Source organism: Tannerella sp. (genome assembly GCF_052170195.1).
Taxonomy (GTDB): domain Bacteria; phylum Bacteroidota; class Bacteroidia; order Bacteroidales; family Tannerellaceae; genus Tannerella.
On record NZ_JBQNAZ010000028.1, the window covers coordinates 1 to 41,370 of the forward strand.

Annotated in this window: 28 protein-coding genes; 16 read left to right on the forward strand and 12 right to left on the reverse strand. The window is 46.6% G+C overall.

The genetic code is table 11. The features are described 5' to 3' along the window. The first annotated feature begins 220 nt into the window (after positions 1–220). Positions 221–1,177 (forward strand): FAD:protein FMN transferase, encoded by a 957-nt coding sequence (locus tag ACTTKA_RS08400; RefSeq protein WP_442724706.1) that lies wholly within the window; start codon positions 221–223, stop codon positions 1,175–1,177. Between the two features lie 338 nt (positions 1,178–1,515). Here the strand turns inward: ACTTKA_RS08400 and ACTTKA_RS08405 are convergent, their stop codons facing one another. Next, a complete protein-coding gene (locus ACTTKA_RS08405; RefSeq protein ID WP_442714207.1) occupies positions 1,516–2,523 on the reverse strand; it encodes a metallophosphoesterase family protein in 1,008 nt (335 codons plus the stop codon). Positions 2,524–2,730: 207 nt separating this feature from the next. Here ACTTKA_RS08405 and ACTTKA_RS08410 point away from each other — a divergent pair, with 207 nt between their 5' ends. Then, the gene (locus ACTTKA_RS08410; protein ID WP_442724684.1) at positions 2,731–4,755 is read left to right on the forward strand and encodes an HD family phosphohydrolase; all 2,025 of its coding nucleotides are present in this window, start codon (positions 2,731–2,733) and stop codon (positions 4,753–4,755) included. Between the two features lie 48 nt (positions 4,756–4,803). Here the strand turns inward: ACTTKA_RS08410 and ACTTKA_RS08415 are convergent, their stop codons facing one another. Continuing rightward, positions 4,804–5,577 (reverse strand): Cof-type HAD-IIB family hydrolase, encoded by a 774-nt coding sequence (locus ACTTKA_RS08415; RefSeq protein WP_442724685.1) that lies wholly within the window; start codon positions 5,575–5,577, stop codon positions 4,804–4,806. 52 nt (positions 5,578–5,629) lie between these two features. Here ACTTKA_RS08415 and ACTTKA_RS08420 point away from each other — a divergent pair, with 52 nt between their 5' ends. The 4 genes from ACTTKA_RS08420 to ACTTKA_RS08435 all read left to right on the forward strand — a co-directional run bounded on the left by ACTTKA_RS08420 (position 5,630) and on the right by ACTTKA_RS08435 (position 12,332). Continuing rightward, entirely contained in the window at positions 5,630–6,220 is a 591-nt protein-coding gene (locus tag ACTTKA_RS08420) for an RNA polymerase sigma-70 factor (protein WP_442724686.1), read from the forward strand. Between the two features lie 54 nt (positions 6,221–6,274). Further along, complete coding sequence (locus ACTTKA_RS08425) at positions 6,275–7,267, forward strand: FecR family protein (RefSeq protein WP_442724687.1); 993 nt, start codon at positions 6,275–6,277, stop codon at positions 7,265–7,267. A 216-nt stretch (positions 7,268–7,483) separates the two neighbouring features. Next, a complete protein-coding gene (locus ACTTKA_RS08430; protein WP_442724688.1) occupies positions 7,484–10,702 on the forward strand; it encodes a SusC/RagA family TonB-linked outer membrane protein in 3,219 nt (1,072 codons plus the stop codon). Between the two features lie 19 nt (positions 10,703–10,721). Beyond that, entirely contained in the window at positions 10,722–12,332 is a 1,611-nt protein-coding gene (locus ACTTKA_RS08435; RefSeq protein ID WP_442714213.1) for a RagB/SusD family nutrient uptake outer membrane protein, read from the forward strand. A gap of 73 nt (positions 12,333–12,405) precedes the next feature. Here the strand turns inward: ACTTKA_RS08435 and ACTTKA_RS08440 are convergent, their stop codons facing one another. Beyond that, positions 12,406–12,657 carry a GlsB/YeaQ/YmgE family stress response membrane protein gene (locus tag ACTTKA_RS08440; RefSeq protein WP_442724689.1) on the reverse strand — a complete coding sequence of 84 codons (252 nt, stop codon included), beginning with the start codon at positions 12,655–12,657 and terminating at the stop codon, positions 12,406–12,408. Between the two features lie 271 nt (positions 12,658–12,928). Between ACTTKA_RS08440 and ACTTKA_RS08445 the strand changes: the two genes are divergently transcribed. Together ACTTKA_RS08445 and ACTTKA_RS08450 are read left to right on the forward strand one after the other, a co-directional pair. Next, entirely contained in the window at positions 12,929–13,360 is a 432-nt protein-coding gene (locus ACTTKA_RS08445; protein WP_442724690.1) for an META domain-containing protein, read from the forward strand. A gap of 276 nt (positions 13,361–13,636) precedes the next feature. After that, on the forward strand, positions 13,637–15,193 hold the full coding sequence (locus ACTTKA_RS08450) for an Omp28-related outer membrane protein (protein WP_442724691.1): 1,557 nt from the start codon (positions 13,637–13,639) through the stop codon (positions 15,191–15,193). Positions 15,194–15,339: 146 nt separating this feature from the next. Here the strand turns inward: ACTTKA_RS08450 and ACTTKA_RS08455 are convergent, their stop codons facing one another. The 9 genes from ACTTKA_RS08455 to aspS all read right to left on the reverse strand — a co-directional run bounded on the left by ACTTKA_RS08455 (position 15,340) and on the right by aspS (position 27,162). Further along, complete coding sequence (locus ACTTKA_RS08455; protein WP_442724692.1) at positions 15,340–17,016, reverse strand: putative transporter; 1,677 nt, start codon at positions 17,014–17,016, stop codon at positions 15,340–15,342. Between the two features lie 307 nt (positions 17,017–17,323). Next, entirely contained in the window at positions 17,324–17,926 is a 603-nt protein-coding gene (locus ACTTKA_RS08460) for a response regulator transcription factor (protein ID WP_442724693.1), read from the reverse strand. Further along, complete coding sequence (locus ACTTKA_RS08465) at positions 17,923–18,615, reverse strand: hemerythrin domain-containing protein (RefSeq protein ID WP_442724694.1); 693 nt, start codon at positions 18,613–18,615, stop codon at positions 17,923–17,925. Before ACTTKA_RS08465 ends, ACTTKA_RS08460 begins: the two co-directional genes overlap by 4 nt. A 223-nt stretch (positions 18,616–18,838) precedes the next feature. Then, positions 18,839–19,405 carry an alkyl hydroperoxide reductase subunit C gene (gene ahpC / locus ACTTKA_RS08470; RefSeq protein WP_442724695.1) on the reverse strand — a complete coding sequence of 189 codons (567 nt, stop codon included), beginning with the start codon at positions 19,403–19,405 and terminating at the stop codon, positions 18,839–18,841. Between the two features lie 269 nt (positions 19,406–19,674). Beyond that, positions 19,675–21,666 carry a transcription termination factor Rho gene (gene rho, locus ACTTKA_RS08475; protein ID WP_442724696.1) on the reverse strand — a complete coding sequence of 664 codons (1,992 nt, stop codon included), beginning with the start codon at positions 21,664–21,666 and terminating at the stop codon, positions 19,675–19,677. A 230-nt stretch (positions 21,667–21,896) separates the two neighbouring features. Next, positions 21,897–23,213 (reverse strand): tRNA lysidine(34) synthetase TilS, encoded by a 1,317-nt coding sequence (gene tilS, locus ACTTKA_RS08480; protein WP_442724697.1) that lies wholly within the window; start codon positions 23,211–23,213, stop codon positions 21,897–21,899. 77 nt (positions 23,214–23,290) lie between these two features. After that, entirely contained in the window at positions 23,291–24,085 is a 795-nt protein-coding gene (locus ACTTKA_RS08485; RefSeq protein ID WP_442724707.1) for a zinc ribbon domain-containing protein, read from the reverse strand. Positions 24,086–24,279: 194 nt separating this feature from the next. After that, positions 24,280–25,377 (reverse strand): Nif3-like dinuclear metal center hexameric protein, encoded by a 1,098-nt coding sequence (locus tag ACTTKA_RS08490; RefSeq protein WP_442714223.1) that lies wholly within the window; start codon positions 25,375–25,377, stop codon positions 24,280–24,282. Positions 25,378–25,392: 15 nt separating this feature from the next. Continuing rightward, entirely contained in the window at positions 25,393–27,162 is a 1,770-nt protein-coding gene (aspS, locus tag ACTTKA_RS08495; RefSeq protein ID WP_442724698.1) for an aspartate--tRNA ligase, read from the reverse strand. A 486-nt stretch (positions 27,163–27,648) separates the two neighbouring features. On the opposite strand from aspS, the gene ACTTKA_RS08500 reads away from it, so the two are divergent. The 8 genes from ACTTKA_RS08500 to ACTTKA_RS08535 all read left to right on the forward strand — a co-directional run bounded on the left by ACTTKA_RS08500 (position 27,649) and on the right by ACTTKA_RS08535 (position 40,968). After that, the gene (locus ACTTKA_RS08500) at positions 27,649–30,096 is read left to right on the forward strand and encodes a DNA translocase FtsK 4TM domain-containing protein (protein ID WP_442724699.1); all 2,448 of its coding nucleotides are present in this window, start codon (positions 27,649–27,651) and stop codon (positions 30,094–30,096) included. Then, entirely contained in the window at positions 30,093–30,734 is a 642-nt protein-coding gene (locus ACTTKA_RS08505) for a LolA family protein (RefSeq protein ID WP_442714226.1), read from the forward strand. Before ACTTKA_RS08500 ends, ACTTKA_RS08505 begins: the two co-directional genes overlap by 4 nt. Positions 30,735–30,770: 36 nt before the next feature. Then, positions 30,771–31,709: a thioredoxin-disulfide reductase gene (gene trxB / locus ACTTKA_RS08510; protein WP_442724700.1), complete on the forward strand. Its 939-nt coding sequence runs from the start codon at positions 30,771–30,773 to the stop codon at positions 31,707–31,709. Between the two features lie 13 nt (positions 31,710–31,722). Next, complete coding sequence (locus tag ACTTKA_RS08515) at positions 31,723–32,505, forward strand: glycerophosphodiester phosphodiesterase (protein ID WP_442724701.1); 783 nt, start codon at positions 31,723–31,725, stop codon at positions 32,503–32,505. A gap of 7 nt (positions 32,506–32,512) precedes the next feature. Next, complete coding sequence (locus ACTTKA_RS08520; protein WP_442724702.1) at positions 32,513–33,994, forward strand: glycoside hydrolase family 10 protein; 1,482 nt, start codon at positions 32,513–32,515, stop codon at positions 33,992–33,994. Next, positions 33,991–34,494: a UpxY family transcription antiterminator gene (locus ACTTKA_RS08525; RefSeq protein WP_442724703.1), complete on the forward strand. Its 504-nt coding sequence runs from the start codon at positions 33,991–33,993 to the stop codon at positions 34,492–34,494. The genes ACTTKA_RS08520 and ACTTKA_RS08525 overlap by 4 nt, the downstream gene beginning before the upstream one ends. Before the next feature lie 143 nt (positions 34,495–34,637). After that, the gene (locus ACTTKA_RS08530; RefSeq protein ID WP_442724704.1) at positions 34,638–38,267 is read left to right on the forward strand and encodes a glycosyl hydrolase 2 galactose-binding domain-containing protein; all 3,630 of its coding nucleotides are present in this window, start codon (positions 34,638–34,640) and stop codon (positions 38,265–38,267) included. Between the two features lie 976 nt (positions 38,268–39,243). Next, positions 39,244–40,968, forward strand: coding sequence for a hypothetical protein (locus tag ACTTKA_RS08535; RefSeq protein ID WP_442724705.1), 1,725 nt, complete (start codon positions 39,244–39,246; stop codon positions 40,966–40,968). Positions 40,969–41,370 lie beyond the last annotated feature (402 nt).

Consider the following 41,370-nt stretch of genomic DNA (forward strand, 5'->3'; position numbering starts at 1 on the left):
CTCTGAATATGGACTACCTCAAAAAGCTACTAAAGATTTGATGCGGTTGCCCTGTGAATCCCCTCTGTTCACGTTGGAAATGAAAATTGTGACGTATCTTTGCGCGAAAATTAACACAGAAAATACAATGAACCCGATGATGAAATTTTCTTTAGAGAAAACAAGCAAACGATGCGCTTTTCTCCGCTTCACTTTCTTTTTTTTGACAATCCTGTCGGTTATGTCATGCCGCTCTTCTCAACCTCAATATTACGAAGAGAGCGGAACTGTTTTTCACACGCTCTACCAGATTAAATACGAGTCATCTGTGTTGCTAACGGAAAAAATCGACGCGGAGTTTCAGGCTTTTAATCTTTCTTTGAATCCCTTTAATCCCAACTCAATACTGGCCAAAGTAAACCGAAACGAAGCGGTGGAGGTCGACGACTGGTTTGTGACCGTTTTTAACAAGGCGATGGAAGTGTCTGCCCGTTCCGACGGAGCTTTCGATGTAACGGCTGCTCCGTTGATCAACCTGTGGGGGTTTGGCTTTGAGCGAAAAGACAGCGTATCGCAACCCGTTATCGATAGTCTGTTAACGTTTGTCGGATATCGAAAAATACGTCTCGAAGGCCGGCGTGTGGTCAAAGAAGACCCGCGCATCCAGCTTAATTTCTCTGCTCTTGCCAAAGGATATGCCTGCGATGTGATCGCTGACCTCCTCGAACGTGAGGGAGTAGAAAATTATATGATCGATATCGGTGGCGAAGTTGCTTCGAAAGGTTTAAATCCCAAAGGAGACTGCTGGCGCATCGGAATTAATAAGCCCGAAGACGATACGACAGGTATTAAAAACGACATCGGCCAGGTAGTGGCTCTTTGCGGGAAGAAAGGAATGGCGACGTCGGGCAATTACCGTAATTTCTATATCAAAGAAGGCAAGAAATACGCCCATACGATCGATCCTCGAACCGGCTATCCTTCGGAGCAAACAATCCTGAGTACATCGATCATCGCGCCTGACTGTATGACGGCAGATGCATATGCCACGGCATTTATGGCGATGGGGGTAGAAGCAGCCTGCCGCATGGCCGAAACATTTCAGGATATCGAATATTATGTAATTTATTCGGATGAGACGGGGCAAAACCGAATCAAATATTCCAAAGGTATGGATGCGGCTATGGTAAAGCCCTAAAAAGAAAAAATCCCAGACTCACGTCTCGGATTCCTCGCATAAACCATTCATATACCACTAAAAAGACTTTATTATGAAATATTATGTCTGTGGATGCAAAGATAGACACGAGGCAGGTGGTTCTGCAAGTTTTCAGCCCCCTATTGGACAAAGAAGCCGCCTTTCTTATCAAACGAACGGGTTTCAGGGTATAAAACGCGAGGAATTGGACTGAGTTGGAAAAAATGCAAAAAGAATGCTAAAAACAACCGCCGGGCTGTTTCTCTTCAGAAATAAAAGAATGAGGCCCGGCGGTTTATAGTCGATCACCCCGACAGGTGACGTATTAAATCGTTGCTCTAATTCTTCTGATCCGTAAAGTATTCAGGATATTTGAAGTCGTTGATGATAGCTCCACCACGCAAACGGATATACGTGCGGAAGCCTTTGACACCCTCCGTCAGTTCAACAATGCGGGCACCATTCGGTTTGAGGTTATTGTAGACCGTATTTCCACCGCTGTAGCGTCCGAAAGCCAGCAATATGCCATGCCACTGAACGGAGTAATCGTTATCATGATCATGACCGACAAATACCCCTTCGATATCTTTCATTTCTTTCATCGCCACGAACATGCCCGAATTGAGCTTCGGTGACGAGGCAGCTTCCATACGTGTTCCGCAGAAGTGTGCGTGCTCGTCCGAAGAGGCTTGATTGAATTCGGGAAACGGGATATGGAAAAAAGCCAGCGAAGGGATGGGAATACCTCCGTTAGCACGTGTAAAAAATTCGCTTTGTGTGCGATACCAAGCAATTTGATCCGTTCTGATATAGTCGTATCCTTTCACGTCTTCGAGCTTCGAATAAGCATTAGAATCGAAGCAATACAACAGTTCAGCCGTTTTTTCGCTCGTAGCCGAGAGAATCGGCAAGATAAAATTAGTCACGCCATGGATGCCTTCAGTCGTAGCTGTCAAGTTGTAGGGTACGCTTTGAATCACGGTGAACAGTTCTTCACGGGTCATATCAAACTCGTCATCATGATTGCCATACGTTACGGCAAAAGGAATTTTTCGTTCCGAAATAGGCCTCAACACAGCACGCATACTGGCTTCGGCCGGCTTGCCGTATATCACGTCGCCGGTGATGATGACCAAATCCGGCTTTTCGGCATCGAGGGTCTCGGCGATGTTTTCCAATGAGCCGGCCGAGCGCGGATCACCATCGATGTAATGTACATCCGTGAATTGAACAATTTTAAATTTCTTGTCTGCATTGAACTTTAAGATTGGTTGCTGCGCGGAAAGAAATATTCCTCCTACCATATACAACAGACTTGCCAAAAGTGCTTTTTTCCAGTTTTTCATATGTTATGTCATTATTAAGATGAATAAATAAGCTATTTGTTGATGTCGATAAGAAAGATCGGCGCACAAAGGTATGAAAAAATCGCAAAGAAAGACTATTGGCAGACTCCGCTTACACCGCCACCTTTTACGATTTTTTTGCAGATATTGATTTTTTGCGTACATTTCGCCCTGAAAACTCATAAATCGTTTAAGCAGAAGATACGTATGAAGTCAAGGAAAACAACAATACAATCATTTCTCTTTTTTACCGTTACGGCTGCGATTATCGCTTATTTTTTCCCTCGTGAAGGAAAATTTCCTTATCAGTTCCACGAAGGTAAACCGTGGCGGTACGACCTGCTTACAGCACCGGGCGACTTCCCGATTTACAAGAGTGATCAGGAAATAAAGGCAGAAAAAGACAGCATCAGGACACGTTTCGAACCGTATTTCCGGCTGAAAGAAGATGTGTCGAAAACAGTACTGGAAAATCTGAAAAACGATTACCTCTCACAACATACGATGAGCACTCCGTTGTGGCAATACCTCAACCGTCAGATACAACATCTTTATAACCAAGGCATCGTGGCAGCTCCGGAGTTAGAGAAGATGATTTCGGAAAATCGTGCGCGAGTGAATGTACTGAAGAAGAACGTGGCTGTCGGCAGAAATGTCAGCGACTTATATTCACCTAAAACAGCTTACGAAAACATCATTCAAAACGCTCCCAAACCGATGGATAAAGACGAATTGTGGTCGAGCAATTTCGAACAATATCTGGAGCCGAACCTCACATACGATGCGGAAACATCAGACAAAGTACTAAACAAAAGGCTGCACGACGTCTCCCTCTCCATTGGAATGGTGCAGGCCGGCGAACGGATCGTCGACCGGGGTGAGGTGGTAGATGCCGAAACGTACAATATCCTCCGCTCCCTGAAAATCATTCACGAAACCAAATCGGGAGGCAGTCACCGATACGGAACGATCTGGGCAGGCCAGCTCGTACTCATCTTCGGTATCTTGCTTTGCTGTGCATTATATTTTATCTCGTTCCGTCCTGAGATTTTCTTTCGACGCAACAATAACATCTTCATCCAGCTCTGCATACTGGTACCCTGTCTGTTGAGCGAGACATGCCTCAAATACGACCTGTTCAATATCTATATCCTGCCGTTTGCCATCGTTCCGATCGTGGTTCGTACATTCTTCGACTCGCATACAGCGCTCTTTACTCATCTGATCACGGTGCTGCTTTGCTCGCTCATCGCCCCATTCCCGCACGAGTTTCTGATGTTGCAAACGATTGCAGGTATCGTATTCATAGTCAGCCTGAAAGAATTAACGCAACGTTCGCAACTGATCCGGTGTGCTTTTTTCATCTCGCTCGCTTATGTGTTGTGCTACTTAGGACTTACACTCTATCAGGAAGGCGATCTGAACAAAATCAATTGGCAGATGATGCTTTTCTTCGGCATCAGCTTTATCCTGCTGATGTTCTCGTACGTATTGATTTACATGCTCGAAAAACTATTCGGCTTCGTCTCGCCCATCACACTGGTCGAACTGTCAAACATCAACACACCGCTGCTGAAGAAACTTTCGGAAACGTGTCCCGGCACATTTCAGCACTCGCTACAAGTGTCTATTCTTGCCTCGGCGGCAGGTGCGAAGATCGGTGCAGATACCCAACTGATACGTACCGGCGCATTGTATCATGACATCGGGAAGATGACGAACCCCGCATTTTTCACCGAAAACCAGCACAAGCAGGCTGATCCGCACCTCAAACTGTCGTACGAAGAAAGTGCACAGATCATCATTAGTCATGTGACAGAAGGCATTAAAATGGCTGAAAAAGCAATGCTCCCGCGTGCCATCATCCATTTCATACAGACGCATCATGGGCGAGGCAAAACGAAATATTTCTATAATTCATACAGAAACGCTTATCCCGACCAGCCGATCGATGAAGCAAAATTCACCTATCCCGGTCCCAATCCGTTTACGAAAGAAACTGCTATCCTGATGATGGCCGACTCGATCGAAGCGGCATCGCGCAGCCTCAACGAATATACGGACGAACATATCGAAACACTCGTTCATAAGATTATCGACAGTCAAATCAACGACGGCTTGCTGCGCAATGCACCTTTGACATTTAAGGACATCGACGTCGTCAAAGCGACATTCACCGAAAAGCTCAAAACAATGTATCACACCCGTATCAGCTATCCGGAATTGAAGTAACAGCTTACCGTAAGAGATAGAAAGTGCCTCTCTCCTACCCGCTTGTCGCTAAATGATTTCAAAGTGGTGTAACGCCTGCGCAACTCCCCCTTCATCGATTGAAGACGTCACATAATCGGCAGCCTGCTTGACTTCCTCATCCGAGTTGCCCATGGCTACTCCTATGCCGGCGTATCGGAGCATGGAAATATCATTGCCACCATCGCCGATAGCCATCATTTCTTCAGGACGAATACCGAAATACGCTCCCATCATTTCCAGACCAACACACTTCTCGACGCCTTTTGCCACAACATCGGCAAAGGTCGGATACCAGCGCGTAGCGGTGCAATGAGGCATCTGCCGCATCACCTCCGGCTCAGCTTCCTGCGAAAAGAAGGCTGTCAATTGATATATCTCGCGCTGCATTAGTTCATCCATGGAGACAACAGGGCGCGGGGGGAAACAGATCAGCTCACGCATACGCTCCATAATATCAGCTCGGGTATTAGCCGAAATAGCGTCGGTCTCGACAAAAAAGCAGGGAATGATCCCGTTTTCTTCCTGATAGCGGACAAAAGCCACAATATCTTCTTTCGGAATGCTTTTCCGGAAAATCACCTTATCACCGACCAAACAACAACTTCCGTTGAGAGTAATATATCCGTCGAATTCCATGTCACCAAGATTATTGATATCTCCGCGCTGGCGACCGGTAGCCACGAAAAGTTTCACGCCCCGGCTACGTGCTTCACACAAAGCCGATGCAGTATCTTCCGGCATCCGATGCGTATCGAAACTGACCATGGTTCCGTCGATGTCTAAAAAAATCGCTTTAATCATCCGTAAACAATATCGAATATGCAAACATACATAAAAAACATTTTTTTTCTGTATGTTTGCGGGAAAAAGAAGGAACGAGTTGGACAGGAATCATCAATTGATCATAAGTTTCAAAGCCATCTACGTATCGTATTACGCACGAATGAAACGCTTTGCCGAGGCATACATCATGTCGGAAGCCGATGCCGAGAACATTGTACAAGATGTATTCCTCGATTTATGGGAACGGCAGGACGTGCTTGAAGGGCGCATGAATAAAATGGGATGGCTGTTGACTTCTGTAAAAAACAGATGTGTGGATTTCCTCCGACACAAGATGGTCGAACAGCGCTCGGCCGAACAGTTGCAAGAGGAATACACGCGCACCCTGCAAATGAAGTTCGAGTCGTTGGAAGCTTTCGACGAAGAATATGTGGCAGAACATGACATCGAGTCTGTTGTATCAAAAGCCATTCAGACCTTACCGGAAAAATGTCGAATAATTTTTATTAAAAGTAAAATCGAGGGAAAAAAACAAAAAGACATTGCTGCAGAACTCGGCCTATCACTTAACACCATCGAAACCCAAATGGGTATTGCCTATAAAAAACTGAAGATCGCTCTCGAAAGACTACTTCCCATGCTGTTCTTTTTATTTACATGAAAAGGACTGCTTCTTAGCGGATTTTTCACTCTTATACGTTCTACTATCAAAAATATGGAAAAGATGGAAGAACAAGTACGGAGATATTTTCAAGGCATGCTTGATGACTCCGAACGATTAGAGTTATTGAGAAGGATGGATACCGATCCTCGGTTAAAATCCGAATTTATCGGGCAGCAAAATATCGAAGCTTTATCACTGCTTTGGAAACAGAAACAAGACGAACGGGAAGCAGGACAAAAATATTCTCAATTCATCCGAAGCATGAAAGAAGACCATCTCCGACCTCGGCGCTCTTTCGCTCTCTACACTCGTTATGCAGCAGCGGCAGTGCTGTTAATTGCATCTACGACGTTAATCACACACCATCTCTCAAAAGAGAGCCTACCGCATGAGAAAGCAATGAGTTCACTCTATGTACCTTCAAGGCAACGAGCCCAGTTGATACTACCCGACGGCACGCAGGTATGGCTCAATACACGGTCGACACTGACTTACCCGACATCATTCGGAAGTAAGGAGCGCCGTGTAAACCTCACAGGAGAGGCCTTTTTCGATGTGACCAAAGATGCGAAAAGACCTTTTATCGTTTCGGCAAAGGATGTAGAAATGAAGGTGCTCGGAACAAAGTTTAATGTTTATAATCAACCAGATACAGACTACATTCAGGCCAGTCTACTCGAAGGAAGCATTGAGGTTTCCGACGCCCGTATGCCAACCCGGCGGGTTACGCTGAAACCGAACGAAACTGTAACTGTCTGCGAAGGAAAGATGGAAGTTCAGCCTATCACATCTTCCGATCATTTTTTGTGGAAGGATGGGATTTATTGTTTTGAGAACGAATCGCTCAAGAATATTCTGATTCAACTCGAACGATATTATGATGTCAAAATCGAAGTAAAAGAGCCGGAGCTGTTTAATCTGACGTATAGCGGTAAATTCCGACAAAACGACGGGATTGACGAAATACTCCGGATTATTGGTAAAATACATCGCTTTAAGGTCATAAGAGATATGGAAAACAATACAATTACAGTGAGTAAATAACCGATTGTTACATTCGATAAAATAAAGACAACCATGAAAACATAAACCTATCCGAAGAAAAGAAAGGCGGCGCGATGCTGCAACATCAGCCGCCTTTTTAAAAAGTAAACACGTAACTTAATTTTAGTATTCACTTAACATTGCAAAGATATGAAAATAAAAGCTTTGTTCTTATTTTTGACTGTAAAAAATATACGTATTAAAAACTTTTTCAGAATGATGAGAATTTCGTTCCTTCTTTTATTCGTGTTCACTCTGCAACTGACAGCCATCGAGACCGAAGCCCAGCATGCCATGGTGACCATGAATTCGCATACTGTTTCGATAAAACAGTTAATTCATGAGATCGAACAACAAACAGATTATCTGGTCGTATACAGTAACCGCGAAATCGATACGCAACGTGAAGTGCGTTTTCGGAGTAAATCAGACAAAGTGTCGTCATACCTCGACGAGGCATTCGGGACAACCGATATCGGTTATGAGTTTGAAAACAACTACATTGTATTAGTGAGAAAAAAAATGCTGGGTAAGACTGCCTCTTCCGTTACACAACAGGACAGCCGGCGGATAACGGGGACGGTGGTTGATGCCGTGACGGGTGAGCCTGTCATCGGTGCGAACGTGGCCGTCAAAGGAACGACTATCGGAACGATCAGTGACTCTGACGGACGTTTTACTTTCGATGCACCGGCAAGTGCGACACTCATCGTGTCGTATATCGGCTACCTGACGATCGAAGTCGAGTCATCCTCTTCCCCCATGCAAATCCGTTTGCAGGAAGATACACGCTCGCTCGAAGAGGTTGTGGTCATCGGCTACGGCACTGTAAAGAAAGTCGATTTGGCAGGTTCTGTAGGCGTGATGGATCATAAGAGCTTCAGAGACCAGCACCTTTCCGATCTTTCGAACGGTTTACAGGGACGTGTTTCCGGCGTTTCCGTTCAGAAAAACGGTCAACCCGGCTCTTCTGCGAAAATCCGTATCCGAGGAGTCAACTCTGTTTATCGGAACAACGCCCCACTGTATGTTGTAGACGGACTGGTACGTGAAAACGGAGAAACGGGTATCGCACCCGAAGATATCGAATCCGTTCAAATCCTAAAAGATGCCTCATCCACTGCTATTTACGGATCTCGTGGAGCAAATGGCGTGATTCTGATCACGACCCGCAAAGGAAAAGCGAACCAGCAAAATATCAGCTTCGACGCCCGGATGGGTTTCTCAAACCTCGTCAAAAAATACGAGATGCTAACTCCTTACCAATCTGCGCTGGCTTACCGCGACATCAAAAACCCAAATGCCTTCACCGATGCCGAAATGGAAGGATATAAAAACGGCACCAAGGGAATCGATTGGCAAGATGTCTTTTTCGGAACCGGCATGACACAGGACTACAAAATAACCATATCAAAAGGCAGCCAGCATACGCAATATTATGTATCGGGTCGCTATAACTCGGAACAAGGTATCGTCGAGAATAATAAGTCGGATAAATATCAGTTCAAGTTCAACCTCACGTCGGAACTGACGCCGTGGCTACATATGACGGCCGACATCATGGCTGATCATTCCGACTTTACCGGCTCATGGTTCAGCACCGGCCCCAACCCTATGTTCAAAGCTCTGAACTACTCTCCCACCATGGAGATGCAAGACAAAAATGGTAAATACAACTGGGATCCTTATAACAACATCGAAGCCAACCCAATGGGAGAAATCAGACAAGCACCTTCCGACTCGAAAGCCAACCGGATGACCGGGCACGTCGATCTGAGATTCACGATACTGCCCGGACTAACGTTTACGACAACGAACGGGGTAGACTACTTCGACGGAAAAACCTATTCGTTCGGCCCCACCACCGTATATAGGCAAAGCTGGGCTAGCAATACAGATCATAGCCGTCTGATGCTACAGACAATCAATAATCTTACTTATACAGGAAAATGGGACAAGCATTCGCTGACGGCTTCGGCCATCTTCGAAGCCACCTCGTCGGAAACACGTATGATGAACATCTCGGGGAATAATCTGCCGGTTGAAAGTGTCGGATACTGGAATATCAACTTGGCCGGATCGAAGAGCCTTCGAAACGATTACAGCAAAAGAACATTGCTTTCTGGCATCGGACGGATCATCTATAATTACGCCGACCGCTACATCTTAACCGGAACATTCCGTGCCGATGGCTCTTCGGTGTTCACCAACAACAAATGGGGCTACTTCCCCTCCGTCGCTGCGGCTTGGAACATAGCCAACGAAGGGTTTATGAAAGATCAGTCGGTCTTCCGTCAGTTCAAACTCAGGAGCAGCTACGGAATTGTAGGAAGTCAGGCTCTGAATCCTTACGAAACCCTCGGGCTCTTGTGGGAAGCCAACACGGCCTTCGGAACGACGAGCCAACAGACAGGGTACTACGCCGGCATCTTCGCTACCCCCGACTTGACTTGGGAGAAAACACTTCAATGGGATTTAGGGGTCGATTTCTCCGTGCTCGACGATAGGCTGAGCTTTTCTCTCGATTATTATGACAAGCGTACAAAGGATGGTTTGCTCAGAAAGCATATACCCAGCTATAATGGTGGCGGAGATTATTGGGTGAACGACGGCGAAGTACATAACAAAGGCTTCGAAGCTTCCGTATCGGCACGACTGATCCAAAATTCCGACTGGAACTGGACAAGTACCCTCAACGGTACATGGCTGAAGAACGAAGTACTCTCGCTCGGTGGTGAGCGGTTCATCTTCGGAAACACCTTGTGGGGGGGCTTTGTCAATGAAGTTTCTCTGGTGAAAGTGGGAGAACCGCTCGGTCTTTTATATGGATATGTATGGGAAGGACTCGACGAGAACGGATGTAACAAATTCAAGGATGTGAACGGAAACAACAAACTCGATTCGGAAGACCGTCAGATCATCGGCAACTCACTCCCCGACTTTACGCTGGGCTGGAACAACCAAATAAACTGGAAAAACTGGGAGTTGAATTTGTTCTTCAACGGCCAATTCGGGATGGACAAGATCAATCTGACACGCTTTGCCATGTCGACGATGACAGGCCCAAGCCGTTTCATCACACTGAAAGAAGCGTATGAAAATAATTACGACAAAGTCGGGGCGGGAGCCGCTTATTCGTCGTTGAAGAATGCAAGCAACAGGAATTACGGCAACTCGTCGCAATGGGTCGAAGATGCAAGTTACCTGCGCTTGGAAAACATTACCCTTTCGTATAAGCTACCAAAACGCGTTGTCCGTTTTGCCGATCTGCGCTTCTCACTCAGTTGTCAGAATGCTTTTACCATTACTCGCTATTCCGGGATGGATCCCGCCAATGTATCGGCCGGACCCAATGCGGATGTGGATAACGGAATCGACATGGGAACATTCCCGTCTCCGCGTACTTTCTTAGTAGGTATTCATGCTAATTTCTAATGTTAAAACAGTTACCGATATGAAAAATAAAATCATCATAGCAGGACTCTTTGTCTTTTTGTTCGGCACCTCATCATGTAATGATTTTCTGAAAGAAGATCCGAAAGGTAAGCTGACACTTCGCAAGTTTACATCGCAGAAGGAGGTCGATCTGGCCGTCACAGCTTTATACAGCAAGGTGGCACAGATGCAGGCGAACACCAACCTGACCGCACCCAACTTTATGCAAGGTGACGATGCGACAACCAATCCGGGAAGTAATAAAATGTGGTATGCCGAAATCGACGGATTCCGTCCGACCGATGGAAACATTGCACTGGCACAAACATGGGCCGGCAATTACACGCTCATCAAAGCCGCCAATTATGTACTAGAAAATATCGACGAAACGCCCATTTCCGAAGAAGAGAAAAATATAGCCGTCGGTCAGGCGAAATTCTGGCGGGCCATAGCTTATTTTAACCTCGTGCGTATTTGGGGACCGCTGCCTCTGATTATTAAGAACGAAGTCGATCAGAAAATTCCACTCAGTTCGGAAAAGGATGTATATGAAAAAATAATCGTGCCCGACCTGCTTGATTGCCAGAAGTTATTGCCGACGAACTATACGACCGAACCCGGCAAGCTCTTCGGCGTAAATACCTTTGTCACTTATCAAGCGGCACGTGCCACCCTCTCGGCTGTCTATATGGCGATGGCAGGATGGCCGATCAATGAAACCGCATATTACGCAAAGGCGGCGACAGAGGCATTGGCCGTGATCGAAGGCGTAGAGAAAGGACAGTATGAATACATACTGGAACCGGAGTTCAAATTCGTCTACGACATTACACATAACTATACACAGGAAACAGTGCTGGGTGTCAATGCGAACGGATTGTTTGCCGATGGTGAAGGTACATCATTTTGCAATACTCAACTCTTCGAATCGCAAGGCGGATGGGGCGATTTTTGGGGAGAAATACGATTTTGGAAACGGATGCCCGAAGGTCCGCGCAAAGACGCCGTGTACTCGTCGAAAATTCTTTACCAGAATAAGCTAGGCAATCCTCTGATAAACTGGTGGGAAAAAGATGATAAAGGCAATTGGCTGGTACCCGAACTGCATCCGATGTTTTGTACCACGACCGTCTCCGGTTCCGGAATCAACGACGTACAAGACTACGACTATACGAAGGGGGTCAACATGTGCCAGTTTACGTCACAACGCCGCAAGATGATTCGTTATGCCGAGGTCTTGCTGTGGTATGCCGAGTCGCAGGCACGTTCGACCGGAACGCCCAGTGCAAAAGCCTATGAGTGTGTGAATCGGGTACGCAAGCGCGCCGGATTGCCAGCATTGGCTCCGGGACTGAGCGGACAAACCTTTGCCGATGCTGCCCTTGCCGAGCACGGCTGGGAAGTAGCCGGTTATCATCCGGCTCTGGTGACACGTCGTGCTGACCAGTTGCGTATGAACACCCTCAAAGAAACTTTTGCCGAGCGTGTGGCTAATACGCCGGTTGAAATCATTCCCGGAGTGGCAGTACAGGAAAAAATCCCCATCACTGACGCCACCTGGACTGATAACCGTAACTACATGCCCTATCCGGCATGGGACGCTTCCTTGAATCCCAACCTGAAACGATAAGCAAATAAACAACAACCCCTCGCCGGACGATTGCCGGCAAGGGGTTTGCTTATCATTTCAGGCTATCCGCCAACTATTTCTTTTTGAGAAGCGCAAAAATCCATAACACAATCACAGCCCCTCCCGTAGAAAGCAGAAGAGTCCTGATACTAAACTCATTCACAGTTCCCCAACCTAATGCCGAACCGATCCATCCACCTACAACCGATCCTAAAAGACCGATAATAATGGTTATAATCCAACCTCCCGGATCTTTTCCCGGACGAATGGCCTTAGCAATCAAGCCGGCCAATAAACCTAAAATAATCCATGATAAAATACCCATAGCTTCTTTTTGTTTTAGTACAAGTTAATATTAAAAATACATTCACATAAATAAAACAGATAGAATACACGATTTGTTCAATCATGAGCTTTTTTTTAGCCACCATTTTACACCCAATAAAAACATGATAAACAAGTAAATAAAAACAAAAAAATAGAAAGTTGTAAAAGCGCAAAATTATTAATCTTTGTTAAAAACCAAACTTCACAGAACATCTTACCCATTTTTCACGTCTTATGATCATATAATAAACAAAAACATAAGAATGATAATGAAAAAAATGAATGGAATGCTGGCGATGGCATGTATCGCTGCAATGACTGGCTGCAACAACGGGAAGCACGTAACAGCCGAAGAGCTGACAGGTCGATGGAATATTGTAGAAGTAAGCGGAGAGTCTGTAAAAGCAGATAAGGCTTTCTTTGAATTCGTGAAAGAAGATAACATGCTTCGTTTACATGGTAATGCAGGTTGCAACCTGATAAATACGGAAACAGAGCTTGATGTGAAGCAACCGGCTGCTCTATCGTTTTCCGCTCCACGTGTAACGATGATGGCTTGCCCCGATCTGGAAACGGAAAGCAAAATCCTGAATGCTTTTGAAAACGTAACGCAAGTAAAATCCGGCAAAACGGAAACACAACTGCATCTTGCCGATAAAAACGGAAAAAGCATGTTGACCCTCGAAAAGGCAGCCTTATAAGGTAGCCTTTTCTTTTTCAACAATATGAATGATCCATTTTTCGATAAAATACCTATTGATACACACTGCATCGAAATTTCGATGACTATTACCGATGACAGATAATTCGCTCTTAATTTTTTATTGTACACTTGATAAAATAAAAACACCCATCCAATTCCAATGTTAATAAGCAGTTTGTAAAGAAAAACCGTTCCGAAAACGAAACTTTTTTTACATTTTGTTCAAACAATAAATCCGTACTTTTGCGCCGTATTTTAAACATAAACATTAACAATGAAAAATTATAAATCATTTGGCCTTATATTAGGCACTCTGCTCTTTTTAAGCATCTTCGGATGTTCTGATAAAAAAAACATACCGGTATCGGTAACCTTATCGACCGACAAAACAACCATCAAAGCCAACGGCAAAGATTCTTTGACTTTCACGGTCAAAGTCGATGGTAAGGAAATGGCGACAGGAGTTACCATCGTACCTTCGTCATCAACCTCGACCGAAGGACTCAAGAAGTTCAACTTCGCCACATCGAAAGCCGGCTCTTATTCCTTCTACGCGATGTATGAAGGTCAAAAATCGAACGAGATCACCGTCGCAGCCACACAAGTCGTCATTAAACTGACAGCCGATAAAACAAGCCTCAAACCGAATGGCACAGACATGATTCGGTTCACCGTAAAAGCTGACGAAGAAGATGTGACCTCATCGGCAGTCATTACACTAAAGGGAGAGAACGAGACGAAACTCGAAAATCACAGCTTCTCGACCGAAAAATCAGGAACATACACCTTTTATGCAACATACGATGGCGAACAGTCGGAAAAAATAATGATCCAATCAGCAACCGAAGCGGTTATATTAACATTGAACAAAAACGAGATCAAGGCCAACGGATCGGAGGAGGCGGCTTTTACGGTTCTGGCAGACGGAAAAGACGTAACCGGGAAAGCAGTGATCATGCAAAAAGGATCGCCGGACACACCTTATGATGGAAGAACATTCAAAACAACCGAACCCGAAACGTATACCTTCTATGCCGTTTACGACAATATAAAATCGGATGAGGTTTCTCTTAAAGCAACCTATGTGCCACTGTCTTTCGTCAAACAGTTTTGTATCATGCAATTTGCATCGGCCGCCTGCAACACATGTCCCATCATGACGCAAGCTATCAACAATGTAAGGAAACAACGACCCAACCGAATCGTTCCCATTGTATTGCACGTACAGAACCGCTGTCTCAACTACGAAACACTCTATGGCGTACTCGGCAAAACAGCTGATATGCTTTGCCCCTCGTGGCCATCTTCACTGGTCGATCTCAACCAAAAAGTGAATATTTATCCGATAAGTACCCCCAAAAAATTGATCTCGGCAATCGATTACATGAATGCTTTCTGTCCTTCACAAACCGGTATTGCCATGGAGTCGAAAGTAACGGATGGAACGATTCAGTTCACAGCCAATATTCTGACGAACAAAACCGATCGTTATCGTTTCTATGCGTTCGTTGTCGAAGATGGGATCGTATATGGTCAAATGATTACCCGTGAGGAAGTAGACCTTAACTACGTACATAATCACGTGGCCACCTACAAACTCTCGGATGATGATCCAAAAACGGGTGTTGATTTAGGAGAAATTAAAATGGGTAGAAAAGCTTCCCGCACGTTTACGATCGATACGAACCCCATCAAACTGAAACGAACCGTCAACCTGAATAATTGTCGGATTGTAGCATATACCCTGAGAGCCATCAACGGAGTGTATTGCATCGACAATGTCACATCGTGTCCGGTAAACGGTTCAGTAGATTATAAATACAGCAAATAAATAATAGAAAAGCTGCCGATGAATGAAAAACAAGTCTAAAGATTCATAAGCATCGACGGCTTTTAAAAGAACAGTCAAAAACAAAACCGGCTACCTCGCGTCTTCTTTGCAGGGTAGCCGGTTTTTGGTATAATCAAACTGAATCGTCAGGCGAAGAATAGAATCATCAGTTGAGCCGTAAGCACACGCAGGAACATAGTCAGCGGATAAACAGTCGCATATCCTACCGCCGGAGCATCGTTACCGGCTGTTGCATTCGAATAGGCAAGTGCAGGAGGATCGGTAGTGCTTCCCGCAAGTAGTCCCATCAAAGTAAAATAATTCACTTTGTAGAAGTACCGCCCAATCGTGCCGATTATCATTAATGGCAAGACGGTAATGATGAAACCGTACCCAATCCACAAAAGTCCGCCTCCATTGATGATCGTATCCACAAAACCTTTTCCGGCACCGATACCGACACAAGCTAAAAATATGGTAATACCGATTTCACGCAGCATCAGGTTGGCGCTGGCAGTCGTGTAAGTTACCAGTTTATATTTATATCCGAAACGGCTCACCAGAATAGCGACAATCAGCGGGCCACCGGCCAGACCAAGTTTTACCGGCTGAGGGATGCCAGGGAAAGTGATCGGAATACTTCCCAAAAAGACTCCGATCGCGATACCCAGAAAAATCGAAATCAGATTCGGTTCATTCAGTCGCTTCATCGAGTTACCCAACACTTTTTCGACCGCAACAATGGAAGCCTCCGTCCCGACGACATTCACCCGGTCACCCACCTGCAACACCAGATGAGGCGTTGCCACCAGATCAACCCCGGCACGACTGATTCGCGTGATGTTGATACCATACGATTTACGCAGTTTCAATTCTCCGAGTTGCTTGCCGTTCACTTCCGATTTCGTGACCAGAATACGGCGGTTGACAAGCTGGCTCTCCAAACTTATCCATTCCTTACGATCCATCTGAATCTCTTCGCCGATGAACGTCTTGATCGTCTCGGCGTCATTCTCGGTAGTGATAGCAAGTACTTTGTCATTTTCATTCAATACCGTATCGGCCGATACGATCTCCATCTGTTTGCTGTTGTTGTACCAAATACGCGAAAGTACAAACTCCCGGTCTCCCACAAGCGCCGACAATTCGCCAACCGTTTTTCCGAACACTGCCGGATTCTTCACGAGCAGTGAAACAGGAGACGCCTCATTTTCATGCTTATTATCTTCAGCTTGTAAACGATCTGATTCTTTTCCCAAATCAATCCTGAAAAGAAAACGGATACACAAAATAGCAAGGATAATACCCACAACTCCTAACGGATAAGCTACCGCATAGCCGAGGGCAATCGTCGGTGCAGGTTCGCCATGTATATCGGAATAGGCTTGTTGTGCCGCACCCAGTCCGGGCGTATTCGTCACCGCACCGGAAAGAATTCCGACCATCGTCTCCATCGGAATACCCGTTATATAATGAATAATCAGTGTCGTCACCACTCCTAAGAATACCACGCCCGCTGCCAACATATTGAGCGTTATTCCTCCTTTTTTGAACGACGAGAAAAAACCGGGCCCTACCTGCATCCCCACCGAATAGACGAATAGAATCAACCCGAACTCTTTGAAGAAATGTAGAATCTCCGGATGAATCGAAAAGCCGAAATGCCCTAGAAAGATGCCGACAAACAACACGAACGTAATTCCCAACGAAATACCCCCAATTTTCACCTTTCCCAACAAAATTCCACCTACAATAACAATGGATAACAACATCACGGAATGGGCGATTCCCTCGCCCCATAACAATTCATTCAACCATTCCATAAACAATCTTATTTTAAAAAAAATTTTGACCACAAAAGTACACTTTTTTTTTCAGTTATGGACTCCCCTTTCCCACTCTTCTGCGTCGCAGGAAAGATAGCTCACGCAACACCCTATGAATAACGGATGAGCGACAAAAGTAACATGACAGCATCCGAGGTCAAAACGCAATATCAGTCCGCAAACCATTTATTATGTAAATAAATAACCAATACCATAACAGAAAGATACATTCCGCAACACAACAACAAATACAAGTGGGTTAATTCAAGTTGTTCGTTGCAGGCAAGAGTGCTTATAAATCAGATTATATAGAATCTTCTTCGACAAGGTTATTCATCAGTGCGTACATCGCAAGTCCGGCAACAGATTTGATATTTGTTTTACGAGTGATGTTTTTACGATGAGAAATAACCGTATGCACAGAGATATGAAGCCTATCCGCGATTTCTTTACTCATCAACCCCTTAGCAACCAGAACGAGGACATCTGTTTCACGCCTCGTAAGCTCGTAGTTCGTTGAATCCATAGGGAGTTTGTGCGTGGATGCTGAGGTTTGAGCTTCGGTAAGTATTTCGGAAATACGTTCACGTGCCTCCCTGATTTCGAGGATTCCGTGAAAAGACTGAAGAACTGCACTATCGATATATTGGTAGACGAGCGCAATGATCGTCATCTGAGGATAATCTTGTAAAAGACTGAAAACGACCGGCCTTTTGGAATAAGGAAGCATGGTAGGATTAATCAGGAGGATATCAGGTCGAGCCGCAGCCAGACGTTCTCTGAAATCGTCCATATCTTCGAGAGGAGGGAGTATTTCAAATTCCGTCAATTCTTTGAGTATCCGCGTAAGTCCTTCCGTTACGATGGCTGCGGGTTCGACAATCAGTATTTTTTCTTTGCGACTCATTTCTTTTTTCTTTCGAGCATTTCTACATAGGGTACGAGGATTTTATCCTCAATCAAAGTATGTTTATTGAGGTCGGTCGAAAGTTGAAAGATGTCAAAGACAAGTTCGATCGATTCTTTAGGTGAAGCGTTTGCAGGTAGATATTTGAAAATGATCTGGGTTAAATCATTTAATTTATCTTCTATGTTGCTGTGTACTTCAGCAAAATCACGAATATGGTAAGACTCATGAACTTCGCCGGACAAGAGAGCCTGAATATGCGGAAATACGATCTGCTCTTCGTATTTGAAATGCTCTTCAACTTCGCTTTTGTAGTCGTTAAAAAATCGTTTGAGCACATCTCCATATTTGGGACTTACTTTATTGATGACATTCAAAAGATGACGTTCAATATGGGGCAATTGTTCATACATGTAATGATGGTGCGAAGCCATAAGATAAGGTACGAGCAAGCGCATGTCGGTTGATTCGATCTTTTCCCTTTTAGGAAGATAAGAATCGAAAGCATAAACGTTGCACACAAGCAAAAAAAAGTCTGCCGGCACATTGTTCATGAGGCATATTTCCCTTACGCTTTTATCTCCGAATCCGAGAGGAATGCCAAAACGCGGCAACATAAGTATAAGGTTATGATTGACTGAAATGAGATCAGCCAATTTCATTTTTTCCGAAAAGAGCAATTTCTCCATAGAATGTCTTTTTTGTTGACAAAGGTAGTTATTTTTTGAGTAAATGCTCATTCTTTCTCCCTATTTGTAGTGATATGGCCTGAAAAAATCGCCATAAAAAGGGATATGACCGGTTGCAGGGATAAGCATAATTGCGTTTAACGGACTGCTGGAAAATAAAAAGAGGCTATCTCCGTGAACAACACAAAGACAGCCTCTTCCTAAAAGAAAACCCTGCGTATGCTTAAATCTTACCTACGAGATCAATGCTGGGTTTAAGTGTAGAAGCACCTTTTTTCCATTTTGCCGGACATACTTCCCCGTCGTTTTCAGCAACGAATTGAGCTGCTTCAACTTTACGAAGCAATTCTTCCGCATTACGTCCGATACCGTTATCGTGAATTTCAGCGACTTTCACTTTGCCTTCGGGGTTTACCACAAACGTTCCGCGATAAGCAACACCGGATTCTTCGATCATCACGCCGAAAGCGCGCGAAAGCAATCCCGTCGGGTCGGCAAGCATCGGATACTTGATTTGGCGAATGCTCTCGGAAGCGTCATGCCACGCTTTATGAACGAAATGGGTATCGGTGCTCACGGAATAAATCTCTACACCCATCGCCTTGAATTTATCATAATTCTCAGCCATATCGACTAGTTCTGTGGGACAAACGAACGTAAAATCAGCCGGATAGAAGAAGAAGATAGCCCACTTCCCTTCAATATCCTTGTTCGATACGGTTTTAAACTCTCCATTGTGGAATGCCTGAACTTTAAATTCAGGAATTTGCGAATTAATAATCGGTTCCATAATTTAATCTGTTTCTTTTATATAATACTAAATTGAAATCATTACAATTTCAAGGCAAAGGTAAGTGTTTTTCTTCTCCCGTGCAACTTTCCGTTCGTGAGTATTTTCGGTATCTCTGTCTTCACCCACTTAAAGAAGCTTTTTACCTCGTAAATTGATCATACTTCGTGAGATTGAGAGAACCGTATCCCAACCAAACAGGGCTATCCGCTTGGTCTTTGACCTTCGGATAGCCCCACTCTTATTTTTTAGTTTGATCGGATGATCGTTTATCCGTTCATCGAAGCCAAAAACTCCATATTATCGAGCGTATTTTCCATCTGTTTCTTCACAAACTCCATCGCCTCGATCGAGTTCATGTCCGACAAGTATTTACGTAATACCCACATTCGGTTGATGGTACTATCGTCTTGCAACAAGTCGTCGCGACGTGTGCTCGACGCAATGATATCGACAGCGGGATATACCCGTTTGTTCGAAAGTTTCCGGTCTAACTGCAATTCCATATTACCCGTACCTTTAAATTCTTCGAAAATCACATCGTCCATCTTCGAGCCCGTCTCGGTTAATGCCGTAGCCAGAATCGTAAGGCTTCCTCCGTTCTCGATGTTACGGGCTGCGCCGAAGAAACGTTTCGGTTTTTGCAGCGCATTGGCGTCTACTCCTCCCGAAAGCACTTTTCCGGAAGCGGGCTGAACCGTGTTGTACGCACGTGCCAAACGCGTGATAGAATCAAGAAGAATGACCACGTCATGTCCGCATTCAACCATTCGTTTAGCCTTGTTAAGCACGATGTCGGCAATTTTTACATGGCGCTCGGCCGGTTCATCGAATGTAGAAGCGATCACTTCGGCGTCGACACTGCGTGCCATATCGGTTACTTCTTCAGGACGTTCGTCGATCAGCAGAATAATCATATACACTTCGGGATGATTGGCTGCAATCGCATTCGCAATATCTTTCAGGAGCATCGTCTTACCCGTTTTCGGTTGGGCGACGATCAAACCACGCTGTCCTTTACCGATCGGAGAAAATAGATCGACCACACGCACGGCAATATGATCAAACACTTTCGGCGACCGACGGGCAGTCAGCATAAATTTCTCGTCCGGGAACAGAGGAGTCAGATGATCGAAAGGCACTCGGTCACGCACTTCTTCGGGTGAGCGTCCGTTGATTCTGTCAACTTTGACCAGCGGGAAATATTTTTCGCCTTCTCGTGGCGGGCGGATAGGTCCTTCGACAATATCTCCCGTTTTCAGTCCGAAAAGTTTGATTTGGGATTGCGACACATAAATATCGTCCGGCGAAGTCAGATAGTTATAGTCCGACGAGCGCAAAAATCCATATCCATCCTGAATGATTTCCAATACTCCTGTTCCTGTCAGGATTCCATCGAAATCGTACACCGGCACATTATTGGTTGGAGTATTCCGTTGGTTCGGATTGTTATTATTCGCCCGATTATTGTTTTGCGGCCTGTTCTTCGCCTCGTTCGGTTGCTTTTCGCGCTGCGGAGCAGGCGGCTGCATCGGTAACACCTGATCAAGGACCGAAGGTGTATCGTTCGCATGTTTAAAGATTAGCCTTTTGGGGCTTTCTTCCGGTTGCGATTCCGTCTTTTCTTTGTGAGCCGGATGGTCTGTTTTCGCAACCGTTTCGGTCCCTGCTTCAGTTTCGGCAGGAAGAACCGCAGGAGTTGTTGCCATCGGTTTCGTTACAGGTTGATTCACTGCTTCAGCAGTAGGAAGAGCAGCCGGAACAGGTTCTACAGTTGAGGACGTCTGTACGGTTTGTACCGTTTCATTCGAGGCCTGCAACTTTTCTTCTACCGGCTCCTGACTTGCTTTTTTAGGCGGACGTCCCGGCTTACGGGGCTTCTCGGCCGTGTTTTTTTCTTCATTTTCACGAACAGGTTCAGTTTCTACAATCGAATTTTTAGGCGGTCTTCCCCGTTTGCGAGCTTTCACTTCTTCGGTCGCTACAGTTTTTTGGGCAGTCGTTTTAGGAGCGTCTTTTTCGGCAGTCTGGCTTTTATGTGCTGCCACCCGCTTGGCTTTCTGCTCCGATTTACGAGCTTCTTTTTCCTTTTCTTTCTCCATTTGGATACCGGCTAATGAAACGGCCTGCTCGTCAAGAATCTTGTAGATCAAATCCTGTTTTTCAAGAGATTTCATCTTTTTAATTCCCAAATCGCTTGCGATCTGTTGCAATTCGGGTAATTCTTTTTCCGTGAGTTCAAGAATATTATATTTTTGCATATGATGTAAATAGAGCAAATGAGTATCGGCATTCCGGAAGGTTGATCATCCTGTAATGAACAGGAGCCCTCCATACCGTCTTTGCTTTTGTTAATAATCAGTCAAAATTTATGTAGTTCGGATTGTTTGTCTTTTTCCTGAGATGGAGATATTGTTGTATTGTTTTTACTCTATCTATAGATGAAGACGCTGCAAATGTAGCGTTTTTTTTATGAATGACAAATTTTCATTCAAAAAACAGTTGCAATCAGTACTTTTTTGGTAGTGGTTTCGACACGATAACGATGGTCTGTACGTTCGCCGACAATCCATACAATATCTTCTCCGGAGCAAAGTAACCACGTTTGTTCTTTCTGCAAGCGACTGAATTTATGATCGGAAAAGTAATCGCTCAGTTTTTGGCGTCCTTTCATCCCGAGAGGAATAAACCAGTCGCCCCTGCGCCATGTACGTAATGTTAACGGGAAAGTTAACTTATCGCGGTCAAAAGTAGCCACATGAGGGTGCTTATGGATAATAAACGAAGAATCGATGATGCGTTCTTCGGTTCGCAGGTTGATGGGGGTATGAAGTGTGCCACCGGGTTCGACCGGATATATCGTTTCATCTTGCAGCTGTTTTCTGTATACAATCAGGAGTTCTCTGTCTTTCAGAATCTTATAATCGGTCTCCGGGGCAGAAAACGTTTTACCCGATTCACGGTGAAGGCTGTTGAAGATAGCCGGAATCTGTTCACGTGTGAATCCGTAGGATTTAATCAATTCGTAAAGGACGGTTTGAGGAACTTCCGACTCCAACAGCCGGCTAATGGAGATGCGCTCCTGATCATCAAGCAGGCGAGCACGTTCTTTTTCGATGGTCGACCGATAAATGACTTCGATGTCGGACAGATGTTTGCTTGTTCTCAGAATCGCTTCCCGGACGGACGGATTGATTTTCTCCATCAGCGGAAGAAGCTGCCGACGAATAACATTACGGGTATATGCGTCGGAGAAATTCGTACTATCCTGCTGATAAGCAATCTTTTGCTCTGCCAGCCACACCTCGATTTCGGAGCGGTTGACGGCCATCAACGGCCGGACAACGTATTCGTTTTTCGGTCGGATGCCGTGCAGTCCGCCGATACCGGTTCCCCGGATTAGATTCATGAGTACGGTTTCGACACTGTCGTCCTGATGATGAGCAACCGCGATAGCCTGAGCATGGTAAGCCGTGCGGAGTGTTTCGAACCATTGGTAGCGTAGCTCGCGCGCGGCCATTTCGATAGAGATTCCGTGAGCATCAGCATATCCTACCGTGTCGAAATCCTTCTTTTCGAACGGGATTTGCAGTGATCCGGCAATTTGTCGCGCAAACGTTTCGTCACGATCGGCTTCCGCTCCGCGCAGATGAAAGTTACAATGAGCGGCGATACATCGGTAGTGCAATCGGTTCAATACATGAATCAGGGCGACGGAATCCGCTCCTCCGCTAAACCCCACGATGACGGGAGCATCGGGTTGAAGCAGACCATACTGCTCGATGTATTTCCGGATGGTTCGGAGCATTTCAGGAGAATAAAAAAAGCAGGGGATACGGATAAGATCCCGATCCCCCTGCCGAAAACGATTTCTAATTCTAATAATTAAAGTTTATTCTCTTCGGCCAATGCCGGATCGATCATGATGCGACCACAATATTCACAAACGATGATTTTTTTGCGCAGCTTAATATCCATTTGTTTCTGGGGCGGAATCTTATTGAAGCAACCTCCGCACGCATCACGCTCGATACCAACCACAGCCAGACCGTTTCGTGCTCCTTTGCGAATACGTCGAAAAGCGGTCAGCAGACGGGACTCGATCGTTTCTTCCAATTTTTTAGCTCTGTTGCGGAGCTTCTCTTCCTCCTGACGTGTCTCGGATATGATCTCCTCCAATTCACTTTTCTTCATATCCAAATCACCCTTTCGCCCTTCAAGTATTTCTTTACATTGCTTGACTTCATGTTTCTTGACGTCGACCGCAGCGTTCAGTTCCCTAATTTTTTTCTCTGCGAATTCAACTTCCAGCCCTTGATACTCTACTTCTTTCGATAAATTATCAAACTCTTTGTTGTTGCGCACGTTATCCAGCTGCGATTTATATTTTTCGATCAGTTCTTTCGACTCCGCGATTTTATTTTTCTGGGCAATCACGTTCGTTTTATTCGTTTCGATATCGGTTTGGTAGTTTTGGAGCCGTGTCTCAAGTCCGGCGATCTCATCTTCCAAATCCTGCACTTCTAACGGCAACTCTCCACGCAACGTTTTGATCTTGTCGATTTCCGTCATGATGGCTTGCAACTGATAGAGCGAACACAACCGTTCTTCTACCGTATATTCTTTATCTTCGTTGTCGGTTTTACCCTTTGCAACCGGAGCCGGCGTTGCGTCTTCTATGATTGTTTCTTCTGTCTGGGCAACGATGGGTTGCGCTTCCGTTTCTTTCACTTCCGGAACGGCTTTCTTTTTTTCTGCCTTTTCTTTTTCGGTTGCAACAGACTTTTTCGTTGTTTCTTTCTTTTTTGCAGGCGCCTTTTTAGCCGCTGTTTCTTTCTTTATTACCGTTTCTTCTTTCTTTGTCGCCATGTGCTCTATATATAATTTACGGGATTTGAATTTATTGTCGAAAATTGTACGGCAAAGGTAGGAAATTTTTTTGATATGATGTCATGAAAGATGTGTTTTGTACATATCTCACTTTCGTAGTGTCCGATGACAGCCAGCAGGATGCGATCTTCCACATCAAAAAAATCATTGTATTTTGCTTCGCCGGTGATAAAGAGATCGGCCCCGGTTGCGATCGCTTCGGGAATTAGGAAAGCTCCGCTTCCTCCGCAGAGCGCCACCTTCCGGATTTTTTTTCCGGTAAGATAGGAATGGCGCACCGAATCAAGATGCAACACCTCCTTAATTCGTTGCAAAAGCATTCGCTCATCCGCTTCTTCGGGTAACGTGCCCACAACACCTGATCCGGCCTGATTCCATTCGTTTTCGAGCGGGTAAAAATCGAAAGCCGGTTCTTCGTAAGGATGAGCAGCAAGCAGCGCGCGAAGCACTCTACTTTTAAGATGTTTGGGCAGGACGGTTTCGATGCGGATTTCCGGTTCGCGATGGAGCGTACCGACACTTCCGACGAAAGGCCGGCATCCTTCCGAAGCGCGAAAGCTCCCCTCGCCCCGAATGTTAAAGCTGCAAGCGTCGTAAGCGCCGATATGGCCGGCCCCGGCCTCGAAGAGCGCCGTGCGCACGGCTTCGGCTTGAGCTTCGGGCACGAATGTGGCCAGCTTCAGCAGAGCGCCTTGTTGCGGGCTGAGGACACGAACGTTCTGTAAGCCGAGGTATTCGGCCAACTTAAAACTGACCCCATTTGTCGCATTGTCCAGATTCGTATGAGCGGCATAGACGACCAGATCGTTCTTGCAGGCCTTCATGATGCAACGCTGCACGTAGTTTGTTCCCGTCAGCGACTTGAAAGGCTTAAACGCAAGCGGATGATGCGAGATGATCAAGTTACATCCGCGTTCGAGGGCTTCGTCGATCACCGCTTCGGTAACATCCAGACAGAGAAGCGCGCCTTGTGCCGGCTGATCGATATTGCCGACCTGAACGCCTGAATTGTCGAACGACTCCTGCAACCACAGCGGCGCATGACGTTCGATTTCCTGCAAGATGTCTCTGATACGTAACATGGGCATATTGAGGATTTACTGTTTTCCGCTGATTTCCGGATCAATTTCCAGATGCAACTCTTTCAACTGACTTTCTTCCAATAGCGAGGGGGCATCGAGCATCACGTCGCGTCCGGAATTGTTTTTCGGGAATGCCATGCAGTCGCGGATCGAGTCAAGCCCGGCGAAAATAGACACCATACGGTCTAACCCGAAAGCGATGCCGCCGTGCGGCGGTGCGCCGTACTTGAAAGCATTCATCAGGAAGCCGAACTGCTCCTGCGCCCGTTCTTCCGTAAAACCAAGTATGTTGAACATCTTGTCTTGCAGCTGACTGTCGTAGATACGAATTGAGCCGCCGCCGACCTCGACGCCGTTGATGACCAAGTCGTATGCGTTCGCGCGAACGGCTTTCGGATCACGTTCGAGCAATGGAATATCTTCAGGTCTGGGCGAGGTAAAAGGATGATGCACGGCATAAAAGCGCTGATCTTCTTCGCTCCATTCGAGCAGCGGGAAATCGACAATCCAGAGGCACTCGAATTTGTTTTTGTCGCGCAAGCCAAGCTGATTTCCCATCTCCAGACGCAGTTCGCAGAGTTGCTTGCGTGTCTTGTTTACCTCGTCTCCGCAGAGAATCAGCAGCAGGTCGCCCGGTTGAGCGCCGAAGGCCGCTTTGACTTCCTGCAATTTCTCCTGCGAATAAAATTTGTCGACACTCGACTTCACGCTTCCGTCAACTTCTACACGAGCGTAAACAAGTCCTTTGGCGCCGATCTGAGGCTTTTTAACAAATTCGGTCAATCCGTCTAACTGTTTGCGGGTATAGCTTGCCGCTCCCTGCGCACAGATACCGCCTATATATGTCGCGTTATCGAATACCGGAAAACCCGCCCCTTGGAGCATCTCAGTCAGTTCGACGAATTTCATGCCGAAGCGCACGTCCGGTTTGTCCGATCCGTAATATTTCATGGCATCGTGCCACGTCATACGCGGGAACGGAGCGTCGAACGTTGTATCAAGTAACGTTTTGAAAAGATGTCTGGTCAGTCCTTCAAAGATGTTCAGTACATCGTCTTGCTCCACGAAACTCATTTCGCAGTCGATCTGTGTAAATTCCGGTTGACGGTCGGCACGTAAATCTTCGTCACGGAAACATTTCACGATCTGGAAATAACGGTCGAAGCCCGAAACCATCAGCAGCTGTTTCAGCGTCTGGGGCGATTGCGGCAGCGCATAGAACTGTCCCGGATTCATACGCGAAGGCACCACGAAATCCCGTGCTCCTTCGGGGGTTGAATTGACCAATACGGGAGTTTCGACCTCCAGAAAACGCTCGTTATCGAGGTATCGACGTACTTCAAATGCCATGCGATGACGCAGTTCGAGATTTTTACGGACGATGTTCCGGCGCAAATCCAGATAACGGTATTTCATCCGCAAGTCGTCACCGCCGTCCGTCTCGTCTTCGATGGTGAAGGGCGGGGTCATGGCCGCATTCAGAATATTCAGTTCGGAAACGATCAACTCGATCTCGCCCGTGGGGATATGGGCGTTCTTGCTCGAACGTTCTTTGACGGTACCCGTTACCTGAATAACGTATTCGCGTCCGATCTTATTGGCCTGCTCACAAAGTGAGGCATTTACTTCTTCGTTGAATACCAGCTGGGTGATACCGTATCGATCGCGCAGGTCGATAAAAGTCATGCCACCCATTTTCCGTGTCCGCTGCACCCATCCGGCCAGTGTCACGTTTTGTCCTTCGTCGCACAGGCGCAGTTCACCGCAAGTTCTTGTTCTATACATATTCCAAAACTTATTTCTTTTTAAAAAAACGCACAAATGTACGGGATAATTTTCAAATTCCGCACCATAAAGACAGATGAAAAGTTTTTGAGGGGGCTGAATAACACGATTAAAGAGACGTCACAAAGCTCTATCTGCTTGTTGCAAGGGGTAGGAACCGAGTATCCGGTATTCAAACAGCTTCTTTCGCATGTATTTTGTAATGGTTCGAAACTTTCTCTTTCATCTTGAACATGTTCAAAGCGCATAAAACCTTGCCTCGTTCCTTATCGAATGACTCTTGGATAAAGTCTGCAAAATACGTTTTGTATGCTACGATTTTACGATGCAAAGATAAAAAGGTTTTCTTCATGCTTAAAGTACATCTTGCGTATTGCCCGTTAGGTCGTTCGTTCAGCTTGAATTATTAGAGAAATATCGCTATCTTTGCCCGCTGAATTATTTCGTCCCGTGATTGGATAACAGGGAGGAAATGAGCGATAAAAAATGGCAAAAAAGACGATAAAAAAGAAACGTTCGCAAGAAGCGGATAATGATATATGGGGGTCGCTGAGTATCTTCTTCACAAGTGAACGCTTACGTTTTCTTGCGGGGCTACTACTCTGTTTCGCGGTGATTTATATAGGCATCGCTATGGCTTCTTTCTTTTTTACAGGCGGGGCAGACCAAAGCGCCATCGAAAATGTACCGTTAAAAGACCTGTTGATCAACCGCGGACGCGTTCAAAACTGGGCCGGCGTGCGTGGCGCTTTCATCGCCGATCTGATCATGAACCGCTGGTTTGGCGTGGCGTCTTTCTTTCTGCTGTATTTTTTCGGGTCGTTGGGTGTCTATCTGATGGGCGTTTGCCGGATGTCGCTCATGAAACGCTTTTTGTTGTGCAGTTCGCTGCTTATCTGGAGTTCACTCTTTCTGTCGTTCGTTTTTCTGAAAGGTTACGAAGACTCGTTTCTATATTTAGGGGGGCGTCACGGATATGAATTGTCCGAGGTCTTGATTCGGAATATCGGCATACCGGGGACGGTGCTGTTGCTGATGGTCTCTTTGCTTGTCATTGCCATTTTTACGAGTAAACGTGTAATGCCATGGTTGCAACAGATACTTAACCTCTCGTGGTATCGGAACAGATTGACAGGAAAGCAGCAGGCGCAGAACAATCTGGATACGGAAGAAGACGACGAAGAGAAGGGTTATATGAGATCCAAAACCTATCATGCAACCACAGAAGATGATGAAGAACAGGACGAAGAAGATACGCCGGATATAACGGTAACATACGATGATGATCCGTACCGTACAGCAGATTCTGACGACGAGCCGCAAATCAGACCGATGGCTGATGGTGACAGAATCATCAACGGTGAGTCAGTATTTACGATCGAGGTGCCCAAAGAAGAAGAACCGTACGACAATTCGACCATGGGCGATTATGATCCTCGTCTCGACTTGTCCAGCTACCGTTTCCCGACACTCGACCTGCTGAAAAAATACGAACAGGCCGAAAGACCGGTCGACATGGCGGAGCAGACCGATAATCAGCGACGCATCAAGCAGACACTCGAAAACTTCGGTATCAGCATACTGTCAATTAAAGCAACGGTGGGGCCAACCATCACGCTCTACGAAGTCGTACCGGCGCAGGGGGTGAGAATCTCGAAGATTCGTAACCTCGAAGACGATATCGCCCTGAGCCTCGCCGCGCTCGGCATCCGTATCATCGCCCCGATGCCCGGTAAGGGAACGATCGGCATCGAGGTGCCCAACAAAGACCCTCAGATCGTTTCGATGCAGTCCGTAATCAGTTCGCGCAAATTTATCGAAAGCAAATACGATCTCCCGGTGGCGTTGGGACGCACCATCACGAACGACGTCTTTATGTTCGACCTCTGCAAAGCTCCTCACCTGCTGATGGCCGGTGCTACGGGACAGGGAAAATCGGTCGGGCTCAACGCCATCATCACCTCATTGCTGTACAAGAAACATCCCGCCGAACTGAAATTCGTACTCGTCGACCCCAAAATGGTCGAATTTAGCATCTATGCCGAAATCGAACGTCATTATCTGGCAAAGCTACCCGACGAAGAGAAAGCAATCATCACCGATTTTACGAAAGTGGTACATACGCTAAATTCGCTCTGTAAAGAAATGGATAACCGCTATGAGTTACTGACGAAAGCACACGTCCGTAACATCAAAGATTATAATGAGAAATTTATCAGCCGACGGCTGAATCCGGAGAAAGGGCATAAGTATATGTCGTATATCGTGGTCATTATCGACGAGTTCGGCGACCTGATCATGACGGCCGGACGCGACATTGAAATGCCGATCGCGCGAATCGCGCAGAAAGCGCGCGCCGTAGGTATTCACATGATTATCGCAACGCAACGCCCGTCGACCAACATCATCACCGGAACCATTAAAGCAAACTTCCCCGTGCGCGTGGCCTTCCGTGTCTCTTCGATGATCGATTCGCGTACCATTCTCGACTCGCCCGGCGCCAATCAGCTGATCGGACGGGGCGATCTGCTTTTTTCGCAAGGCAGCGACATGACCCGCGTGCAATGCGCTTTTGTCGATACGCCCGAAGTGGAAGCCATGGCATCCTACATCGGTCAGCAGGCAGGCTATCCCACGGCCTTTGAGTTGCCGGAATATGTGCCGGAAGGTGAAGCCGACAAAGCATCGGGCGTTGACCTCTCCGATCGTGACCCGCTCTTCGACGAAGCGGCGCGACTCATCATCCTCCAACAGCAAGGTTCTACCTCGTTGATTCAACGTAAATTTTCAATCGGTTATAACCGTGCCGGACGGCTGATGGATCAACTCGAAGCCGCCGGCATCGTCGGCCCCTACGAAGGGAGCAAGGCGCGTCAGGTATTGATACAGGACGAATATTCATTGGAACAGAAATTAAATACATTAAAGTCATGAAACGAATACGATATATAATTATAATGTTATGGTTTTCCGTCGCGGGAGTTGTCACGGCACAGAAGGCCGAGGCGCTTTTAAACAAGGCCGCTGCTGCGTATGAATCATCAAACGGATTAAAAGCCTCGTTTGCGGCAAATATTCGCCACGAAAAACAAGGCGTTTCCGAAAGTTTCGAGGGCACCATACAAATGAAAGGAGACAAATTCGTGCTTATCACACCCGATACACGGACATGGTACGACGGTACGACGCAGTGGACATACGTCGTCCGGACCGATGAGGTCAACCTGTCCAACCCCACAGGCGACGAGTTGGAGTTTACCAATCCGATGACCCTCCTTCGCTCTTATAAGAAAGGCTTCACGCTCTCCTATATCGGTCAAAGCACGTCCGACAACGGTAAAATGGCCGACGATGTGATGCTGGCCTCGAAAAAAAACGGCGATGTGGCAAAGGTCGAAGTACAGATCGAGCGAGCTACCTCGTTGCCGGTACGCCTGACGGTGACCCTGAAAAACGGTGTGCGCAGCGTAATCCGCATCCGTAAGATGCAGACGGGTATCAATCAGCCGGAGCACGTCTTCCGATTCAATCCGGCCGATTACCCGGGAGCAACAGAAATAGATTTACGATAATAATAATTACCAAAAACAAAACAAACAGTTAAGAATATGACAAACGAGAAAGTGCGTTGTTTGATTATCGGCTCGGGACCGGCAGGATACACGGCTGCCATTTATGCTTCGCGAGCTAATTTAGCCCCGGTATTATACGAAGGGATTCAGCCCGGTGGCCAGTTGACTACGACAACTGAAGTGGAAAATTTTCCCGGCTATCCGGATGGAGTGACCGGTACGGAGATGATGGAAGACATGAAAAAACAAGCGTTGCGCTTCGGAGCCGATGTACGTCAGGGAATCGCTACGGCGGCAGATTTATCGGCTGCGCCGTATAAAATTACCATCGACGGCGAAAAAGTGATTGAAGCGGAGGCATTGATCATTGCCACCGGTGCATCTGCCAAGTATTTGGGATTGCCCGACGAGCAAAAATATTCGGGTATGGGAGTTTCGGCATGTGCCACATGCGACGGCTTCTTCTACCGCAAGAAGAAAGTAGCCGTTGTAGGCGGAGGCGATACGGCATGCGAAGAAGCGCTGTACCTTTCCGGGCTGGCCTCACAGGTGTACCTGATTGTACGGAAACCTTTCCTGCGTGCTTCAAAAGTCATGCAGGAGCGTGTGATGAACACACCGAACATTCAGGTGCTGTTCGAGCATAATACGGTTGGACTCTTTGGCGAAAACGGAGTAGAAGGCGCTCATTTAGTGAAACGCAAAGGTGAGCCGGACGAAGAAATGGTCGACATTACCATCGACGGCTTCTTCCTGGCCATCGGACATAAGCCCAACTCGGATATCTTCAAGCCGTGGCTCGCTACAGACGAAACGGGATATATCCAAACCGAAGGTGGTACGCCTCGAACAACGGTTCCCGGTGTATTTGCAGCCGGCGATGTGGCAGATCCCCATTACAGACAGGCCGTAACGGCAGCAGCGAGTGGTTGTAAGGCGGCCATCGAAGCCGAACGTTATTTGATGAACCAATAGTATACAGAACGATATGAACATATTAGCAGGAATAATCTCTTTCTGTATCTTTTTCACAAGTTGTTCACAGATAGACGAACCGGAGATTCTTACACCGAAAGTACGCATCATTGCACACCGTGGCTTCTGGCAGTCCAAAGGGGCTGCCCAGAATTCCATTGTATCCCTTGAGAATGCGGAGGATATCGGGGTCTATGGGGCAGAGTTCGATGTACATCTGACGGCGGACAGCGTGCCCGTTGTTTTCCATGATATGACGATCAACGAAATAAAAATACAGGAGACAAATTATGCGGCGATTCAGCAGATCGCGCTGACCAATGGAGAAAAAATTCCGACGCTGCGTGAATACCTGGAAGCTGCCCGGCGTACGAAACGCATCCGCTTGATTCTTGAACTGAAACCGCATGCTACACCGCAACGAAATCGTTTGGCGGCACGTATGGTTGTCGATTTGATACGGGAGAAAAAGTTGCAACATCGTACGGATTATATTTCATTCAACTTGGATGCGGCACGCGAATTTATTCGTTTGGCGCCCGAAGCCGAAGTATATTATCTGAACGGCGAGTTGTCGCCCGAACAATTGAAAAAAGAAGGTTTTGCCGGTCTTGATTATCATTACAGCGTGATGCGGAAAAATCGGCCGTGGTTCTACGATGCCAAACGACTGGGATTAGGTATCAATATCTGGACGGTAAATGATACGACACTGATGCGGGAGTTGATTGATGCGGGAGTTGACTTTATCACGACCGACTTCCCCGTTGAGGCGTTGAAGTTTATTCAGAAATAATACGGAGATGAAAAAGATCGTCGTGCTATTGTGGTGGTGTATCTGGGCCGGCAGTTTGTCGGCCGCAGATTACGACCACCCCAAGCACGAAATTCGTGCCGTATGGTTGACGACGATCTATGGCCTCGACTGGCCGACAAGTCCGGCAACGAATGAAACCGAACGAAACCGGCAGAAGCAGGAATTGCGTACCATCTTGGATCGTCTGCAAGAAGCCCACTTCAATACGGTTTTTGTACAAACCCGGCTGCGAGGCGACGTGATTTACCGCTCGCAAATCGAACCGGTATCAGCCGTTTTTACCGGACAATGCGGAAAATGGCCGGAATATGATCCACTCGCATTCGTGATTGACGAATGTCACAAACGAGGCATGGAATGTCACGCATTTTTCGTGACCTACCCCGTCGGTTCGGCCAAAATGGTGAAGGAACAGGGACATGCATCGGTTGTAAAACGCCATCCGGAGTTATGTATAAAACATCGTGACGACTGGTACCTCAATCCCGGTCATCCGGGAACGTCCGATTATCTTCTTTCATTAGTGAAAGAAGTCGTTACAAATTATGACGTCGATGGTATTCAGTTTGACTATATCCGTTATCCCGAGGAAGCACAATCCTTCCCTGACAGAAAAACGTATCAAAAGTACGGAAAGGGACAAAGTCTCGAAAATTGGAGACGTGATAATATCAACCGGATGATCGCGCGAGTGCATGATTGGGTAAAGAAGACGAAACCTTGGGTACAGGTGAGCAGTTCTCCTCTCGGCAAATACAGTAAAAGGCAGAATCCGAATGCTGGGTGGACGGCCTACGAAGATGCGTATCAAGACCCGAGAGCATGGCTGAAGGCTGGAAAACAGGATATGATCGTGCCCATGATGTATTATCAGCAACAAGATTTCTACCCATTTGTCAACAATTGGCTTGAACACTCCGGACAGCGAAACATGGTCGCGGGTTTGGGAGCCTATCGCCTGAATAAAAAAGAAGGTAACTGGAATCTCTCCGAAATCACCGATCAGATTAATTATGTACGCCGTCAAGGAGTAAAAGGTTGCGCTTTCTTCCGGACACAGTTTGTGATTAAGAATGAGAAAGGGCTGTATAATGAACTGAAAAACCGTTTCTTTAAATATCCCGCACAGCTTCCCCCTCTGGTTTGGATGAATGAGAAGGATTCCGTGCCGTGCGCACCGCAGGAAATCGTCGTCGTACGTGAACAGGAACGGCTGAAACTCTCGTGGAAAGGAAGGAGTTCAGACGACTATACCTATACCATCTACTATTCACAGTCCGATTCGATTGATATGACCAAGGCTCAATCGATTCTGGCAACAGGTATCCGGGAGAATGTACTGTATCTGCCCATCGATCGGCATGAGGAAAAGGAGTATTCGTTTTGCGTTACCGCGTCGAACCGTTACCGGATGGAAAGTCAGCCTTCGCGCTCAACTTATTATTATCTCTCGGAATACGAAAAATGAACAAAATGAGCGCAGAAACGTATGTAAACTGGTATGTTCTTTATACTTCGCCGCGTGCGGAGAAGAAAGTCGACGAACGGCTGAGAGGAATGGGCGTGGAGAGCTATTTGCCTTTACACCGCTCTCCGCAAGTCTGGTCGGATCGGGTGAAGATGGTTGATAAACCCCTCTTCTCGTCGTATGTTTTTGTAAGATGTTCGGAAGCGCAATTGATGTCGCTGTTGAAAGTATATGGCGTAGTCCGCATCATTTACTATTCGGGAAAACCTGCCGTTATTCGTCAGGAAGAGATCGATGCCATCCATTCGTTTCTGGAGCAGGCAGCCAACCACGTCCTTTCCATCGGTGAGAAAGTGGAGATTTTGAATGGCGCCATGAAACATGTTTCGGGAGTGATCCGCAAGTTGGGAAGAAACCGGTTACAACTCCATATCGAGCAGTTGGCGGTGACCGTAACCGTCGATCTGACGAGCGTAGCGCCGGTCAGGCGGATAAAATAAATCGCTTAACCGCATCAAACGATCAAAAACCTGATGGTGCGAGCCTCCTTTCCGCAAATATTTTTTTTGACCGGACAAACACAGCATATTGAGATGAAAATTACACGAAACGAACATATAATAAATTATAATCAAAATAAATCATGAAGAAATGGAAAGAGCGGAAAAGAGCCGCAGGGGTCTTTTCTTTTTGTACGGCCATCGCGGCCTCGGTATTTCTTTGCGGATGCAAAGAGACGAAAGTGAGCAGCGAATCGTTCGAGCGATCGGACTATTATACACGAGGGATAGGGCAATATCCCGGTAATCCCAAGGAAGATTTTTCTCCTTCTTTATCGCCGGATTATATGACTTATCGCAACATCGCCCTGCGCAGGGCTGCCTTCGCTTCTTCTGGCTACGACTACAACCTCACGGCACAACTTGCGACGGACGGGATCGTGACCGACAAGCAGCCGCAATACCTGAATCTCTCCACCCCCGAAGGTGACGTGCCGCGTCGTGAACGTGAATGGATGATTGATGAAGGCCCATATTCCAGAAACACCTTTATGGGTGATGATACGTACTTTCAGTTCTCGCTTGCAAATTACAGCGCGAAGGTCGGCAAGCTTTCGCTCGTAGGAACGCTTGTGTATGACGATAAAGCAGCCCGGGGCGGCTATGAGATCGTTTGCCTTACATCGGCCGATGGAAAGGAATGGACGGAAGCAGGCCGCCTGAGCGGAAATAACCTGCCGGGCGAAGCCGTATCGTACCGTGTGCCGGTAACCGATCCGAACAAGCAGACGGAGCAGATCGATATGTCGGTACGGAAACTGAACGAGACGATAACTTTCAAGCAGGAAGTCAACAGCCCCTATTATCGGGTGACGCTGAAGATGGCCGGCGCTCATAGTTGGGTGTTTACAGAGGCGAATTTCTATGATGCCGAGGGACTCGTGGAGATGAAACCGTCGAAGTTTTTCAACAGCGCATGGATGAGTGCCTCTGCCGGCGAAGAATGGCTGTATGTCGATCTGGGAAGCCGTTCCGAATTCGATAAAGTCGTATTACGCTGGGTCAACAAAGCCGTTCGCGGCAAAGTGCAGGTATCCGAGAATGCCGCGCAATGGGACGATGTAGCCGAGCTTCCCGGCGGTGAGGCGCTGACGGACGAGATCACCCTCGACAAAAAATATAAAGGACGTTACGTGCGTGTGCTGATGCAGGAAGCATCGGCCGGGAACCGCTATATCCTCAGCGAGATCGAAGTGATGGGCGTAGGAGGATTGGTGCCCTACCCGGCCGAAAGACCGGCCGTAGCAGACGGGCGGATGTCTCTCTCGGGCGGTAGCTGGATGATTCGCCGTGCGTCGGAAGTGACAGCTACGGGCGAAGAGATTTCGACCTCCAACTACAAGCCGGAGAACTGGCTCGTTGCCACCGTTCCGGGAACGGTATTGAGCAGCTTCAAAAACGCCGGAGCTATAGCCGAACCGAATTATGCCGATAACCAGTTGCATATCTCCGAATCGTTCTTCTACTCCAATTTCTGGTATCGCGACGAATTCGAGCTGCCCGAAAATTTCAAACAGGATCGTTTGTTCCTCAATTTCGACGGTATTAACTGGAAAGCCGACGTGTATCTGAACGGCCGCAAACTGGGACGTATCGAAGGCGCTTTCATGCGGGGCAAGTTCGACGTGACCGACCTTGTCGTCGCAGGTAAGAATATCGTTGCGGTCGAGATTGTGAAGAATGCGCACATCGGCGCCATCAAAGAGAAGAACCGTCAGAGCACCGACTTTAACGGAGGTATTCTGGGCGCCGATAATCCGACGTTCCATGCAACGATCGGATGGGACTGGATCCCGACCATGCGCGGACGCAACATCGGAATATGGAACGACGTATCGCTCACAACGACGGGCCATGTCACCGTCGCCGATCCGTTTGTGCGCTCCGTACTTCCCCTGCCCGATACGACCTCGGCCAAGCTGACGGCCGGCATCATCGTCCGGAACTGGGACACAAAAGCCGTGCAAGGTACGCTCGAAGGCAAAATCGGCGAAATCACGTTTGAACAGCTGGTCGAGCTGGCTGCGGGCGAAGAAAAAACGGTCGTTTTCGACGCGGCAGCCTATCCGCAGTTGAACATTCAACATCCGCGCCTGTGGTGGCCGAAAGGGTACGGCGCTCCGAATCTTTACGACGCAAACTTTACGTTCAAAGTTGGCGATAAGGTGTCCGATGCACGCAACTTCAAGGCTGGCATCCGTCAGATGACGTTTAATGAAGATAATCGTATATTGAGCCTCTTCATCAACGGACGTCGCTTTATCGGTCGCGGCGGAAACTGGGGTTTCAGCGAGTCGAACCTGAACTATCGCGGCCGCGAATACGACATCGCGGTAGCCTATCATGCCGATATGAACTTCACGATGATGCGTAACTGGGTGGGGATGATCGGTGACGAAGAGCTTTACGAAGCCTGCGACCGCCACGGCATCATGATCTGGCAAGACTTTTGGCTGGCCAACCCTGCCGACGGCCCCGATCCGTATTACCCCGAGATGTTCATTGCCAATGCCGAAGATTACGTGAAACGTATCCGCAGCCATGCCTCCATCGCCCTTTATTGCGGCAGAAACGAAGGATTCCCGCCGGCTCAGATCGATCAGGCGCTGCGTCGCATCGTCCGGGAAAAACATCCCGATATACATTATATCTCCAGCTCGGCCGACGACGTGGTGAGCGGACACGGCCCCTACCGCATGCTCCCGGCAAAAGAATATTTTACGCTGAAAACGGGTAACGACAAGTTCCACAGCGAGCGCGGGATGCCCAACGTCATGACATACGAAAGCATGCTCCGCACCTTCTCGCCCGAAGGACTTTGGCCGCAAGATCATCAGTGGGGAATGCACGATTATACACGCGAAGGCGCGCAGGGATGTACCTCGTTCAACGAAATCATCGCCAAGGGATACGGCGAACCGCAGAACGCGAAGGAGTTTGCCGAACTGGCGCAGTGGGTGAACTACGACGGGCACCGCAGCCTTTTTGAGTCGCGCAGCCTCAACCGCAAAGGACTTCTCATGTGGATGAGTCATCCCTGCTGGCCCTCGATGGTTTGGCAGACATACGATTATTATTTCGAGCCGACGGCTGCCTATTTTGCCATCAAGAAAGCCTCCGAGCCGTTGCATATCCAGTGGAACCCCGCCACCGACGAAGTAGAAGTGGTCAATTACAGTGGCGGCATGCGCAAGGGATTGACGGCAAAAGCACAGTTGCTGAATATGAACGCGTCCGTAGTCTGGGAAAAAGAGGCGACCGTCGACAGTCATGAAGATACGACAGACAAATGCGTCCGTCTCGAATTTCCGTCCGACCTCTCGAAGGTGCACTTTATCAAGTTGACACTAACCGAAAACGGAGCGATTATTTCTGAGAACTTCTATCATCGGAGCCTCGAAGAAAACAATTATCAGGCATTACGCGAACTGCCGAAAGTAAAATTACTCCCTGCGATCGATACTCGGAAAGACCCCGACGGTACTTGGCATGCCACCGTCACGGTCGAAAATACGACGGCAACACCCGCGCTGATGATCCGCGTGAATGTGACCGGAGAAAAGGACGGCTTGCAATTCCTCCCCGTATTCTACTCCGACAATTACTTTGCCCTACTTCCCGGCGAGAAGAAAACAGTTAACATCCGCTGGAAAGACGAAGATACGCGCGGTAACACCCCGAAAGTCCAACTGTCTGGGTACAACGTAGAATAACAGACCTTTTTTCTCAATAGTTAGTACTTACCCAAGGTTACGTTTACCGAATGTAATCTTGGGTAAGTTCGTATAATCTCCCATCTCATTTAAATTCTTCTAAAAAGTATAGTCCTTCGGGCGTTGAGTTGTTGATTTGTTGAGCTGTTGAGCTGTTTTGACTGTTGGCTGAAAGCCGGCTGCTAAATGACCATTAACAACTGACAATTTGAAAAGAAGCCCCGCAGGGGCGCGTTAATTCAGCCCAATGTGTAATCTGATCCGAACGCAATTGACGCAATTGACGCAAATAAGCGCAAATGAAAACGTGTGGTAGCTGAATACTGACGAACCATTAAACCCAAATTACGCGATACACTGTTCGGCGTTTACCATTAATAATGGATGTGCGAATGTACGACAATGGTTACGTCAGGCTTACAGCCCTCCCAACGGAGATATTGCTTTTTCCCCAATGCTTCGCTTCCGCTCTTCCCCCTTTGAAGGGATAACATCCCCTCTTCGCTCCGCTCTTCCCCCCTTTGAAGGGATAACATCCCCTCTTCGCTCCGCTTTTCCCCCTTTGAAGGGGGGGAGGGGGGATGTTCCTCTGCGTTCGGATACCATGTACCCGGCATAACATAATTCAGTTGTTAATGGTCAATTGTTAATTGTTATGCGTGGTACACGCCGAATCATGTACCTGAAAAATAACCATTAACCATTGACAATTAATAATTAATTTGTCATTCAGAGCGAAGTGAAGAATCTCTTTCCTTTTCCCCGCGAGATTCCTCACTACGTTCGGAATGACAAAGGGTGGCGTTCGGAATGACAAACACAGTTATTCGCGCTCATTTGCGAAATTTGCGTTCGGATAACCCTGCATAACCATTAACCATTGTCCGAAAGGGCTGATAGCCCGAATTATTTCAGCCCCATCCCGCAAGGGTGGGGTATCGACATCCGGACCTTGTTCGGAGGGCTGAAGGCCTGAATGAAATTCATTCTTATTTCTTCTATCGCGGAATCTGGGTTAAAAAGCGTAGCAAAAAAAGTAAAAAGTTCCGCGCCCCCGAAAGAAACAAATATTTTAACATTTCGCATCGCAGCGTTTTCAACCTTTTTTGCATCATATTTAAAAAAACGTTTGATGACATATCTTTTTACTAACTTTACCAGACAAATAATGGAAGTAATAAACAAGATTTTTCTCCGCCCGACAAGCCGATGCGCCTCGCAAACCGCACCGGAGGCGCAGCGTAAAAGAAATATCCGGAACACAGAAACAAGTATCAATTTTAAAAAACAGAAAAACATGAAAGCCAAAATCATTTTATGGATAGGTGTCCTGCTTTTGCTAACAGCAGGAGCAGGGTGCGAGAAAGCGGGAAAGAATGTGTTGGACGATGACAATCACTTACAGCAGCAAGATCAACCTAATACGAATCAGCCGGAAGAAGAGCCGGTGATACCGACAGCATTGATCGGTTCATGGAAACTGGCAGGTTTTGTGCGCACAACAGATAATGCGTTCGAAGAGATAGCATCCAAAGATTGTGCGAAGTGTTATACCATTACGTTTCTGAAAGACGGAACATTTTCAGGATATACTTCGGCAAACGAGGTCAGAGGCAGATATAAGGTGGATGAGACGTTGCGTATTGTCAAATGGGAGGGGACATCCGCAAATGAACAACCTGAAGGGAAGAAATATGTGAGTGCTATGCATGACATTTCTCGTATCGATTTTATGGGCGATCTGTTAAAACTGTATTACGATAACAGTCAGAACCAGCTGCTTTTTTATCGGAAGAAGAATGAGACATTGCCGGTTATCCCTTCGGAGCTGATCGGCTCATGGAAGTTGGAAGGTTTTGGCGATACGGAAACCAATGCGTTTCGAGAAGCCGATCCAAAAGATTGTACAGTCTGCTATACGCTTATCTTCCTTCGGAATGGAATGTTGACAGGGAAAAGCTCTACAAATGAAATAGGTGGGAAGTATGAAATTAAGAGCAATCAGCTTCATTTTCCTCTTTTTGGGCTGAAAACATACATCAATGAATTATGGGACGGACCTGTTTTTTTAGAAACAATTCGAAAAGTCGATCGCTTCGAAATAGCCTCCCAAAAACTCAAGTTATATTATAACGGTGGCAAAAATTATTTACGGTTTAAAAAAGTAGTAGGAACGACAGACGATAGTATGGATAATGAGATAGAGATATTGCTTGATGAAAAAAAAGCAGTTAAGGATAAAAAAATAAACGGATTGGTTCTTAAATTTTGCCTCCTTAACAAACAAGGAAAACCGGACACGCTTTTTAAAGAAGGAGACAATTTCACCTTTTATTTTTCATTGAAGAATATCACACAAAATGATATTTTTGTTTCAGCCGATTTTATAAACAATGATTTTTATCGGGTATATCAAAGTAACAACACCGATAGAGGTACGCCATGGACTGGTATATGGTGTGAGTTCAGCAGAAAACCAACAGAAGTGAAGATTGATCCTTTAACAACCAGAAAGTTAAACTGCCCTTGGAAATTAACAAATGACACTCGACCTGACTATCCTTTTTGTATGAGTGAGAGTAAAGAAACATTACCTAAAGGTGATTATTATACAATAATTCATACACGGATTAAGTATATGATTCATAAAAAGCTATTCACTGAAGATATTCATTTCAAAATCAATTTTAAAATCCAATAAGATGAAAAAGATACTGTTTACAGCCATATTCCTGTCCACATGCATTTTAGGAATATACGGACTGTCGTCCTAAGGAAAGTTGACAGTTGTTTTTGTTCTTATCGCTTCTTTTTTCTATCATGATTTACGCCACTTTTAAGGGATGTACCTTTTCTGGAGTGCGTTAATTCAGCCTCATGCGTAGCGAAGCGAAGCGTTGGGGAAAAAGAATACCCACTCCTGCGGAGGGCTGTAAGCCTGATGTAAAATGTTGATTTATTCAATGGTCGAGATGTTTTGCTTAAACAAACTTGCATGCTTTGCGTAATTTTACCGCCAAGTTCGCAATAGATTACGTAAAAGACGCAAAAAAAACAGACAAAATATTTGCATCTGATCAAAAAAATATTTATACCTTTCCTC

Bases quoted from the DNA above. Each gene is read 5' to 3' on its own strand.
- ACTTKA_RS08400 (WP_442724706.1), top strand. From the start codon at position 221: ATGTCATGCCGCTCTTCTCAACCTCAATATTACGAAGAGAGCGGAACT.
- ACTTKA_RS08405 (WP_442714207.1), bottom strand. From the start codon at position 2,523: ATGAAAAACTGGAAAAAAGCACTTTTGGCAAGTCTGTTGTATATGGTA.
- ACTTKA_RS08410 (WP_442724684.1), top strand. From the start codon at position 2,731: ATGAAGTCAAGGAAAACAACAATACAATCATTTCTCTTTTTTACCGTT.
- ACTTKA_RS08415 (WP_442724685.1), bottom strand. From the start codon at position 5,577: ATGATTAAAGCGATTTTTTTAGACATCGACGGAACCATGGTCAGTTTC.
- ACTTKA_RS08420 (WP_442724686.1), top strand. From the start codon at position 5,630: ATGTTTGCGGGAAAAAGAAGGAACGAGTTGGACAGGAATCATCAATTG.
- ACTTKA_RS08425 (WP_442724687.1), top strand. From the start codon at position 6,275: ATGGAAAAGATGGAAGAACAAGTACGGAGATATTTTCAAGGCATGCTT.
- ACTTKA_RS08430 (WP_442724688.1), top strand. From the start codon at position 7,484: ATGATGAGAATTTCGTTCCTTCTTTTATTCGTGTTCACTCTGCAACTG.
- ACTTKA_RS08435 (WP_442714213.1), top strand. From the start codon at position 10,722: ATGAAAAATAAAATCATCATAGCAGGACTCTTTGTCTTTTTGTTCGGC.
- ACTTKA_RS08440 (WP_442724689.1), bottom strand. From the start codon at position 12,657: ATGGGTATTTTATCATGGATTATTTTAGGTTTATTGGCCGGCTTGATT.
- ACTTKA_RS08445 (WP_442724690.1), top strand. From the start codon at position 12,929: ATGAAAAAAATGAATGGAATGCTGGCGATGGCATGTATCGCTGCAATG.
- ACTTKA_RS08450 (WP_442724691.1), top strand. From the start codon at position 13,637: ATGAAAAATTATAAATCATTTGGCCTTATATTAGGCACTCTGCTCTTT.
- ACTTKA_RS08455 (WP_442724692.1), bottom strand. From the start codon at position 17,016: ATGGAATGGTTGAATGAATTGTTATGGGGCGAGGGAATCGCCCATTCC.
- ACTTKA_RS08460 (WP_442724693.1), bottom strand. From the start codon at position 17,926: ATGAGTCGCAAAGAAAAAATACTGATTGTCGAACCCGCAGCCATCGTA.
- ACTTKA_RS08465 (WP_442724694.1), bottom strand. From the start codon at position 18,615: ATGGAGAAATTGCTCTTTTCGGAAAAAATGAAATTGGCTGATCTCATT.
- ahpC (WP_442724695.1), bottom strand. From the start codon at position 19,405: ATGGAACCGATTATTAATTCGCAAATTCCTGAATTTAAAGTTCAGGCA.
- rho (WP_442724696.1), bottom strand. From the start codon at position 21,666: ATGCAAAAATATAATATTCTTGAACTCACGGAAAAAGAATTACCCGAA.
- tilS (WP_442724697.1), bottom strand. From the start codon at position 23,213: ATGCTCCGAACCATCCGGAAATACATCGAGCAGTATGGTCTGCTTCAA.
- ACTTKA_RS08490 (WP_442714223.1), bottom strand. From the start codon at position 25,377: ATGTTACGTATCAGAGACATCTTGCAGGAAATCGAACGTCATGCGCCG.
- aspS (WP_442724698.1), bottom strand. From the start codon at position 27,162: ATGTATAGAACAAGAACTTGCGGTGAACTGCGCCTGTGCGACGAAGGA.
- ACTTKA_RS08500 (WP_442724699.1), top strand. From the start codon at position 27,649: ATGGCAAAAAAGACGATAAAAAAGAAACGTTCGCAAGAAGCGGATAAT.
- ACTTKA_RS08505 (WP_442714226.1), top strand. From the start codon at position 30,093: ATGAAACGAATACGATATATAATTATAATGTTATGGTTTTCCGTCGCG.
- trxB (WP_442724700.1), top strand. From the start codon at position 30,771: ATGACAAACGAGAAAGTGCGTTGTTTGATTATCGGCTCGGGACCGGCA.
- ACTTKA_RS08515 (WP_442724701.1), top strand. From the start codon at position 31,723: ATGAACATATTAGCAGGAATAATCTCTTTCTGTATCTTTTTCACAAGT.
- ACTTKA_RS08520 (WP_442724702.1), top strand. From the start codon at position 32,513: ATGAAAAAGATCGTCGTGCTATTGTGGTGGTGTATCTGGGCCGGCAGT.
- ACTTKA_RS08525 (WP_442724703.1), top strand. From the start codon at position 33,991: ATGAACAAAATGAGCGCAGAAACGTATGTAAACTGGTATGTTCTTTAT.
- ACTTKA_RS08530 (WP_442724704.1), top strand. From the start codon at position 34,638: ATGAAGAAATGGAAAGAGCGGAAAAGAGCCGCAGGGGTCTTTTCTTTT.
- ACTTKA_RS08535 (WP_442724705.1), top strand. From the start codon at position 39,244: ATGAAATTCATTCTTATTTCTTCTATCGCGGAATCTGGGTTAAAAAGC.